The sequence below is a fragment of the Shewanella sp. OMA3-2 genome (assembly GCF_021513195.1).
Classification (GTDB): Bacteria; Pseudomonadota; Gammaproteobacteria; order Enterobacterales; family Shewanellaceae; genus Shewanella.
Genome location: NZ_CP090974.1, coordinates 1990142 through 2047812 on the forward strand (window position 1 = coordinate 1990142; position 57671 = coordinate 2047812).

Annotated in this window: 38 protein-coding genes and 3 pseudogenes (2 of these 41 running past the window's edge); 22 read left to right on the forward strand and 19 right to left on the reverse strand. The window is 40.7% G+C overall.

The window, feature by feature from the left end:
* Nucleotides 1–1278, reverse strand: partial view of an acetate--CoA ligase gene (gene acs / locus L0B17_RS08840; RefSeq protein WP_235089401.1) — the 5' portion only. 675 nt of this gene lie to the left of the window's left edge; the window shows 1278 of its 1953 coding nt (coding positions 1–1278); its start codon is at nucleotides 1276–1278; the stop codon falls past the left edge of the window.
* 278 nt (nucleotides 1279–1556) lie between these two features.
* On the opposite strand from acs, the gene L0B17_RS08845 reads away from it, so the two are divergent.
* The 3 genes from L0B17_RS08845 to L0B17_RS18165 all read left to right on the forward strand — a co-directional run bounded on the left by L0B17_RS08845 (nucleotide 1557) and on the right by L0B17_RS18165 (nucleotide 8454).
* A complete protein-coding gene (locus tag L0B17_RS08845; RefSeq protein WP_235089403.1) occupies nucleotides 1557–4988 on the forward strand; it encodes a hybrid sensor histidine kinase/response regulator in 3432 nt (1143 codons plus the stop codon).
* Between the two features lie 293 nt (nucleotides 4989–5281).
* Complete coding sequence (locus L0B17_RS08850; RefSeq protein WP_235089408.1) at nucleotides 5282–7360, forward strand: amidohydrolase family protein; 2079 nt, start codon at nucleotides 5282–5284, stop codon at nucleotides 7358–7360.
* 164 nt (nucleotides 7361–7524) lie between these two features.
* Nucleotides 7525–8454 (forward strand): 4'-phosphopantetheinyl transferase family protein, encoded by a 930-nt coding sequence (locus L0B17_RS18165; RefSeq protein WP_272491892.1) that lies wholly within the window; start codon nucleotides 7525–7527, stop codon nucleotides 8452–8454.
* A 72-nt stretch (nucleotides 8455–8526) separates the two neighbouring features.
* Here the strand turns inward: L0B17_RS18165 and L0B17_RS08860 are convergent, their stop codons facing one another.
* Complete coding sequence (locus tag L0B17_RS08860; RefSeq protein ID WP_235089410.1) at nucleotides 8527–10107, reverse strand: S10 family peptidase; 1581 nt, start codon at nucleotides 10105–10107, stop codon at nucleotides 8527–8529.
* A gap of 258 nt (nucleotides 10108–10365) precedes the next feature.
* Nucleotides 10366–11223: an NADPH-dependent 7-cyano-7-deazaguanine reductase QueF gene (gene queF, locus L0B17_RS08865; RefSeq protein WP_235089417.1), complete on the reverse strand. Its 858-nt coding sequence runs from the start codon at nucleotides 11221–11223 to the stop codon at nucleotides 10366–10368.
* 54 nt (nucleotides 11224–11277) lie between these two features.
* Here queF and syd point away from each other — a divergent pair, with 54 nt between their 5' ends.
* The gene (syd, locus tag L0B17_RS08870; protein WP_235089418.1) at nucleotides 11278–11928 is read left to right on the forward strand and encodes a SecY-interacting protein; all 651 of its coding nucleotides are present in this window, start codon (nucleotides 11278–11280) and stop codon (nucleotides 11926–11928) included.
* A gap of 6 nt (nucleotides 11929–11934) precedes the next feature.
* Here the strand turns inward: syd and L0B17_RS08875 are convergent, their stop codons facing one another.
* Both L0B17_RS08875 and L0B17_RS08880 read right to left on the reverse strand, forming a co-directional pair.
* A complete protein-coding gene (locus L0B17_RS08875) occupies nucleotides 11935–12708 on the reverse strand; it encodes a Zn-ribbon-containing protein (RefSeq protein ID WP_235089419.1) in 774 nt (257 codons plus the stop codon).
* The gene (locus L0B17_RS08880) at nucleotides 12708–13085 is read right to left on the reverse strand and encodes a hypothetical protein (protein WP_235089420.1); all 378 of its coding nucleotides are present in this window, start codon (nucleotides 13083–13085) and stop codon (nucleotides 12708–12710) included. The genes L0B17_RS08875 and L0B17_RS08880 overlap by 1 nt, the downstream gene beginning before the upstream one ends.
* A 179-nt stretch (nucleotides 13086–13264) precedes the next feature.
* On the opposite strand from L0B17_RS08880, the gene L0B17_RS08885 reads away from it, so the two are divergent.
* Nucleotides 13265–13639 carry a DUF3192 domain-containing protein gene (locus tag L0B17_RS08885; protein WP_235089421.1) on the forward strand — a complete coding sequence of 125 codons (375 nt, stop codon included), beginning with the start codon at nucleotides 13265–13267 and terminating at the stop codon, nucleotides 13637–13639.
* Nucleotides 13640–13665: 26 nt separating this feature from the next.
* Here L0B17_RS08885 and L0B17_RS08890 read toward each other — a convergent pair whose 3' ends face one another.
* Nucleotides 13666–13908 carry a DUF2789 domain-containing protein gene (locus L0B17_RS08890; protein WP_235089422.1) on the reverse strand — a complete coding sequence of 81 codons (243 nt, stop codon included), beginning with the start codon at nucleotides 13906–13908 and terminating at the stop codon, nucleotides 13666–13668.
* Between the two features lie 198 nt (nucleotides 13909–14106).
* Between L0B17_RS08890 and L0B17_RS08895 the strand changes: the two genes are divergently transcribed.
* A complete protein-coding gene (locus tag L0B17_RS08895) occupies nucleotides 14107–14754 on the forward strand; it encodes a GNAT family N-acetyltransferase (protein WP_235089423.1) in 648 nt (215 codons plus the stop codon).
* Nucleotides 14747–15067, forward strand: coding sequence for a DUF962 domain-containing protein (locus L0B17_RS08900; protein ID WP_235089424.1), 321 nt, complete (start codon nucleotides 14747–14749; stop codon nucleotides 15065–15067). The genes L0B17_RS08895 and L0B17_RS08900 overlap by 8 nt, the downstream gene beginning before the upstream one ends.
* Before the next feature lie 1517 nt (nucleotides 15068–16584).
* Here the strand turns inward: L0B17_RS08900 and L0B17_RS08905 are convergent.
* A complete protein-coding gene (locus L0B17_RS08905; protein WP_235089425.1) occupies nucleotides 16585–16860 on the reverse strand; it encodes an HU family DNA-binding protein in 276 nt (91 codons plus the stop codon).
* Nucleotides 16861–17236: 376 nt separating this feature from the next.
* On the opposite strand from L0B17_RS08905, the gene L0B17_RS08910 reads away from it, so the two are divergent.
* The 3 genes from L0B17_RS08910 to rplY all read left to right on the forward strand — a co-directional run bounded on the left by L0B17_RS08910 (nucleotide 17237) and on the right by rplY (nucleotide 20287).
* Nucleotides 17237–18979: a L,D-transpeptidase family protein gene (locus L0B17_RS08910; protein WP_235089426.1), complete on the forward strand. Its 1743-nt coding sequence runs from the start codon at nucleotides 17237–17239 to the stop codon at nucleotides 18977–18979.
* A 342-nt stretch (nucleotides 18980–19321) separates the two neighbouring features.
* Nucleotides 19322–19873 carry a DUF882 domain-containing protein gene (locus L0B17_RS08915; protein WP_235089429.1) on the forward strand — a complete coding sequence of 184 codons (552 nt, stop codon included), beginning with the start codon at nucleotides 19322–19324 and terminating at the stop codon, nucleotides 19871–19873.
* 129 nt (nucleotides 19874–20002) lie between these two features.
* Entirely contained in the window at nucleotides 20003–20287 is a 285-nt protein-coding gene (rplY, locus tag L0B17_RS08920; protein ID WP_235089434.1) for a 50S ribosomal protein L25, read from the forward strand.
* Between the two features lie 126 nt (nucleotides 20288–20413).
* Here the strand turns inward: rplY and tamB are convergent, their stop codons facing one another.
* On the reverse strand, nucleotides 20414–24379 hold the full coding sequence (gene tamB / locus L0B17_RS08925; protein ID WP_235089441.1) for an autotransporter assembly complex protein TamB: 3966 nt from the start codon (nucleotides 24377–24379) through the stop codon (nucleotides 20414–20416).
* Entirely contained in the window at nucleotides 24379–26154 is a 1776-nt protein-coding gene (locus tag L0B17_RS08930) for an autotransporter assembly complex protein TamA (RefSeq protein ID WP_235089443.1), read from the reverse strand. Before L0B17_RS08930 ends, tamB begins: the two co-directional genes overlap by 1 nt.
* Nucleotides 26155–26335: 181 nt before the next feature.
* Here L0B17_RS08930 and L0B17_RS08935 point away from each other — a divergent pair, with 181 nt between their 5' ends.
* The 3 genes and pseudogenes from L0B17_RS08935 to hrpA all read left to right on the forward strand — a co-directional run bounded on the left by L0B17_RS08935 (nucleotide 26336) and on the right by hrpA (nucleotide 32055).
* Nucleotides 26336–27388 carry an isoaspartyl peptidase/L-asparaginase family protein gene (locus L0B17_RS08935; RefSeq protein WP_443019929.1) on the forward strand — a complete coding sequence of 351 codons (1053 nt, stop codon included), beginning with the start codon at nucleotides 26336–26338 and terminating at the stop codon, nucleotides 27386–27388.
* A 233-nt stretch (nucleotides 27389–27621) separates the two neighbouring features.
* Nucleotides 27622–28038, forward strand: a complete 417-nt coding sequence (locus L0B17_RS08940; RefSeq protein WP_235089444.1) for a CBS domain-containing protein — start codon at nucleotides 27622–27624, stop codon at nucleotides 28036–28038.
* A gap of 107 nt (nucleotides 28039–28145) precedes the next feature.
* Nucleotides 28146–32055 (forward strand): annotated as a pseudogene (gene hrpA, locus L0B17_RS08945) (ATP-dependent RNA helicase HrpA).
* A gap of 103 nt (nucleotides 32056–32158) precedes the next feature.
* On the opposite strand, the gene L0B17_RS08950 reads toward hrpA, so the two are convergent.
* The 5 genes from L0B17_RS08950 to ackA form a co-directional block, all read right to left on the reverse strand.
* Nucleotides 32159–32383 (reverse strand): hypothetical protein, encoded by a 225-nt coding sequence (locus L0B17_RS08950; protein ID WP_235089446.1) that lies wholly within the window; start codon nucleotides 32381–32383, stop codon nucleotides 32159–32161.
* A 282-nt stretch (nucleotides 32384–32665) separates the two neighbouring features.
* A protein-coding gene (locus L0B17_RS08955; protein ID WP_188923338.1) for an IS3 family transposase occupies nucleotides 32666–33753 on the reverse strand; the annotation gives its coding sequence in 2 pieces (ribosomal slippage) (nucleotides 32666–33492 and nucleotides 33492–33753; 1089 coding nt in all).
* Between the two features lie 455 nt (nucleotides 33754–34208).
* A complete protein-coding gene (locus L0B17_RS08960; protein WP_235089448.1) occupies nucleotides 34209–34646 on the reverse strand; it encodes a DUF4878 domain-containing protein in 438 nt (145 codons plus the stop codon).
* 450 nt (nucleotides 34647–35096) lie between these two features.
* Nucleotides 35097–37253: a phosphate acetyltransferase gene (gene pta, locus L0B17_RS08965; RefSeq protein WP_235089450.1), complete on the reverse strand. Its 2157-nt coding sequence runs from the start codon at nucleotides 37251–37253 to the stop codon at nucleotides 35097–35099.
* A 92-nt stretch (nucleotides 37254–37345) separates the two neighbouring features.
* Nucleotides 37346–38548, reverse strand: coding sequence for an acetate kinase (ackA, locus tag L0B17_RS08970; RefSeq protein WP_235089701.1), 1203 nt, complete (start codon nucleotides 38546–38548; stop codon nucleotides 37346–37348).
* A gap of 198 nt (nucleotides 38549–38746) precedes the next feature.
* On the opposite strand from ackA, the gene yfbV reads away from it, so the two are divergent.
* Nucleotides 38747–39190 carry a terminus macrodomain insulation protein YfbV gene (gene yfbV, locus L0B17_RS08975; RefSeq protein WP_235089451.1) on the forward strand — a complete coding sequence of 148 codons (444 nt, stop codon included), beginning with the start codon at nucleotides 38747–38749 and terminating at the stop codon, nucleotides 39188–39190.
* A 41-nt stretch (nucleotides 39191–39231) separates the two neighbouring features.
* Here yfbV and pflA read toward each other — a convergent pair whose 3' ends face one another.
* Together pflA and pflB are read right to left on the reverse strand one after the other, a co-directional pair.
* Entirely contained in the window at nucleotides 39232–39969 is a 738-nt protein-coding gene (pflA, locus tag L0B17_RS08980; RefSeq protein ID WP_235089452.1) for a pyruvate formate lyase 1-activating protein, read from the reverse strand.
* A gap of 87 nt (nucleotides 39970–40056) precedes the next feature.
* Nucleotides 40057–42339, reverse strand: a complete 2283-nt coding sequence (gene pflB, locus L0B17_RS08985) for a formate C-acetyltransferase (protein WP_235089453.1) — start codon at nucleotides 42337–42339, stop codon at nucleotides 40057–40059.
* 601 nt (nucleotides 42340–42940) lie between these two features.
* Between pflB and focA the strand changes: the two genes are divergently transcribed.
* Nucleotides 42941–43867, forward strand: coding sequence for a formate transporter FocA (gene focA, locus L0B17_RS08990; protein WP_235089454.1), 927 nt, complete (start codon nucleotides 42941–42943; stop codon nucleotides 43865–43867).
* Between the two features lie 377 nt (nucleotides 43868–44244).
* Here focA and cysK read toward each other — a convergent pair whose 3' ends face one another.
* Nucleotides 44245–45210, reverse strand: a complete 966-nt coding sequence (cysK, locus tag L0B17_RS09000; RefSeq protein ID WP_235089456.1) for a cysteine synthase A — start codon at nucleotides 45208–45210, stop codon at nucleotides 44245–44247.
* Nucleotides 45211–45588: 378 nt separating this feature from the next.
* Here cysK and L0B17_RS09005 point away from each other — a divergent pair, with 378 nt between their 5' ends.
* Nucleotides 45589–46710 carry a beta-ketoacyl-ACP synthase III gene (locus L0B17_RS09005; protein ID WP_235089457.1) on the forward strand — a complete coding sequence of 374 codons (1122 nt, stop codon included), beginning with the start codon at nucleotides 45589–45591 and terminating at the stop codon, nucleotides 46708–46710.
* Between the two features lie 242 nt (nucleotides 46711–46952).
* On the opposite strand, the gene L0B17_RS09010 is transcribed toward L0B17_RS09005, so the two are convergent.
* Both L0B17_RS09010 and cysZ read right to left on the reverse strand, forming a co-directional pair.
* On the reverse strand, nucleotides 46953–49289 hold the full coding sequence (locus L0B17_RS09010; RefSeq protein ID WP_235089458.1) for a carbohydrate binding family 9 domain-containing protein: 2337 nt from the start codon (nucleotides 49287–49289) through the stop codon (nucleotides 46953–46955).
* 230 nt (nucleotides 49290–49519) lie between these two features.
* A complete protein-coding gene (gene cysZ / locus L0B17_RS09015) occupies nucleotides 49520–50293 on the reverse strand; it encodes a sulfate transporter CysZ (RefSeq protein WP_235089459.1) in 774 nt (257 codons plus the stop codon).
* 170 nt (nucleotides 50294–50463) lie between these two features.
* Between cysZ and L0B17_RS18200 the strand changes: the two are divergent.
* From L0B17_RS18200 to L0B17_RS09040, 6 genes and pseudogenes are all read left to right on the forward strand, one after another.
* Nucleotides 50464–51612, forward strand: a pseudogene (locus tag L0B17_RS18200) (chromosome segregation SMC family protein); the annotation flags it as partial.
* Nucleotides 51613–52336: 724 nt separating this feature from the next.
* A complete protein-coding gene (locus L0B17_RS18205) occupies nucleotides 52337–53896 on the forward strand; it encodes a chromosome segregation SMC family protein (RefSeq protein ID WP_443019946.1) in 1560 nt (519 codons plus the stop codon).
* Nucleotides 53897–53914: 18 nt separating this feature from the next.
* Nucleotides 53915–54898 carry a cell division protein ZipA gene (zipA, locus tag L0B17_RS09025; protein WP_235089463.1) on the forward strand — a complete coding sequence of 328 codons (984 nt, stop codon included), beginning with the start codon at nucleotides 53915–53917 and terminating at the stop codon, nucleotides 54896–54898.
* Between the two features lie 79 nt (nucleotides 54899–54977).
* A complete protein-coding gene (gene ligA / locus L0B17_RS09030) occupies nucleotides 54978–56984 on the forward strand; it encodes an NAD-dependent DNA ligase LigA (RefSeq protein ID WP_235089464.1) in 2007 nt (668 codons plus the stop codon).
* 60 nt (nucleotides 56985–57044) lie between these two features.
* Entirely contained in the window at nucleotides 57045–57548 is a 504-nt protein-coding gene (locus tag L0B17_RS09035; RefSeq protein WP_235084221.1) for a DUF2919 domain-containing protein, read from the forward strand.
* Between the two features lie 92 nt (nucleotides 57549–57640).
* Nucleotides 57641–57671, forward strand: a pseudogene (locus L0B17_RS09040) (HD-GYP domain-containing protein) (it continues 1168 nt past the right edge of the window).

Consider the following 57671-nt stretch of genomic DNA (forward strand, 5'->3'; position numbering starts at 1 on the left):
TAATGGGCTGATCAAAATGCCGCCAGTTTCGGTTTGCCACCAGGTGTCAACAATTGGGCACTGCTCATTACCAATCACTTCGTGGTACCAGCGCCATGCTTCAGGGTTTATCGGTTCGCCGACCGAGCCCATAATGCGCAGTGAATCACCTTTGTAGTTACTGAATTGTTCTTTACCTTCAGCCATTAATGCGCGGATTAATGTTGGCGCGGTATACAGAATATTGACTTTATGGCGGTCAATCATTTCACCTATACGTGAAGGTGTTGGCGCATTTGGCACCCCTTCATGAATTAACACTGTGGCGCCGTTGGCTAATGGGCCGTAAACCATGTAAGAGTGGCCAGTAATCCAACCTACGTCGGCGGTACACCAGTAAACTTCACCTGGTTTATAATCAAATACATATTCGTGGGTCATTGAGGCGTAAACCATGTAACCGCCCGTGGTGTGCAACACACCTTTAGGGTTACCGGTTGAACCTGAGGTATAAAGTAGGAATAGCGGGTCTTCTGCGCCCATTTCTTCATACGGGCAATGCTCAGATGCAACGTCCATTAATGAGTGCCACCAAATATCGCGGCCTTCTACCCAATCAATGTTGCCACCAGTGCGTTTGAGGACAATGACTTTTTCGACGCAATCCACATCTGGACTGGCTATTGCTTCATCAACACTGCGCTTGAGAGGGATTTTACGTCCACCGCGAACACCTTCGTCAGAGGTAATCACCACTTTAGATTTACCGTCAATCACCCGAGAGGCGATTGAGTCTGGTGAGAAACCGCCAAAAACCACAGAGTGAATTGCGCCAATGCGAGCACAGGCCAGCATAGCTACCGCAGCTTCAGGCACCATTGGCATGTAAATAGTGACCACATCACCTTTAACCACACCTTGACCTTTAAGGGCATTGGCAAATTTACAGACATCGGCATGCAGTTCTGCATAGGTGATTTTACGCTGTTCGTTCGCGTCATCGCCTTCCCAAATAATGGCCACAGTGTCGCCATTTTTTTCAAGGTGGCGATCTAAACAGTTGGCTGAGGCATTTAATGTGCCGTCATAAAACCAATTGATTGATAAGTTATGGTCATCAAACGAGGTTTGTTTTATCTTAGTGTAAGGCTTTATCCAGTCAATGCGTTTACCGTGTTCTCTCCAAAAACCTTCTGGATTAACAATAGATTCCTGGTACATTTTTTTATATTGATCGTTATTGACCAGTGCATTTTCAGCGATAGCGCTAGGCACTTTGTAGAGAGACTGCGAGCTCATAGGGGATTCCCTTTCTTTAAATTGCGTGATGAAAGTATCGTCTGCAACAGGCTTGTAACACTATTAGACCTTGGTCTAGTTTGAGAAAGTCCTTATTATTTAACCTGTTGCACGTGCTAAGCTGAGCTTCAATTATGTATTTATGTGGTGAGTTTAATGACACAGCATAATATTGATTGTTTAATCGACAAATGTTGAAGGCTTTGAAAAGATAACTAAAAAACAATAAGAATGATATCGCAAGACTCATTCAATCATTAAAGGTAATGAATCGCGTTATGAATTTAACCCTTTTTGTGGCAATTATTGCCCTGTGTTATGTGTCGCTTTTATTTATTTTGGCGTGGGGCGCAGAGCGTTGGTATGGCAAAATTAGCAAAAAAGTGCAGCTATGGATTTATGGCCTCAGTCTGGCGGTATATTGCTCATCGTGGAGTTTTTTAGGCACGGTAGGGCAGTCGGCAAATGACCTTTGGTCATTTTTACCCATATTTGTTGGCCCGATCATCATTTTTACCTTTGGCTTTGGTTTGCTGCGTAAAATGGTGGTGGTGTCTAAAGCACAAAATATCACCTCAGTGGCCGACTTTATAGCAGCCCGCTATGGTAAGTCGCAGTTATTAGCCGCGTTAGTCACACTGATTGCCTTGTTTGGTATCATGCCTTACATCGCGCTGCAACTTAAGGCTATGGTGTTTTCGCTTAACCTATTTCAACCGGTAGATTCGCCGCTTAATCCCCAGGGCGTACCGTTATTGATCACCTTTATTCTGGCGGTATTTGCCATTCTTTTTGGTACTCGAAAACTCGATGCCACTGAGCATAATCCTGGCATGATGGTGGCTATTGCGTTTGAGTCACTGGTAAAGTTGACCGCTTTTTTGCTGGTGGGCATAGTGATTAGCTTTGGCTATTTTGATGGTTTTGGCGATATTTGGCAGCAAGCTAGCGAACGTGATTTGATTGAGTTTGGGCAATTAAGGATAGAGTCATTATTGCCTGAATTAATTGTGGGTATGGCGGCTTTTTTATGTATGCCACGCCAATTTCACGTGATGGTGGTGGAGTGCGGTGGCGAGTCGGTGCTTAAAAAAGCCCGTTGGATTTTTCCGGTGTATTTAGCCTTGTTTGGCATTTTTGTTGCGCCGTTAGCGCTGGCTGGGAAGTTACTATTGGGTGACAGCGTTGCTGCTGATACCTATGTGATTAACCTGCCGTTAGCGTTAGAGCAGCCTATTATTGCTGTTATTGCATTATTAGGGACTTTATCGGCTGCCACTGGGATGGTGATTGTGGCGGTAGTGACCATCAGTGTGATGATCAGTAACGAATGGCTGGTGCCATTTATGTTACGCACAGGTCAGATAAGAAAAAAGAACTTTAGCCAATTTTCACAGTTATTATTGAATACCAGACGTTTGGCCATAGTGTTAATTCTAGGCTTTGGTTACCTCAGCTATTTAACCTTGGCTAATAGCGATTCGCTGTCACATTTAGGCATGTTGTCGTTTGGCGCCTTTGCCCAACTTGCTCCGGCATTAATTGGTGGACTGTATTGGAAATACGGTAATCGAAGTGGAGTGTTTTTGGGCCTAGGAGTGGGCTTTAGTTTATGGTGTTACGTGCTGTTTTTTAGCAGCAATGATGTTAGTGCGTTATCCCATTTTGGCGCCAATCAAGGGATTTTAGAGTCAATTAAACCCAATGTTAGCGATACTCTTATTGCACTTTTAGCCAATATTATTTGTTATGTATTGGGCTCGCTATGGTTTAGAACAGGAGTTGCTGAACGTATTCAAGCCAGCAATTTTGTTAAACCTTGGAATTTAAAACAAAATGATAATAAGCGCCAAAGCCCTATTGCCCAGCAGGATTTGTTAATTCTTGCTAGCCGCTTTGTTAGCCCCACGCGGGCATATGAAAGTTTTAGCCGATTCTCCCCTGATGCAGTTAAAAGTGATAGCTGGCATAAAGCAGCCCCTGACGAACTTATCGCCCATACCGAACATATGTTAGCGGGTATATTGGGAGCATCCAGTGCCAAGTTAGTGATGGATTCGGTCATGCAAGGGCGGGACTTAGCCTTAGATGAAGTATTCAGTTTAGTAGATGAAGCATCATCTAAAATTATGTTTAGTCAAGATATGCTGCGCGGCGCAATTGAGCATGCCTATGAGGGCATGAGCGTGGTGGATAAAGACCTTAATCTGATGGCGTGGAATTTTAAATATGCAGAGCTGTTCCAGTTTCCTGAAAACTTTTTAAAACAAGGTATGCCGATCAGTGAAGTGGTGCGCTTTAATGCCGCCAGAGGTTTTTGTGGCAAGGGCGATATAGAACAGCAAGTGAGTGTACGGGTGCAGCATATGCGTAATGGGACCCCGCATACGTCTGAGCGCGAAAGGCGGGACGGTAAAGTCATTAAGATTCAAGGTAACCCTATGCCAGATGGTGGGTTTGTGATGACGTTTACCGATATTACCCAATATCGTTTGCAGGAAAAAGCCTTAAAAGAAGCCAATGAAACCCTTGAGGAGCGAGTTAAATCCCGTACCTATGAGTTGGCCATGCTAAATAGTGAATTATTGGAGGCTAAAGCCCAGGAAGAGTTAGCTAATGCTTCTAAAACGCGATTTTTAGCCGCAGTAGGACATGATCTTATGCAGCCTTTGAATGCCGCTAGATTATTTACCGCGTCATTAGCGCAATACCCCAATTTAGATTTAGAGGCACAAACAACCTTAACCCACGTAAACAGCTCATTGAAAACCGCTGGTGAGTTGTTGACAGATTTGCTTGATATTTCCAAGCTTGATTCAGGCAATGTTGAGGTTAATCGTCGTGACTTTGCTATTGGAGAGTTGCTGAATGCTCTTGCGATTGAGTTTGATGCGATGGCGCAAGACAGCCAGATTAATTTTAATATGGTGCGCTCAACATTAACCGTTAACTCAGATCCGGCGCTATTAAGGCGTATTTTACAAAACTTTTTGACTAACGCTTATCGCTATGCCCGTGGAGGTAAAGTGTTAATGGGCTGCCGTCGACAAGGTCAATACATCGACATTCAGGTATTTGATACTGGCTGCGGCATTGCTAAAGACGATATACAAGAGATTTTTCGCGAATTTAAGCGGCTTAATCACCCAAGTAGTCGCAACGTAAGCGGTCTAGGCTTAGGGTTGGCGATTGCCGATAGGATAAGTAAAGTGCTGGGGCATGAAATTAATGTCACCTCAGAACTGGGTGAAGGCTCGATGTTTTCCATCAAAGTGCCACTAGGACAAACCGTGCACCAGGTTGAAACCAAGCCAGCCGCGAGTTTATTGCAGCCGCTTGCGGGGGTGAAAGTGTTGTGTATTGATAACGAAGAAGCCATTCTTGCAGGGCTAGAGTCATTGCTTACTCGCTGGCAGTGTGAAGTGGTGTGCGCTAAAAATTTAGCCGATGCACGAATTAAGTTAGGGCTGAAAGGCATAGCGCCTGATATTGTGTTAGCGGATTATCATCTTGATGATGATCAAAATGGGGTTGATGCGATGGACGGTATTCGGGCCCGATATGGTCAACACTTACCGGGTATTTTGATTACCGCCAACACCAATAAACAATTAGTCGAAGACGTGGAAAACCGTGGTTATCATTATATGGCTAAAATGATTAAACCAGCGGCATTAAGAGCGCTAATTTCAAGCCTAGTTAAGCAATGATTTAGTTAATGACTTAGTTAATGACTTAGTTAAGCAATGCTTTTTTAAGGAACACTATGTTAACTGTTTATGATGACATCACCATCTGGCAATGGTTACAAGGTTAAATTCGTGCTGGCAATGTTGAACAACAAACTGGGTTTGTGCGGATGATGGATTAATTTGAGGCTATTTAAGCTCAAGGCCTCATCGCTTGAATAGCATGGTGATAATTCCATACCAATACGTTGCATTAAGCATTGATGCTGTTTACTCTTCGTACTTTTAAAATAATAATAGAAAAAGGTATCTCTATGCAGATTAAAATACCGTCAAAAACCTTCCAATCAATGATGTATAGCCTGCTGCTAATGACGATGGCAGGCTGTTCTCAACCAGATGTTCCCGTCGAAAAAGTATCAGTTGTGCAGCCTGTGCAAGAAAAGTTTAACGTTATATTTGGTGGCACTGATGTGGGTGGCATGACTGTTGATCGCGATGGTCAAAACATCGATATTGATTTTTCATTCAGTAATAACGGTCGCGGTGCCAGTGCAAAAGAAGTGCTACAGCTGTCTGATAAAGGTTTCCCTATTAATTGGAAAATTAACGGTAAAACGGTTTTCGGTAATGAGGTGGATGAACAGTTTAGCGTAGAAGGTAGTAAGGTAAGCTGGCAGAGTTTATCTGAAAGTGGCAGTGCTGAGTTTAATCCTAATGCGTTATTCATTGCACAAAACGCCAGTCCTTACGCGCTGTATATCTACGCTAAAGCTTTGCTTGGGCAAGCGACCTTGTCATTACCTGCATTGCCTGCTGGCGAGTTGACAATTAGTCAGGTTAGCGACCTTGTGCTTACTGATGCGAATAACACTAAGGTTAATGCAACGATTTATGCCGTTAAAGGCATTGACCTTGACCCTAGTTATATTGCCCTTGATGACAACCAGTTAATGCTGGGATATTTATCGCCACGCGTGGTGATTATTCGTGAGGGATTAGAAGCACAAAGTAAGCTGTTAAGTGATCTAGCGGCTAATTTAAATGCCAGCCGATTCGAAAAAATTGCTCAAAAAGCGATTCATCAATATGACAAGCCGATACGGATTAACAACGTTAGAATTTTTGACCCTGTTAGTATGCAATTGACTGCGGCTAAATCTGTTTTGCTTGAAAACGATAAGATTAAGGCTGTTGAAGCCATAGTTGATTCGGCAAAAGAGGGCGAGGTGTTAATTGAGGGTAACGGTGGCACATTAATCCCTGGCTTGTATGAAATGCACGGCCACATGAGTGATAACGACGCCTTACTGAATGTATTGGCTGGCGTAACCTCTGTTAGAGATATGGGCAATGAAATTGACATTCTGGACTCATTAATCGACAAAATTGAAAGTAATCAAATTATTGGCCCACGCATTACCAAAAGTGGTTTTATTGAGGGTAAAAGCGAGTTTTCTGCGGCGACGGGAGAAATGGCATCAACAGAGCAAGAAGCGGTTGATCTTGTGAATATGTATGGCGAAAAAGGCGACTATTTTCAAATCAAAGTATACAGCTCGATTAATGGTGAGTGGGTGCCAGCTATGGCCAAAGCCGCCAAAAAGCATGGTATGCGTGTTACAGGACATGTTCCAGCGTTCTCAACCGCAGATGAAATGATTGCCGCAGGGTATGACGAAATTACCCATATAAACCAAGCAATGCTAAGTTGGGTGCTTGATAAAGATGAAGATACCCGTACGCTTTATCGTATTACTGGCATGAAGCGTTTTGTTGGTTTAGATCTTAATAGCGACAAAGTACAACATACCTTAAACACTATGGTTGAAAAAAATATTGCGGTTGATCCTACACTTGTTATTCATGAATTAGGCTTAACGGCTAGAAACGGTGAAACGCGGGTTGGTGTTAAAGACTATATTGACCATATGCCAGTTGGTGAGCAAAGAAGCGCGAAAGTCGCCTTGTTGAATGTGGCCGATGAACAAGAGGATAAGGAATACCGTTTAGCGTTTGATAAAATTATTGAAACACTGGCATTGATGCATAAAAAAGGTATTTTTATTGTTCCCGGTACCGATTTAGGTGGTGCTTTTGAACTGCATCGTGAGTTGGAGCTATTCAAAAAGATAGGTATGTCTAATGCCGAAGTATTACGTCGGGCTTCATACGATATGGCGAATTACTTAGGCTATGGCAAGCAGCTTGGCAGTATTGAAGTGGGTAAGTATGCTGACTTTTTCTTAGTGCCAGGCGATCCAATAGCTGATCTTCGTGCCATTAAAACTGTGGCTATGGTATCTAAAGGTGGGGTTATTTATTTCCCTAGTGAAGTTTACCCTGAGTTTGGCATTAAGCCTTTTACCGCAATACCTACAGTTGTTGAATAACTAGGCTAAATTAAGTGCTCGCTAGGCTGTGGCATTCTGAACTCAGGGTGTCACGGCTGAGTATTTTTAAATGTATTTGTGAATGCTAATGCGGATAACGTTATACGCTGTTAACTCAAACAATCTTTAACGACAAAAGCCTGTCGGCTCACATAGAGTTTTTGATGACTATTCAACCACACCTTTATTTCATTCCGTTAAATAATCAACTTAGTCGAGTTCAATTTGAACAGGGATTGGCTTTAGGCTGGTTAACAGAGGATGAGATAAACAAGGTACATCGCTATAAAGCCGAGCTGGCTCAACATAATGCATTACAGGTACGGCTAGCATTGCGGGCAGTGTTATCAAACCACAGTGATGTACTTCCTCAGCAATGGCTATTTGAATATGGTGATAAAGGTAAGCCGAGTTTATCTGCTGAGTTATTTGAGCGTAGCGGATTACATTTTAACTTAAGCCACAGTGGTGACTGGTTAATGATAGGGGTGTTACCGTGTGCTAATTTGAGTGCAAAATATGTCAACAATAAAGCGATATTATTTGGTCTTGATATTGAGCGCGTGCGAGCCAGTACTAATATTCAACCTATTTTGAATCATTACTTTACTGATGGTGAAGTGGCTGATTTAGTCGCCTTACCCTATGTGTTACAACGGCAACGTTTTTTTGATTTATGGACCTTAAAAGAGGCGTACATTAAAGCGACGGGTAAGGGGTTAGCACAATCCTTAAGCTCATTTTCGTTTGCATTTACTGATAACAATGTGTTTCAAGCAGACTGTTTTTCTGTTGCTAAAACAGCGTCTGTTGCTGCGTTTGAATCTGCTGTTGTCAACACTGCTGAGCGTGCACCATCGGCCATATTATGCCGCCATGATGATATTCACTTTACTGCACCTACTACCGATAACTCACAATGGACTTGCCGTTTTGGGCGCTTAACTGACACCTATCGATTCAGTTTTTGTATCGGCGTGAATACTGTATTGAATGAAGATAATGGCATTAAACGCGACAATGATAACTTAGCGGCTGGAGTGAATATTACTGAGCCAATAATGGTATTAACATCATTGGCTCAGCTATTGTAAATCGTTCGATTGAACAACGATTGTGATTAATGACTATCAGCAATCGTTATTTGTAGCTTAGTACTTAGCTGATTAGTACTTAGCTGCTTGATCCGGCTTAGGTAAACTAGAGAGAATAAAGTCGCGTAAGTCTTGATTAGATTGCTTTAAATCCTCATAACGTAAATACATCATATGCCCACTTCGATAGCCTTTAAACGACAATCTATTTTTCATTTGGCCGCTGCGGTCTAACTGCCACATGGTGTATTTGGCATCAAAATAGTTGGTGGCGCCATCATAATATCCTGATTGGATCATCACATTAAGATAGGGGTTTTGTGCCATGGCTAAACGCAAGTCTTCACCGGAATGGTCATTGCTTTTATCCCACGGATGAACCGGGCCAAACATATTGTATTTCATATCGGTTTTATAATTTAACTCAGTGCGAAGATAGTCATTAATCGCCGGAGTAAAGCTGTGCAACCATGATGTGAGCTCAGCGTTGTAATCTGGACGTGCGCCAACGGTTTTTTCATCAATGCCTAAGTAACGTGAGTCTAATCGTCCAACCGTTTGCTGACGATCACGCAGTAAGGTTTTCCAAAAGTAGTCGGTATCGATATCTAAATTACTTTGCAGCACTTCAGTCACACTTAGACCAGAATAATGGGCCACTTGCTTAGCAATACGCTGTTTTTCGGCATCATCAATAAAGCTGCCTTTGGCTAATGCGGGTAAATATTGATTAATGGTAAAGTTTTCTACCTCAGCTAATAGCGGGGTTAAATCCTGTTGCTGTAGATCGTCTGCGAGCACTTTATGGTACCAGGCGGTGGCGGCAAAATAGGGGAGACGATTGGCGGCTTTTACCGGACCATTACGCTCAATGCCAATATCAGTCGGCGATACAAGAATGACACCATTAGGATACATCCATTGGTTTTTTTGTAACTCCAGTGCTAAACCAGATACTCGTGTGGTGCCATAGCTTTCACCGATTAAATACTTTGGTGAGCGCCAGCGCTCGTTTCGTGACACAAAGGTGGTGATCCATTCGGCTAAATAACTGATATCAGCATTGACACCAAAAAACATTTTTTGCTGCTCATCTTTTGAAGGCATTTTACCTTCAGCATCGGGCAATACGCGTGAATAACCGGTATTCACCAGGTTAACAAATACAATGTCGGCCACATCTAAAATAGAGTAATCATTACTTTTTACCCCATATGGTTGCAGTGGATAACCTTCATTATCAACATTGAGCACCCGCGGCCCAGTATAGGCAACATGCATCCACACTGACGCAGAGCCTGGGCCACCGTTAAAAGAGATAACCAGAGGGCGACTGCTATTATCTTTAATATCAGTGCGCTGGTAGTAGGTATAAAATAAGGTGGCAGTAGGATTACCTTGTTCGTCCCACACTGGTTGTGTGCCGGTAGTGGCGCTATAAGCTATTTTTTTATCTAATATGGTGGTTTTATGCTGAGTGATAACGTTTTGATCGATTGGGATTTGACGTTTAACTCTGTCGGCGATGTTATTGCTGTTACCGGAATTGTTATTCGCGCCGCTATTGTTATCGGCAGCATAACTGGCTGAAGTCGATAAACTTAATTGCATACAAAATAGTACAGTGCAGGATGTGACCAAAAGTTTGCGCATGGAAACGTCTCATTTTTATTAGGATTTGGATGAAGATTAACATGTAACTTAACAAACTCAGTTCTGTCTGCATCAGCAATTTGTAACACTTTGTATAACAAAAAGCCGCCATCAAGATAAATTGATGGCGGCTGTTTATTCGCAGCAGTGCGTGTTAACTAAAGTGTTTACTAGCAAATCAGGCTATTCAGCTAAAGGCACTATTTCAAATTGCTGGTCAAATTGAGCTATTTTACCAAAGGCGTTTGCAGCGACTTTCTATTGCCTTGCTAAACGATTTGAGTCCGGAGGGTTTTCAAAATCGCTGCGATAAGGGTTAATATCTAGACCGCCTCTGCGAGTATAACGCCCATAAACCGTGAGTTTTGTGCAGTGGCAATAATGTTTCAAGTCAACAAAAATACGCTCTATACATTGCTCATGGAACTCATTATGTTGACGGAAAGATATCAGATAACGTAACAGCTTTTCACGGTCTATTTTCGGCCCTTGATAACGGATCATCACGCTACCCCAATCAGGCTGAGAGGTAATTAAGCAATTAGACTTCAGCAAGTTAGAGTTTAGGGTTTCAGCAACGTTTTTCTCTTCTGAACCACTGTCGAGCAAAAAGTCAGGATTAAAGTCATAATTGTCGACTTCAATGTCCTGATCATCAATACAGGTACCAGGCAGTTCTATAATACGTTCTAAGTTAAAGTGCTTAGGTTCAATCACTTTAACAACCACATCACCCTGGGCACAGTGTGCTAAGTCTTGTTGTAATATTTGCTCAACAGCGGTAACACTGTCGAATTTTGTTTGATTAAAGCTGTTTAAGTACAACTTAAATGACTTTGACTCGATTAAATTAACACTGTTTATATCAAGGCTCACTTCTGCGATGGCAACCATTGGTTTACCTTTACTGTTTAGCCAAGATAATTCATAAGCTGTCCAGATATCTGTGCCATGAAAGGGTAAATCATTGGTTAACTCAATAGCATCTCGGTTCAGTTTACGCGGGACCCCTTGCAGCAGTGATACATCATATTTATCTTGGTACTCAGTTGTTTGGCCTAATGTTAAGCCTTTGAGTGCTTCTGCATCACTATAAGGATCGTGATTGTGTGTCATCTAATCGGTTTCCATGTCAAAATATCGTTTTATTATAAACTACGAGAAGCGCTAGTGTCTTGTTCAACCGCACTTGAAAATTTTATACATAAGTATTTGCTCGCATATCAAGATGCACTGTCGGAATTACCACGATATTACCCTATGGGTGAAGATTCTGCTTGTATTCATGGTCAGTTTGAGCAAAACAGTAATCATACCGTGTATTTTAAACCTTTTAAACGTAAAACATCAGCAGATTTTAGTAATGTTGAGCATGCGTTAGGGTTATCGCTGCATATTGATATTAATCAATACTATGGTCAATTTTATAGCGCGCCGTTAATGTTTACCTCAACCTGGGGGGAAGGGGAGTTGTTGCAGGCATGGAATCAACAAGATTTTGAATATTTGCAGCAAAACATGATTGGCCACTTAATGATGAAGAAAAAACTTAAACAAGAACCGACTTGGTTTATTGGGGTGTTAGGCGATGGCGATCAAATGCTAACGGTTGATAATGAAACCGGTAGTGTTTGGATTGAAATACCAGGTGACAGACCTAAACAAAAGTTGACGGATTCATTGAGTGCTTTTATTGAGCAAATATCTCCCAGAATTACCCCGCCAATTAAACCCGATACCACGGAAGATACCGAGTGGCAGCATCCGGGTATTTGGCAACGTCTTAAATTGATGTGGCAATACCTGTTACGGAAGAAGTAAACCGTTTTATTGATGATCCCATGACAGGTTTGAGATGATACGACAGGTTTCACAGCGGAAGTGAAACATATCTAATAGTGGTTCATCTAGCTTCCACTTTGCGCTGTTGCACTTGGGGCAAGTTCGGCTTTGCTCTGCGATTAAACTTTCTCCTCCGACTCGATACAAATAGTAATAAGTTGGAATTTCAGTCAGATACTCTATTCTGGCGCATAGATCACTACCTCGCCTGAACATGTCGCTGCTTACTGTGCTTATTTCTTCAAGTGCAGCAAATTCTGCTTTGGTTGCGGCTGCCATTTGTAATTCATCACATGCTTGCCATTCGCTTTGCCATTTTATGATGCGCTTATGATCGCCATTGAAGGTCGCGGGGATCTGATAAAGCGGGATTGGCAGTAAATTATCACCGCTTCTTAATGGTGAACACATATGCACATAACTAGTGTACAGCAGCTGCCAGCTTGCGGGGTCAGTGTTACTGACTTCTGAATTAATGTCCTGGCCAATAAACTTCTCCCTTGGGGCAAGTAGCTTAGCGTCAGTTAAGCCATTTATTGCAGATTTGACCCAGGGACTATTATGACGTTTTGCTAAGCTGGTTTTTTCTGGCAGCATCAAACGTACTTTAAAATCACCATCATTAAACGCGACTGCAAATTCTCTGCCCAATATTTGGCCATTGGCACGCAGTGCTTCTAAGTAGTGATTAATCGCTTTTTCGGCACTAGAGATCGTGGTATCAGCAAAAGGTTCAAAGCGTAATTCAATCACAAACATTATGGTGCCTTTTGTGCTGGATGTTGTTCAGCTTGTTGTGCCAATTGTTGATTAAGCTGCTGTTTATTAAGTGCTTGCTCAAGTTGCGTAATACGCGACATTAATTGATCAAGTTGTTGCTGCATTTTGTTCTGTTGTTCAGCCATTTCGGTCAAGCTGAGGCTATTTTGTGACTCATTTTCTGATACTTCATTTGGCACAAATTCCGCAATAGCTTGCCATTCAGATTTAGGTATTGCTTTAAATTGTTGAAGCCCTTGAATAATTAATGGCATCGGCACTTTACCCACACGGCCTTTAATTAAGGCAACATTGGGTGTATGTCCATTGATGGCGATGGCTTTAGCAGCCGCGATAACATGTTCAATTGGACTCATAAGTGGTGAAAACCCCTAATTTTTAATAGTGAGAAATACTATTTCAGTGTCGATTTTTCATTAATTTTAATTAAATCAATGTTATATGTGTTGGCATAAAAATAGCATTAAGAAATGTTAATTGAACTGTAAGGGTTAACTTACTCAATAGCCATTTATTCTAACAAAAAGGAAATAACATGAAATCAAAATTAATGGGCGCAGCAATCATTACCGCAATATCTTTAGGCTTAAGTGGCTGTGTATTCAACGTGGGTGATCATGAATCTGGAAAAAGCCACGATTACTGGGAAGTGCAGCAAGAAAAAAACCGCGATAGCTTAACAAAGCTGTCGTTAGGAATGACCTTAGATCAAGTGCAAGTGATTATGGGCACCTCAGACTTTAGTGAGGCATTTGTGAACCAGGCAGATAAAGAGCAGGTTAAAGTATTATTTTATCGTACCCAGTGGGCGAAAGGTGATGGTAAAACAACCAAGGACGAATGCACACCCATTGTATTTAAAAATAGTGAGTTAGTAGGCTGGGGCGATACAGCCTACAAACAAATTTAATCGTTATTCAGTCTAGTCGCTCATGGCTAACTAGCATTGGTCGATCTTAGCATAACGTCCAATTGGTCTATCACTTCTGACCATTGGGCGTCTTCATTTAATGCTTCTTGCAAAAATGTTTTTTGAGCAGTCGTCCAAAATGGCGCGTCAACCAATAGCGTGTGTTTGTCTATTTGATGACTAGCAATAAATGCAGTCACTTCATGTTCTTCATAAGCTAAACCTAGTTGCATAAATAAATGGTTCAAATCTGTTGTGGTGGTATCCATTTGGGCCCCTTTGCTGTTATTCACTTTAGCTTTTTTGATTGCAATCAGTATTGCTGTTGTTGCTGTTAAATGCAAACCGAGGTGTGCAACCTACTCACTGTTATCAATAGATGTTAATTGATATTGATAGGTGATTGTTTCGGTCCTATTAACTTGCTAAGTTAATGTTGAGCATAAAATGATCAAGGAACAATAATAATGGATAACCAAACCTTGGAACAATGTAAAGCTGTGTATTTAACCGCTGAAGATTTACGTATAGCCGCCTCTATTATTTATAACGCTTATCACGATGACCCATTTTTTTTAGAGGTATTTGGCAATCAAGATCGCAGTATGTATGAACAAAAGTTACGTGCAGCCATTCGTGAAGAGTTAAGTGAGCTTTGGCAGCAAGAGCAGCCTTTAATTGGCTGGTTTGATGGTGAGCGATTAATTGGGGTAGCTTGTGTAGTTACCCAACAAATTCCAATAGGTCAATCACGTTATTGGCATTGGCGTTTAAAAATGGTGTTAGGCACCGGTTGGAAGTCTACCCAGGGGTTAATGGAAAAAGAAACCTGCTTATTAACACACTTACCCTCGGATAAATGCGGCATATTGCAGTTTATAGCGTTAACGCCGAATGAACAGCGCAAAGGTAATGGCAGTAAGTTAATTCAAGCAGTGTTGAGTTGGTGTGATGAACAACCTCAGTTAGATGGTATTGGCGTATTTGTTAATAACCCAGTTCATAATAAGGTGCTTAGTCTTCAAGGTTTTAAAAGTATAGCCAGTGTTAAGATTGGCCTAGTTGAAGGCGAAATTTTATTTTATGAAAAATGCATGGTAAGCGATGATGAGTAAACAATATAAAACATTTAAAGAGTTTTACCCATTTTATCTCACTCAGCATCAAGACTTAGTATGCAGGCGACTACATTATCTTGGCAGTACCATTATTGTCGTTTTGCTAATCAATACTTTTATTAATCAACAGTGGTGGCAGTTAGTTTGGTTGCCGGTGATTGGATATGGTTTTGCTTGGCTGGGACACTTTTTATTTGAGCAGAATCGTCCCGCAACTTTTACTTACCCTTTATATAGCTTACTTGGAGATTGGGTAATGTACGGACAAATGTTAAAAAGAGTGTTATCAAAATTAATCGCTAAGTTTTAATTGCTCGATGTCTTGTAAGCCTTATCCTACAGTTATGTAGGTATTATTGGGTTTTACTGTAGTACAAAATCAATTATTAATTTTAATTTATTTATATATCATGTTCTTATTGTTTTTATTTGTTTTTTGTTGAGGATGTTTTTTTATTTGTATCAGTGTCGTGTGTTTAAATGCAGGCGGTTAGAGATACAATAGTGACATCAAGTGAATGAGGTCAGTAGGTTTGCTCAGGACGAGTAATAATATTATCTCACTGCTTTGAATATCAGGGATGAAACAAGGACACGCTCAAGGATTATGGGCATGAGCTCGGTAAATGGATAACCGAAACAAGGATGAGTGGAAGCGTAAGCTAACACAAGGAATCAAGGATAGGACTGCAGGATGCACAGGGACGATTCAACGGATTTGAATTTTCAGCCATGGATGACTGAACAAGGGATTGAACTCAACTTACATGAGTAAAGGAATGTTGAGATAAAAAGGAATAGGGAACCGCTAGGATAGCGAATCGCATGGATGGAGCAGGGAGCACAAATTTAGCAGGATGGCTAACAACAGTGTTAAATGGGCACAACCTATTAGGTTGTGCCTTTTTATTTACTTAGAATAAGTTAATAAAGCATTACCGATCGCTTAACTCTACAAACCTTGTGAGAGATATCTCACAAAGCGTGTAAGCCTAATAGGTTTTAATGGTAATGGACTACTTACATGTTTGAGCTTTATACATGATATTAAAAGGTTTTATTTTTTATTGGCTTTTTTGATGCTGTTTGCTTTTTGTTACGGATATGTTTGAGCCTATTTCGATTCAATCATTTCCACTATTATTACTGCAGCTAAGGAAAGCATGACATTGGAATGTGATTAAGCAGGATGCTTGTACAATGGATGTGTTGTTATGGAAGACAACGAAGCTGTAATAAAGGATATAAACTCGTTTTATGGATAAGGCGAGATAAGTGTCTAGGATTGACACTTAGCATAGTAAAAACCATCAGGATGATGCGGCTAAATAAAATGGATTTCAAGGACGATTCAAGGACACGCTTAGGATGGAGCAGGCTCGGTCAAAGGATAATCGAGTAAGAGGGACAGTACGCAAGTACAAGGATTTTCAAGGATAGAACAGGGATAGGTGCAGGAGCAACATATACGCATGGATGGTGCAGGGAGCAACCAAAATAGCGGGAAAGCTTAACAAGAGATCAGAAGGCCGCGACTTTATGTCGCGGCCTTTCTTTTTGTGCTGCTGTAAATAACCTCAGCCAGGATAATCCATGCTTACCAAACAGCCCTTTGACTTGCTAACTGTGTTATTTTTTACACAAGAGTACGTGCAATAGGCCAGCTATTGACGTGTTAATGTGTCTTGTTTTCAAAACAAACGACCAGTTTACGACAAAATAAGCTAAATCTGTTGAATTCAGCTTATTGAGCCCATCTCTTAACCCGAATTGAGGTTAAATAACATTAGGGTCTGTATGCAAATAATATGGCCTAAGCATAGGTGCCTAAGCGTTGACCAGAGCTTTTAAGTGATTTGATACTTTAAAACTCGGTTGGTTAAACCCGTCAATTTCCATTATTTCACCAGTCTGCGGATTGCGACCATTTTTAGGTAGATGAAACCGTAATTCGAAGGTACCAAACTGTGGGATATAAACCTTTTCTCCTTCACATAATGCTTGCTGAATTGTCGCCAGAATCTGTTCTAGCTGAGGCTTGCATTGGGTTTGTGGAAGGTCTAATTGCTGCGACATTTTACAAATTAACTGTTTTTTATTCATAGAAAAGAGTGCTTAGCTGAGTAAGTGGCATTGTTAGGACTTTATAGCAATTATGTTGTCTGAGTCCCAATTAAGTCTTGTTTATTTTTTCTAATCGTCTGTTTTTAAGGCTTTTGTTAACACGTTGCAGCATGGATGTTGTTTTTACATGTCAGTCTAAAGTTGGGCTTTTACTTATGTTGAAAAACGGTCATACAAATGTGATGAGACTTTGCCATACTTAATATAGTCGGTTGCGCTAGTTTGATGGATCATTGTTATAGAACATAGGTTACTTCAACAAGTAAGCTGAGATTATTAAGGTGATAATTTGCTGAGAGGGCACTGTAGGAGTGGGTTACAATTTTACGTTAGTCATTACTTAATGGCTATATTGATGCTTGCCTATCTAATACCAGTACATGCTTTGGACGATACGATTGAAAATTCGATATTGTCATCCTCTCAATTACCCATTCAACTTGCCGCTCAATCTTCAGCATTCACTAAATTAAATAATAAACAAGCGGCTTTAAATATTGACGAATTACCCAGTCCACTAAGTTCAAACACATCGACATCTGCAAATATAAACCATGATAGTCAATCTGGCGGGGGTGAAGAGGCCGATGAGTCGCTTAGCTCATTTAGCTTAAATGTCGATGTACCATCTACAGGTGTTACTTATACCGGTGCTACTTATTCTAGTGAGATGCATTCCCAGGTAAATATTACTCACTCACTAGGTGAGGCTCTCAGTCAATTTTATCCTGTTCAAGGCTACCTAGGTCAAAACCCGCCAGTGTCGAAAGCTAATGAGCGTGCGAATGAGCAAGCTTTAATCGAACATTTACAGTTATTGGCGTTAGCAACAGATAATAGCCAATTTAGCGCTTATATGCAGTTGATGAAACATGCTAGTGAAGCTAAAAAAATGGAGTTTATTGATAGTTATGCCCAAGCCATTATTGATTTTTGGTTAGCTCATAAGGTGTCATTACCTCATTACTCATCGTTTAAAAGTACAGGAAAAAATAACTATTCAGCACTTAACCCCGCGGCAGATGATTATGCATCGGTTATTAGCCATATACAGCGTTTAACTTGGTTAGCGGACCACACTTCGTGGCAGCAGATTAAACTTAACGGGCTGTTACGCCCCTGGGATGGGCACGCTGCTATAAAGATGATTGGTGAGCGACTGTGGTTGCTAGGAGATTTGATGCATTATGATGCTGAGCAATATACTTATCAAGGAGATTTAGTTGAGGCTGTAATGCGATTTCAACTGCGTCATGGTTTAAATAATGATGCAGTGATTGGCCCTAAAACCTTATTTTGGCTTAATCAAACTCCGACAGATAAAGCGACAATATTAGCCAGCAACTTTGTTGATAAAACCCTTTATTTAGCATCTCTTCCATCCCGATATCTATTGGTTAACATTCCATCTTTTGAATTGTTTTTGATTGATCAAGGCCAACCTGTGCTGCATTCTCGAGTTATTGTAGGTAAGCCTTACCGGCAGACGCCGTTAGTAGTCGGTCGTATTTCCAATGTTGTGATCAATCCGACCTGGACGGTCCCTAGAAATTTATTGAGGGCAGACATATTGCCTCAAATACAAAATGACGGAAATTATATTAACCAAAGAGAATTTGATGCATTTGATTATCAAGGACAAGTGGTGTCAAAAACCGCTGACCAGTGGCAGTCTATTGCTGGTGGGTATTTCCCATACCGATTAGTCCAAAAGCCTGGTGCAATTAATGCCCTTGGGCGCTACAAGTTTCATTTCAATAATGATGATAATATTTATTTACACGACACACCTAATAAAGAGCTATTTGCTCAAGCAGATCGAGCGTTATCATCTGGATGTATTCGTATTGAAAAGGTACAACAACTTGCTCAGTGGTTTGCCGATAACTTGGTCATTGATCAGCGTACATGGCGACTGTTGCAATCTAATTATGATCGTACTCAATGGTTTGCACTAAAAGACACCTTACCGGTTCATTTTGTGTACTGGACTGCTTGGGTAGATAGTCATAATCAAGCACAATTCAGAGGTGATATTTATGGTAAATACCCTAAGAGTAATGCTGACTTAGCCAGTATGAAGCTAAAACATCTCTAATCTTACATACTCGGCTGATTTAACCTTAAGCCGCCATTGCCACTGTGTTAATTGTTACTGTGTTCATTGCCACTGTGTTATCTGTCGAGTTTACTCTAATGTTGTGCCTTTGTTACTGATCCGGCATTAATAGGTATTTCGATTACATTTACAGATAACTTCAAAATTAATTTTTTAACGCTAACCCATTGAGCTGAATAATAGACTGGTTTTTTCGAGTCTATATTTCTTATTTGGCGCTTGCATTTACACGCACTTCAGTTTATTTTTCTTACCAGTTGAGTAAAAAAGCAACAAAATATATTGCAATTAATAAAGAGAAATAATGTAAATGGTGCGCAGATGTCTTTAGCTTGTCCTGCCCGTAGGCAGATTTTATTAGGTCTTGGTGGTACTGCCTTGGCTACTATGTTACCTAAAACCGCTCATGCTAGCCGTTCAACAAAAGGAATTAAAGATCTCAGTTTTTATAATCGCCACACAGGTGAGCGAGGCGAAGGGCATTTTTGGGTTGATGGAAAGTATCAGTCAGATACATTAGAGGTTTTTAGTCAAGTATTACGCGATCATAGACAAAATGTTGCTGCGCCAATGGATAAACGTTTATTTGAGTATTTGTATCAATTACAAGACGTGTTAGATAATAAAGACGAAATTCATGTTATTTCTGGTTATCGATCGCCGAAAACCAATGAAATGCTAGCGGCAAAAAGTAATGGTGTTGCTAAAAAAAGTTTTCATATGAAAGGCATGGCAATGGATATTGCTATTCCAGGGGTTAATTTAAAAAACCTACGCGATGCAGCCATTTCGTTAAAATTAGGCGGCGTTGGCTATTATCCATCTTCAGGGTTCATCCATGTAGATTGTGGACCGGTAAGGCGTTGGGGCTAACAAGATTTTAAATTTAATTATCCTTGTTGGTTTGTTACTGTGTGTGTTAACATTCGCGCGCTTTATTTTGAGTCGTCGTTGGTCGAGAACGATGACGTCCTTTATCTTAATTATTAAGTGAGTATTAACATGTCTTACACTATTAACGCCGAAATCCGCACTGAAGTCGGGAAAGGTTCGAGCCGCCGCCTACGTCATGCGAATATGGTACCTGCTGTAATTTATGGTCCTGGTAAAGAGCCTATTTCAATCAAGTTCTTACACAAAGACATCATTAACATTCAAGAAAACCAAGATTTCTATGATGGTTTAACTATCGCCGTTGACGGTAAAGAAATCAAAGTTGTTCCAAAAGCAATGCAACGTCATGCTTTTAAACACCTTATTGAACATGTTGACTTCATATTTGCTTAATCGCATCTGTGTGAAAAAAGCGCCTTAAGGCGCTTTTTTTGTGCCTGTAATTTACTTTTTATCCAACAAGGCAAACTATTCTTATACCAATATCACTCCAAGGGGTATTGATGTAGAAATATTTTACTAATCAAAATCATAGTTATAATAAATATCTAATGATTGGCTAATCGTCCCAGAAACGGTTTCAAGATAAAGCTGTGATAATAGGTAATATCTGACTGTCATTTCATAGCCTGGGTTAAAGACGCCAATACCATATTTAATCATTAAATCTTCGCCGATAAATCCACTGATGGCCATTCTGCCATCATCATTTGTATCTAACTGTACGTTAGAGAAACCAAACTTTTCGATTACGCCTCTGGCAGTTGAACCAATGTTATTGATCGCGCCACCATCCACTTGTGAGCCTAGGCTTAATGCTGCGCCCATCATTAATGAGTTACTTTGCTGATCGTTAGTACTGCTAAATCCTTTACCCGTTAAGATGTAAGAAAGCACTTCAGCCTGTTCTTTTGCTGGGTTAGAGAATACTGTAACCGATGGACGCATCGGGGTGCCTGTTACTCTTACTCCTGCGGTTATGTCTTCTTCTTTGATTTCTTTAATTGCTTCAATATTTAAGTTGGGGACTTCAATGGGGCCAACAAACTGCACTTCACCAGCATTAATTTTAAGAGTTTGGCCCATAAACTTGTAGTTACCATTGGTGACTTTAATATCGCCAAATAATAATGGGGGTTTAAATGCTTGTTGCTGAAGTCTGAGACTACCGGCTAATTTTCCTGTTAATCCCATACCATCGATGGATAATTCATTACCAACCTTGATATTGATGTCGGCTAAAATGGCATAGGGGCTAGTTTTCACTGCTAGCTCTGATATTGAGTCATTAAATATCACATCATTTGATACGGCGACTCCGCCTTCAGAAAGCTGCATGATTTTAATTTGGCCAGAAGGAATATCTAATGAGCCTTTAACTGCAACTTGTTGCATATCAAACTGAATATTAAGATTTGGCGACACATTTAAAATAGCGATAGGGGGTTGAATAACCGCAAGATTGTCACCTTTAAAACTCATGTCACCGGAAAATTGGCCATTAGGCCAATAAAGCGAGCCATTAACCAATGCTTGTCCATCACCAATATGAAGTTGACCATCTAATGTTGCCTGTTGACCATGAAGTTGCAGGCCAAGGTATATTTTTTCAAGCAAAGTGGGGTTAGATGAAAGCGCAAATGCACCTTCTGCTAGTTTAATGTTGCCTGTTAATTCTGGTGTTTCCAAACTGCCTGCTAATGTAATGCGGCTAGATAAGTCACCTTGTAGGGTTTGAATTCTAGGAAAAAACTCACCAAAAGGCTCAAGGTTGAGCGAGTTAATGTGAATAAATCCATCTAGGCTTTTATCTGGGGTCACATTAATATTTATTTCAGTTTGTAAGCTGGCGATGCCTTCTGAGTCAGCAGTAATTGTGGTGCGCAATTGTTTCTCATCTAAATTAGCTGTGAGTAATAGCTGTTGATAATCAATGCTGACGACGTTGTTAATATTACGAATTAACTTAATATTACCCGGTAAAAGGGTGAAGTTGACCGATGCGGTTGGTTTACGTTTAGGCTGCCAATTAATTTGACTGGTTAATGCCGCATTACCATCCCAATCAATATTTTTTGACATTATTGGCGCAAAAAGTTGTCCTGGGTTACCACTGAAATTGATATCAGCCTGGCCTTTAGGCCCGAGTGTGACATTGTTAGTAAGACAAAACTTATTATGGGGATGACTGATACAAAACGCATCTATACTGCCTTTATTTTTTAGTTGATCCCATGTTATTGAAAGTGGTGCATCCAATTGCCAGCTGCCCAGTATATTGTCAATATTCATCTGGTTAAGTTGGGCGCTAATTGTTTGCTTGTTAAGGTTAGTTTGACTGACTAGTTCGCTTTTTATGCTAGTATCGCCGCTGGTGTTGATTGAGCTTGTTTGGTGACTTTCATCGCCTTGACTGTCGAGTTGTAAGCTACTGAGTTTATAGCCTTTATAGTAAACATTCTGATTGCTTAGTGATAACGAATACTGATGTTTGTCAAATGGCAGATAATGCGCTTTTAAGGTGAGATTATCTAATTTTGCACCCATATAGCTTGTGTTTTGCATCTCGGCGCTGAGATCGACTACAGGGTTACCACTTTCACCAGTAACATCTACTTTGGCATGTAAGTTACCTCTAGCACCCGCTAGCCATTGGCTTAAATCTGGGACATTGAGCTCAAGGTTGATATCCCACATCTCATCAGCTCGACCATTAACGAATAAGTCAGCGCCTAAAGCTGTAGCATGTAGATTGTTAGCATTAACTGCAAAGTCTTGATTAACGATAACTTGCCCTTCGAGTGTTAAAGGGTAGCCATTCATGCGTCCTTGTAAGTTAGCGTCATCAATACCTATGTTCCATATTTTATTAGCAATTTTTCCATGGGTAGTAAACTTACCGCTAATTTTACTGCGCATTGGAAAATTGTTATTTAACCATTGAATATGCTGTAGTCGAAGATCTTGCATGTTGACATCTACTTGCCACGAGACGTTATCTGCTAAGTTTATATCACCAATAATATTAAAGTTACCGGCCTCGGACGCAATATCAAGGTTATTGAATGTGAGAGTTTGTTGCTGATAAGCGAATGTAGAATCTAAGCTGAGCTCTGGTTGATAAGGACTATTGAAGCGACCAGACAGCTGACCTTTGATCGTTTCGATTGACCCTTTAGCATTAAGGTTTTTGATATCAGCTGTGTATAACTCATCTTCTAACGGCCAGATAAGTTTACTGTCGGTTAATTTTACATCAAAAGGTACAGTTGGGCGTGTTAAATCAATCACACCCAACAAATTTACACGGGTATTGCCAGCGACTTCTAGTTTAATGTCTAAATTACTGAGGTCATCAGCCATTTCAAGGTTTAGCGTTTGGTTTTGTAAATGTGGTATTTCAGTAATATGATCAATTTGTGCTTTGACTTTGATAGCCATAGGATAATGGTCAACTAAATCAATGCCACCAATTAAATCAATATTGCCATAGGTGTGATTAACAAGCAGCTGGCTGATACTGACGTTGTAGCCAATATAGTTACCAGACAGGTTAATGTGCTCGAATAAGTCTTTTCTATCACCAAGTTGTAGCATGCTATCAACTGAGGTTAATTGTTTTACAAATAATCGAAACGGAAGATAAACCGCTGGTAATTGGGCTAGCGGCCATTGTTTGTCAACATCGGTTTCTGCTAGATCATCACTGACATCGCCGTTGAGTGGAATAATCACTTCTAGTCCGACGCTGCTTATTTGCTCGACTTTTAAGCCTGTTTCATTCCAAATTGCCTGTGCTTTGAGTTGCGCGGCATTATATTGCATGTCGTTGACTGTGATATTCACATTGGTTAATCCAGCGTGATTGAGACTGATATCAAATGGCAACTGTAATAACGCATGTTCATTTAATGTAGCGTCATCAGTACTATCAGCAATGGCGTTTTTATTTACGGTAGCGGTATTGCTAAACTGGTCAGTTTGAATATTAACCTTAACAGAAGTTGCTTCGAGGTTATTTACACAAAGCTGCTGGTTAATAAAACAACGTGGTAACCAATCGAAGGCCAGATCTTCAATTTCAACACTCATTCCGTCCATTGACCAAGATGCATAATCTAACTTGAGCTGGCTATTAATGGTGCCAGATTGATAATCTAAGGTTAAATTAGGCACTAATTGGCTGGCGACAATAATGCCAATTTTACTGCCAAAAGAGGTGCCAAGCACTAAGGCAATAACAACAAGTAAAATAAGCGGAATATAAATTAATAAACGGGTATAAAACTTAAACGTACGCCATAGCTGTTTAAGTAAACCTACAGCTACAGAGTCTTTGGGTTTTAGGTGTTCAGCTTTATTGGGTTCAGCACCATTTTGAGCGGTCGCATTGTCTAAAACACGACTATCACTTTGTTGTTCACCCGTTAGTGGGTTGGTCGTGCCATTATCAGCGGTTGATTTGTTGTTATCAGGCGTGTTCATTATAACTCGGTCCCCATGGTTAAATGGAAACGGAATGAGCGATCAACGGTTTCAGTTTCTTTTAAACCAAAACCAAGATCGAACTTAATTGGACCGATAGGAGAGATCCAATGAACACCACCACCGACAGATACCACAGATTCAAATTGGTTAGTGTCAAATGCATTACCGCCATCAATAAAGGTGGCTAGACGCCATGTTGGAGTTAAGTAGTACTGATATTCTAGACTGCCTACAAGTAAGTAACGCCCGCCGACAACTTGTCGTGAGGTACCACCTTCGGTATTAGTATAATCAATATATGGGCCTAACTCTTGATATCGATAACCACGTATCGATTGATCACCACCGGCAAAATACCTCAATGAAGGTGCGATGTAGGGAATATCTTCTTTATCCGCGATATTGGCCCCCATGTCTAGTCGGGCAACAAAGCGATGTTTGTCAAAAAAAGTATCTATCCATTTCAGTTTTGCCTGTAAGCGAGCTAACTGAATGGCCGAGCCTAAATTAGGATCGGCATATTCAATACTGTAGGTTTGACGAAAACCAGATTTAGGATCAAGGGTGTTATCGCCACGGACAGTATTTGACATAGTCAAACCGAACAAATAAAAGTTTGGCATGTAGTCAGTGTCTAACTGATTGTAAAATTCTTTAATGGCTTCAAAAGAGTAACCAAATAGCCAATTGTTTTCGGTGCGCCGCTGTCTAATTAAGCCCACTTGATATTTTTCAGATTCTAATTGGCCAGTATTAACAAACTGCCTATCATCTGGGATGTATTCTTGGGTAACACCGTATTTGTCTCGCAATAGTCCAACCCGTATTTTGAGTTGGTCATCTAACGGATGAGTAAGCGGAATGGTGTAGGTTGTTAGCAGTTTAGGCCTGTCAGGTGACCATTCTGCAGTGGTTTCTTGCTTATGGCCGAAACGGTTAACTTGTGGTGTACGCCAAGTAAGTCGAATACGAGGCTCAACTCCGTTATCACTACTGCTGCCAATATCTACACCGGCACCTATTTCTAGCGAATGACTTGCACGCGGGGTCAGTTCAACAAGAACGGGGACATTACCGTCTTTCATTTCGTCAATTTGTGGTAATACTTTAATATTGCTGAAGTAACCCGTGTCGATGAGATTTCGGTTTAAGGCGCCTAAATCTGATGTAGCGTAAGGAGTATCCCGTTTAAAGGGCACCAATTCTTGTACTATGTTGTCGTTAAGAGTATGACCTTCAAACGTTACATCACCTAAATGATAACGTTGCCCAGATTGGAAATGAAGATTGATTTGGGCGGTATTTTTATCCCGATTGATGACAATTTCAGCACGGGTAATTTTACCGTCGAAGTAGCCACGGGCTAACGCTAAGGTGACAAGTTGGGATTTTATGTCTTCGTACACACCGTGATGTAATGTATCACCAGGTTTAATGGTTAGCCCATCAAGCCAGCGCATAAAAGTACGGTCTTCTAACATTTCATCATCAAAGCTAATATCAATCCATTGAAGGGTGACAGGCTCTCCTGGTTCAACCTTCACTTTAAGTTGCCAAGGGCCGGTTTCCGTTTCAAGCACGTTGACTTCAATTTGAGCACGATAATAACCCATCGACTCTAGGGCGTCGGTGGTATTGTCTTCTACACCGAATAAATATGCCCGACGTTGTATTTCGTTTTGAGGAGCAGGCCCTAAATGCGAGATAATATTTTTCTTAAGTGATCTTTTTGCGCCCGAAATCGATACTGTTAACCAATCATCAGCCGCCATGATGCTGTTGCTGCAAAATACAGCAAAGGTCATGATGAGAAAAAGACTAGATTTTAGACATTTAATTAACAATATTAAGGTACTTACCGATTTAAGCGCATATTGTGTATATTGTCGCTAGAAAGCGTTAAAGTCGCAAGGCAAACTATGGGTAGAATTAATCCTAAAGGAACGAAATATAATGAAAAATAAACTTTTTAACCGTTTAAGTGTAGGAATGAGCTTAATGCCATTATTAATTGGCTTAAGTTTTAATCTACAGGCCGATGACAATAAACCATTTGCGATAGCGATTCATGGTGGTGCGGGAACCATTAATGAGGCGGATTTAAGTGAAGTTCAACAACAAGCTTATCGAGATAAATTACAACAGGCTATAGAGGCTGGCCATAAAATATTGGCTCAAGGTGGCGACAGTCTTGATGCTGTTCAAGCTGCCATTAACGTATTAGAAGATAGTCCGCTATTCAATGCCGGTGTTGGCGCGGTATATACCTTTGATGGCAAACACGAGTTAGATGCATCTGTAATGGATGGTCGGAATATGGCGGCAGGGGCAGTTGCTGGAGTGAGTCACATTAAAAACCCAATTAACTTAGCGCGTGCAGTGATGGAAAAATCTCCCCATGTGATGTTATATGGTCAAGGTGCAGAAGAGTTTGCTATTTCACAGGGAATGGAGTTTGTGCCAAATCAACATTTTGATACTACCCATAGATACAATCAACTTATTGATGCAAAAAAGAAAATCATCAAATCAGAATTACAAGACAATGATTATCAAGCGTCAGTGAACAAACTAGATGACAACTACAAGTTTGGTACCGTCGGTGCCGTTGCCTTAGATAAGCAAGGTAATTTAGCCGCAGGAACCTCAACGGGTGGTATGACGGCAAAAAGATTTGGTCGTATTGGTGATGCGCCAGTTATTGGTGCGGGTAATTATGCTGAAAATGGTACTTGTGCTATTTCTGCGACCGGCCATGGTGAGTTTTTTATTCGTTATAATGTGGCTGCCGATATTTGTGCTCGGGTTAAATACCAGCAAAAATCAATCATCCAAGCTGCGGATGAAGTGATTAACCAAAGGCTAGTTGAAGCTGGCGGGACTGGTGGGGTGATTGCCATTGATGCTAAAGGTAATATTGCCACTCCATTTAATACCTCGGGTATGTATCGTGCCACTAAAGTGGGTGATGAGCCTGCTAATATTATGATTTGGAGAGATAAATAAGCATAGGCCCTGAGTGGTTTTATCTGTGAATGAGTTTTTTACTTTTAAAACCAATCAATCGATTATGTCGATTAAAACAATTAGATTTATTTTAATGCTGTTTAATGCTGTTTAATGATTTTTGACTAAACTTAAGTATCAAGCTGAGCCTTAACTGAGTAAAAGTTAAGTGATACTTATTGGTAAAGCTTATGTCATCGTTTGATAGTCAAACATCACTATGGGGATATTAAATGGATTCAATTAAAATTATCGATTATATGGACAAGCGTCCAGTGTTGCTTAAAGCAAACATGTCAATTGCGGTAGCGGTTGAAAAGTTAATTACCAGTAATAAACCTGGCGCGCCAGTAGTCGGTGAATCAGGTGAGTTAGTGGGCTTTTTATCTCAACAAGACTGCCTTGCCGTAATGTTAAAAAGCAGTTACCACTGTGACTTAACCAGCCAAGTGACAGATTGTATGAAAACCGAGGTATTGAGTGTCGGTCCACAGGACAGCATGTTGCATTTAGCTGAACAAATGACGGGCGCAAAGCCTAAAATTTATCCTGTGGTAGAACATGGCAAAGTGATCGGTGCAATTACTCGGCAAGATGTATTAAAAGCAATGAATATCTACATGCAACAATGTTATTTAACGCCAGCCTAGTGCTAAATTAGCTTTAAAGTCATAGATGCTTAAAAAGCCACCAAACTAACGCGCTAAAACATACCAATGTGTCAGCTTCCTTGCTAGGATCGATATTTTCGATTTCGATGCTAGCTAAGGAAACAAATTTGAACGCGGATCTTAAGCCACTCTCCAAAGCATTTTTACAGCGTTGTGTGCAAACTGACGCGGCCTACATTCGTCGTCGTTTGTTTCGGCTCAATAAACAAACATCGTTAGATCCTAAAAGTGTTGCTGCCAGAGAAAAAGCGCTTGCAGAATTAGAAGCAAGAGCAATTGCGTCGGTTGAGAAAGTACAACTGCGTCTGCAAAATCGGCCTAAAATAAATTATCCTGACGAATTACCCATTTCGCAAAAACGGGACGAAATTGCCACAGCAATAGCCACCAATCAAGTGGTGATAGTTGCCGGTGAAACCGGCTCGGGTAAAACCACCCAGTTACCTAAAATTTGTCTTGATCTTGGGTTAGGCTGCCGTGGCATTATTGGCCACACTCAACCACGCCGTTTAGCTGCCCGCAGTGTTGCCAGTCGTATTGCTGATGAATTGAATAGTCCATTAGGTGATGTGGTTGGTTTTAAGGTGCGTTTTGCTGATGCTATCAGTGAAAATAGCTATGTAAAGTTAATGACCGACGGTATTTTATTAGCTGAACTCACGTCAGATAAATACCTAAATCAATATGATGCGATTATTATTGATGAAGCGCATGAGCGCAGTTTGAATATCGATTTTATTTTAGGTTATTTGAAACAAGTTCTTAAAAAACGCCCCGAACTAAAAGTCATTATTACCTCCGCCACCATTGATGTAGAGCGCTTTTCGCAACATTTTGATAATGCGCCAGTTATTCAAGTGTCAGGCCGTACTTATCCTGTTGACACCCGTTACCGGCCTTTGGTGCAAGATGATGACGCAGACCGTGATGTCACCGATGGTATTTTTGCCGCCGTAGATGAACTGATTGCCGAAGGTCCTGGTGACATTCTAATATTTATGAATGGCGAGCGGGAAATTCGTGACACCACAGACATGCTACGTAAACAGAATTATCGCGATACTGAAATTTTGCCTTTATATGCCCGTCTTTCCTATGGTGAACAATCTAAAATATTTAAAAGCCATATAGGTCGCCGTATTGTATTAGCCACTAACGTGGCTGAAACCTCATTAACTGTGCCTGGTATTCGTTATGTGATTGACCCTGGTACGGCGCGAATGAGTCGTTATAGTTATCGTACCAAAGTGCAGCGCTTACCGATTGAGCCAATTTCTCAAGCCAGTGCCAATCAACGTCAGGGGCGTTGTGGCCGTGTTGGGCCAGGCATTTGTATTCGTCTATATGATGAAACTGATTTTATTCAACGTCCTGAATTTACCGACCCTGAAATTCTGCGCACCAATTTAGCCTCGGTTATTTTGCAAATGCTGGCAATCGGTTTAGGTGATATTGCTGGTTTTCCGTTTATTCAGCCACCAGAGCAAAAGCATATTCGCGATGGTTTTTTATTACTAGAAGAGTTACAAGCGGTTAAAAAGCAAAAAGGCGATTTAGTGTTAACCCCGCTTGGGCGAAACTTAGCTAAAATCCCGCTTGATCCGCGATTAGCCCGCATGGTGTATGAAGCTAATCAACAGGGCTGTTTACATGAAACATTAGTGATCACTGCCAGGTTATCGATTCAAGATCCCCGTGAGCGTCCTATTGATAAAAAACAAGCCGCTAATGAATGTCATAATCGTTTTGCCGATAAAGATTCAGACTTTAGTAGCTGGGTTAAATTATGGGATCATATTAAGGATCAGAAACGCGAATTATCTGCTAGCCAATTTAGAAAACAGTGCCGTGACGAATACTTAGCATATCTGCGGGTGCGTGAATGGCAGGATTTGTACACGCAACTTAAACAAGCGGTACATGAATTAAAGTGGCGCTTAAATGACACTCCAGCGAGCTATGATAATTTGCATAAAGCTTTGCTGGCTGGGCTGTTAAGTCATATTGGTTTTAAAGATGTTAATAATGAATATCTAGGTGCCCGCAACCGTAAGTTTTTTGTGTTTCCGGTCTCCTTTGGCTAAAAAAGGCCCTAAGTGGATTATGGCGGCCGAGTTAACGGAAACATCACGTTTGTTTGCCCGTTGCTGCGCCAAAATACAACCAGAATGGTTAGAGCCACTTGCGGCTCACTTGATTAAAATCAACCATGTTGAGCCACATTTTGAGGCTAAAGCTGGCAGTGTTGTCGCATTAGAGAATCAGGTGCTTTATGGTTTAACCATAGTCAATCGACGTCGGGTGCAGTATGGCCCGATAGATGCAATCGAAGCCCGTGAGATATTTATTCGCAGCGCGCTAGCAGAAGGGCAGTTGCAAACCAAAGAAGCCTTCTTTATTAACAACCAAAAGCTGCTAGAGGATATCGAAAGCCTAGAACATAAATCTCGGCGCCAGGATATTTTGGTCGATGAAGATGTGCTGGTGGATTTTTATGAGCCACGCATTCCTGAAGGCATTTATAATGCGCCGCTATTTTTTAAGTGGTGGAAACAAGCACGCATTGAACAGCCACAATTATTAGACTTTAACGCTGATTTATTAATGCAGCGCAGCGTTGAGCATATTTCGGCGTTAGACTTTCCTGAGGTTTGGCATAAAGGTAATTTAGCCCTTAAAGTCAGTTATCATTTTGAACCCGCTAATGCCGATGATGGCGTATCAGTTCATATACCTGTGGCGTTATTGAATCAAATAGATGAGCAAGATTTTGATTGGTTAGTGGCAGGGCTTCGTGAAGAGAAAGTCATTGGCTTAATTAGGTCTCTGCCTAAAACATTACGTCGCAATTTTGTGCCTGCACCTGATTATGCCAGAGCGTGCGTGCAAGCCATGAAGCCCTTTGAAATGCCTTTAATTGACAGTTTATGTAAGCAATTACTGCGCATGAGCGGTACCCGCATTACGGCAGATGATTTTGATTTTAGCCAATTAACAGGGCACTTATTAATTAACTTCAAAATTGAAGATGACAAAGGTGAGTTAATTGCCCAAGGCCGACAAATCGAGCCGTTAAAAGAGCAATTACAGGGCGTGGTATCCAAAGCTATTCGCCAGGTGGCTGATAAGGGTATTGAACAAGACAGTTTAACGAGCTGGTCGTTTGGCAATTTGCCGGAGCAATATCAGCAGCGTAAAGGCAACTATGAAGTTAAAGCATATCCAGCGTTAATTGATAATAAAACTGACGTGTCTATTAAGCTTTTTGATGATGAATTAGAAGCTGCCAAGCAGCATAGACTAGGCATTAGACGGTTATTGTTGATCAATATTCCTTCACCGGTGAAGCATTTACAAAAATCCTTGCCTAATAAAGCTAAGCTAGCCATGTACTTTAATCCATTTGGCCAAGTGCAATTATTGATAGATGATATTATTCAGGCATCAGTGCAACAATTGTTGGATGAAAAAAATCTAGATGTGCGAAATGAGCAGCAATTTGAGCAAGCTAAAGACTGGGTCAGGCAAGAATTAAACAGCACGGCTGAAAAGATTGCCTTAAAAGTGGAAAAAGTACTGACAATTTACCAGCAAATTAAAAAGCGTTTAAAAGGTAAAATCAGTTTAGATATTGCCTTTGCGATGAGCGATATTCAAACCCAGTTAGATAAATTGGTGTACCGAGGATTTGTGCAAGAATGTGGTTGGGATAAGCTGACGGATGTGGCACGTTATTTATCCGCTATTGAAACTCGATTAGATAAGTTACCCGTTGACCCGAGTAGAGACCGCATACACATGCACAGTATCAGTAAAGTTGAGGGACTACTGGCAGCGCAATTAGCTAAAGTGCCGCGACTGCAAGCGGTACCTGAGGCATTACATGAAGCGCGCTGGATGATTGAAGAGTATCGGGTGTCGTGTTTTGCCCAAGTACTTGGCACAGCGTATCCAATTTCTGAAAAACGTATTGTAAATCATATCAGCCAAGTGTAAGTCAGTGTTAACTCGATAGGCTCTACACAGTAAAAGCCTCAATTTATTGTATAAATTGAGGCTTTTTTATGGTGATAACCATAAGCGGAATGGGAGCTAATATTTACCGCAGTAAACGTTCTGACATCAAGCTTTGGCCATGATGTTCAATTAGCTCACCAACAGAATGTTGATCTAGTTGGCACAGGATTGAAATTTCATTAATCAGCCGATCTTGTACATCAACAGGAATATGCATATGTTCCATAAACATATGCATACCCAGTTCATCCCTTTGACCAAAAAGTGCCATTAATTGGTTTGCTTCATACTCAACAAGTGCATTCATGTTTATTGCCTACAAACAGGTTGGGGTTAACTAAAATATAGTTTAAACAACGCGGTTTGATATAATCATTAGTTGTAACGTTTAGGCGACTACATATTTTTTGGATATAAAAAATGATTGAGTAAGTGAAAGTGTTTCATTATTTTGGTTAATTTATCGATTGTATTGCAATTAAAACATTCTATTCTGAAAGTTTTTGGTAAGTCTGGCTGTTTTAGGCTAGTAATCATTAGCCCTGGGTTGGTAATCTCCCCATTTTTAACTGAGATCAAAAGTAGATATTTAGGCCACTAGTGCCAGTTTTTGCTTTGGTGGGACACCACCAATTGCTGTATTGGGTCTTTCATTGTTATAAAACCATAGCCATTGTGTCGCATGTTCCTGTACCTCGGCAATACTATTCCAAAGATATTGGCTCAGCCATTCGTATCGCACAGTCCGATTATAGCGTTCTACATAAGCATTCTGCTGTGGATTGCCAGGCTGAATAAATTTCAGTTCTACATCGTGTTTTTCAGCCCATGCAGCCAGCACCGCACTGATGTACTCTGGACCGTTATCACTGCGTATTTGTTTCGGTTTTCCACGCCATTCGATGATTTGCTCCAAGGTTCTGACCACACGCTCTGCTGGTAAGGAGAAGTCGACCTCTATCGCCAAGCCTTCACGGTTGTAATCATCAATCACGTTCAATAACCTAATGCTGCGACCATCTTCAAGTTGGTCATGCATAAAGTCCATAGACCAACATTCATTGATTGCCTCAGGCACCGCCAATGCGTCCGGTTTATCACGCTTCAAGCGTTTCTTCGGCTTAATCCGTAGGTTTAGCTCCAATTCACGGTAAATTCTATACACTCGCTTATGGTTCCATCGGTAGCGTTTCACGTTACGTAAAAAGTAATAACACAGCCCAAATCCCCAACTTCTATGGGTCGATGTTAGTCGCTGTAACCAATCAGCAATCACAGCGTTTTCACCGCTGAGTTTTGCCTGATAGCGATAACAGCTCTCACTGAGTCCAAACAAGGCACAGGCAAATGCGATTGGAATGGCTTTATCATGCACCGCCTTTTGCGCCAGCTCCCGCCGCCGCGACGGCTTTACCACTTTTTTTCGATGGCCTCTTTGAGTATTTCGGCTTTTAGACGCTCTTCGGCATACATTTTTTTGAGTCGTGAATTTTCAGCCTCTAACTCTTTCAATCGCGCCATCATAGAGGCGTCCATGCCGCCAAATTTGGCCCGCCACTTGTAGAAGGTAGCCGAGCTCATGCCGTGCTCACGGCACAGCCCCGGAACTGGGGTGCCAGCTTCGGCTTGCTTGAGGATAGCCAAGATTTGGCTGTCGCTAAATTTTGATGTTTTCATGCAGAATCTCCCTGCGTATATAGTACGAGAAAATTCTACTTTTGAAATCAGCTTTTTTTAGGGGGGATTACCGGTTGATATACTTGTTAACAAGAAGAACGTGATTGGTACTCTTCTCTGTTAATAGGTAAATGTTACTGACAACATAGTCAAAAAAATAAACATGCCTAGACCCTAAACGACCTAAAAATGATTGGAGTTATTATGGAAGTTCATGAATACGAAAACGCTTACTATCAAGTAAAAGACGACGTGTTAGAGTCTCTACCTTCTGAAGAAGAGTAGGCCTTGAACGAGGAATAATGGCCTGTATATTTAGGCTTACGCTCCAAGCGACAATGCAAAACACATTAAAATAGCAGCCTAGGCTGCTATTTTTTATTTTTGAATAGAGCGTGAATGATTGATAAATCTGAGATTAAAGATATTTCCAGTCAAAGTAATAAAACAGCCCTTTAGCCGCTAATACGACCTTTTTCAGGAATCACTTCTACAATAATCCATTTGTTGCCTTCCTTTTTCAGGCGTAATGTTCTGTCATCTACCCAAGGTCTTCCACCTTTAAGCCCTTCCATTTTTACAATAATGGTCACTTCGTCGGTAAACTTACGGAAAAAATCGATATCTATTTCATCAATGCTCATATTCACTTTGGTCATTGATAACCCCAGGACATGGCGTTGAACTGACGATGCGATATGATAATGTTGTAACACTTCACGTAACTCTGGGGTTACGTAAGGTAATGCTTTGCTGACATCTCTGTCGTTGTAAATAGCTTCAAAAAAATTTAAGGTGACGCTTTCTGGTGTTTGTGGGGCTTCACCTTTTTCAATGATTTTTTCACAACCCAATAAGGCTATGAAACTAAAAATAAATACAAATCTGAACATAACAATATGCTGTTCCTATAAAGATACTCAACAATGGATGAGAGGTTAGAGTATTAAAATGCCACTAAGACCTGCAATTTGTGCAAAACCTAGCCAAATGAATGAGTAATAGTATCTATAATTAAATTATCACTGGCAAGGTAAGTCTATAAATTGCTATGGTGAATCAAGGTAAACAATATATTCATTTTAAATCGCAGTATTTATGACAGCGAGTAGCTTTCTACATCTTCAAGGTTATCCACAGAATCTGTGGACAAGTATGTGTATGGATTAATGGTGGCTGATTAAGCTATTGTTTTTTATATTTTATATTACGTGGTTAAAAAGTACCTTTTACCTATTATTGATAGATATTATAAAGCACTGCTTACTAGCAGTGCTTTTTTGTTAGCTTAAATTATAGTTTTAAAACTAAAACTAAAACTAAAACTAAAACTTGGCTGTTGGCTAAGATTTGGCTTTAGCTTCATTTTGTGATGCTTGAATAGCCGTCAATGCGATAGTGTAAACAATATCATCGACTAACGCGCCGCGAGACAAGTCATTTACCGGTTTACGCATGCCTTGCAACATTGGGCCAATGCTCACCAAATCTGCACTACGCTGAACTGCTTTGTAGGTTGTATTACCTGTATTTAAGTCAGGGAAAATAAATACTGTGGCCTTACCTGCGACTGGACTATTAGGAGCTTTAGACATAGCAACATTAGGCATAACCGCAGCATCATATTGTAATGGACCGTCAATAATGAGATCAGGACGTTTTTCTTTGGCAATGCGAGTCGCTTCACGTACTTTATCTACATCAGAGCCCGTGCCAGAAGTCCCTGTTGAATAACTTATCATAGCAACACGTGGCTCAATCCCAAATGCTGCAGCTGATTCAGCAGACTGAATTGCAATGTCTGCTAATTGCTCTGGGTTGGGATCAGGGTTAATTGCACAGTCACCATACACAAGCACTTGATCTGGCATCAACATAAAAAAGATAGAAGATACTAAGCTTGAACCTGGCGCGGTTTTAATTAATTGTAATGGCGGACGGATAGTATTGGCTGTGGTGTTTATTGCTCCAGATACAATACCGTCTACTTCATTTTCAGCCAACATCATAGTACCGAGTACCATGTTATCTTCTAGTTGTTCTCTGGCTACGACTTCGGTTAAGCCTTTATGACGACGAATGTTAAGCATAGGTTCGACATATTTTTCACGGGCGATTTCAGGGTCAATAATTTCAACCCCTTCACCCAAAACCACATCTTGTAGTGACGCAATACGTAAAATTTCTTCTCTATTACCCAATAGAACACAGCGGGCAATACCGCGCTCGGCACAAATTGACGCAGCCTTAATGGTGCGAGGCTCTTCGCCTTCAGGCAGAACAATTTTTTTACGGGCAGCACGTGCGAGTTCTGTTAGTTTGTAACGGAAGGCTGGCGGTGATAAGCGATGTTCGCGAGTTGAATCTTGGGTGACACTTTCAATCCAGCTTTGGTCAATATGGCTGGCGACATATTCTTGTACTTTTTCAACTCGAACCGCATCATCGACAGGGACTTCATGATCAAAGCGTTGAATATTGAGCGAGGTTTGCCAGGTGTTACTGTCAATTAAAAATACCGGTAAACCTGTTTCGAAAGCTTGTTCGCACAATTTCATAATTTCAGGTTCAGGCTCATAACCACCGGTCAACAGTAACGCACCAATTTTAACGCCATTCATTGCCGCTAAACAGGCTGAGACGATAACATCGGATCGATCACCTGAAGTGACTAACAGTGAGTTAGTTTTAATATGGGTCACCATATTAGGAATTGAACGGGCACAAAAGGTAACACGGCGCATACGTCTAATATGCATTTCACCCGCATTGATAATTTTGGCATTTAAATGCTGTGCTAAATCTGATGCGCGAGGCGAAATTAAATCTAAATTAAATGGCACGCTACCCAAAATGCGTAATGGGCTTTTTCCTGGTAACTGGAACATACCCGCGGTATCACCGACTTTAACGTTGTTATGATCAAACACTTCTGACAAGTCTGGACGCGCACGCCCTTCATCATCGGTAGGAGCGCCAATTTTATTAATTATAGAGCCGATTACACGCTTATTTTTAGCGCCGCCCCATGAGTTATAGGAAATTTCTAAGCGGTTCATTAAGCCATTTGGGGTGTCATTACCTGGTGTTGCAATGAAAATAACATCTGCATCAAGTGCTTTGGCTATTTCATAGTTAATATCATCGGCAAATGGATGGCTGCGGGTAGGCACTAAACCTTCTACTACAATAATTTCAGTATTGGTAGCACATTCTGAGGCCCGCGCAATAATTTGTTCCATTAATACATCGATTTGCTCAGAGCGAATTAACGCTTCAGCGTGCTCCATACCAAATGGCTCTAACGGGTTAACGGTGGGCGAGTTGCTTAAAATCGTGGTCGAGCGTTCAGGACCTTTATCGCCAGAGCGTATCTGGGCAATGGGTTTAAAAAACTGTACTTTTACACCTTTACGTTCAAGTGCGCGCACCATACCTAAACTAAGTGATGTTAAGCCTACACCGATACCAATCGGAACAAGCATAATATTTCGAGACATATAAACCTCAATAATTTTTAATGAATAAAGTTAAATTTTAAAGCCGAGCTTGCTTAGTTTTTTTATGTTAGCTGAGCTGGTATTAACCGAGTCTACTTAGCTGATATTAACTTCACCGCATCTTCAGCAATAACCCACTCTTCATTAGTTGGGATAACCATAGCCACAGGGCTGTTTTCAGCGGTAATAATTCCGTCGTGGCCGAAACGCGCTGCTTTGTTTTTAGTATTATCGACTTTGAAGTTAAAAATAGCTAATAAATCCAACACCTTGGCGCGAATTAGGTCTGAATTTTCACCAATGCCCCCAGTGAAAATTATTGCATCTAAACGGCCTAATGGCACGGTATATGAGGCAATATACTTGGCTAAACGGTAGCAGAAAATCTCTAATGCCAATGTCGCGCCTTTGTGACCATCTTGATAGCCTTCTTCAATGCCACGACAATCGTTAGTCAGTTCAGAAATACCCAGTAGTCCACTTTGTTTATTTAATAGGTTATTGACTTCGGTGAGTGTGTATCCGAGTTGATTGACTAAATGAAAGATAATAGACGGATCCATATCACCACAACGCGTACCCATCACTAAACCTTCAAGTGGGGTGAGTCCCATTGAGGTATCGACACTTTTGCCGCCCTTAATAGCAGTAACCGATGCGCCATTACCTAAATGGGCAACAATAACATTGGTGTCGCTAATGTCTTTATTCAATACTTTTGCCGCTGCACGGCTGACATAGAAATGACTTGTACCGTGCATGCCATAACGGCGAATACTATGCTCACGATATAATTTATATGGCAGGGCATAAATATAGGCTTTTTCAGGCATTGACTGATGAAATGCTGTATCAAACACCGCCACTTGAGGCAATGTCGGAAATGAAGCTATCGCCGCTCGAATACCAATTAAATGGGCTGGATTATGAAGCGGGGCAAGTGATGCGCAATCTTCAATACCTTGGATGACATCGGGAGTAATAATCACTGAGCGGGTGAACTTTTCGCCACCATGGACAATGCGGTGACCAATCGCTTTAATTTGCGCAGCTAGCGCTGGCTGATCTGCAAGTATGATTCTTACAATATACTCAACGGCTTCTCTATGAGCTGTGAAAGCACCTAACTTGGCTTCATGTTTACCACCGTTGGCTTGCCATTTTATACGGGAATTATCAAGGCCAAAGCATTCAGCTAAACCTGAAATATGCTCTTCACCTGATTGAGCGCCAATAATGGCGAACTTTAACGAAGAACTGCCGCAGTTTAAAACTAATACTAAATTATCTGACACTAAATTATCTGACACTAAATTATCTGACATAATTAGACCTTGTAAATTTAAAAATAAATCGCTTTAAAGTACCGCACACATTTAAGCCATGCAGTGCTTATAATTTGTTTTAGCCAGTATTTTAGGCTGTTAATTTTGGGACATTCAGACTCAATATGCTATTGTTTAGTTATGTTCCATGATGTTAGGTAATTCTCTTTGGTACTGAATGTTGTCACGTTAATTCGCGACGGTAAAAAATACATGTCTACTTGGCCTATGGTGCGCCAATTGGGCTTTTATTTTCCTGAATATCGTATAGTTAAAGCGACCCAAATTGCTTTTTGGGCAATGCCTGTTATTGCCTTATTTTCTGCTTTTAGCCAAATTTATGTTCTAGGTTGGGAGCATTTGCCCCAAACTTTGGCGATGACCTTGTTTATTATCAGCTTACCTATTCAAGGCTTGCTCTGGCTTGGTTGGCGAGCACGTCATCCACTCCCCTTAAGTTTGTTTGATTGGAGCCATCAGCTCAGTCAAAGACTCAATCAAATGGGCGTAAATTGCCAGCCTTTAGGCGCTAAAGCATGTTACTTAGATTTTGCTAATTTACTTAATATTGCCTTTAACCGACTCGATAAACATTACTGGGAAGAACTATAAGCCATATTGGCATAAGATTATGTAACCATCTTAAACATGAGTTAAAAAATCGCTTCAATACCACGGTCGGTGAAAACTCGTTTAATGGATAACATGGTTTGCTCACTAGGTGGTGATAAATTGGCAAGAGATGATACTTCTCCATAGGCTTGCCATTTATGTTCACCTAGTTGGTGAAATGGCAATAACTCTACCTTTTCTACATTGCTCATAGGCTTGATAAACTCAGCCAGCTTAATAGCCGATTCAATATCATCCGTAAAACCATTGACTACCACATAACGTATCCAGGTTTTTTGCCCTCGTGTTGCCAGGTACTGAGCAAATTGCAATGTGCGTTGATTACTGACCTTGGTCAGTAAAATGTGAGTCGGGTCGTCCATATGCTTAATATCAAGCAACACTAAATCAGTGTTATCGAGTAATTCATTGATTACAGGGTCGTACTTTCTGACAAAACCATTAGTATCAAGACAAGTATGAATGTCTTTGTCCTTACAGGCTTTGAATAGCTCGGCAACAAATGCAGCCTGTAATATTGCTTCACCGCCGCTAGCTGTCACGCCACCACCACTGGCTTCTAAAAAGGGGCGGTAAGTAATAATTTGCGACATTAGCTCATTTACAGTAACGTCTTTACCAGCCTCTAAGTCCCAAGTATCACGGTTATGGCAATATTGGCAGCGCATTAAGCAGCCTTGCATAAAAGCAATATAGCGAATACCGGGACCGTCAACAGTGCCAAAGGATTCGATGGAGTGAATGCGTCCTGTTGCCATTTGATACTCTTTATCAATGATAGTAATGAACTAATATTCAATAAAAAAGCTGTATCGAATATTCGACACAGCCAATTTTAGCAGAGTTTATAAACCTTTAGTGAAGGTTCTGGTGATCACGTCTTGTTGCTGCTCAGTGGTCAGTGCGTTAAAACGAACTGCGTAACCAGATACTCGAATGGTGAGCTGTGGATACTTGTCTGGATTAATAATCGCATCTTCAAGCATTTCACGATTCATCACATTGACGTTCAAGTGTTGCCCCCCTTGTTGATGGTCGTTGTGCATGAAGTAGCCATCCATCAATGCCGCTAAGTTGTTACGACGAGCAGCATCTTCTTTACCGAGTGCATTTGGCACAATAGAGAAGGTATAGGAAATACCGTCTTGAGCATGCTCAAATGGCAGTTTACCTACGGAGGTTAATGACGCAATCGCGCCATTTTCATCACGGCCATGCATAGGGTTTGCACCTGGAGCAAAAGGCGCACCAGAGCGGCGACCGTCAGGGGTGTTACCGGTTTTCTTACCATAAACCACGTTAGAAGTGATGGTTAAGATTGACTGTGTTGGAATTGCGTTACGATACATCTTTTTATCGCGAATTTTCGCCATAAAACGCTCGACTAAGTCACAGGCAATATCATCAACGCGTGCATCATTATTACCAAATTTTGGATAATCACCTTCGATATTAAAATCAATGGCAATACCATTTTCATCACGAACCGGTTTTACTTTGGCAAATTTAATTGCTGATAGTGAATCCGCTGCAATCGATAAACCGGCAATGCCGCATGCCATGGTACGACGTACATCACGGTCGTGTAATGCCATCAACGATGCTTCGTATGAGTACTTGTCGTGCATAAAGTGAATGCTATTAAGTGCAGTGACATATTGGGTGGCTAACCAATCCATTTGCTTGTCTAAGCGACTCATCACATCATCAAAATCAAGCACTGCATCTGTAATCGCTGCGGTTTTTGGGGCAATTTGTTTCTTCAGTTTTTCATCAACGCCACCATTGATAGCGTAAAGCATGGTTTTGGCTAGATTTGCCCGTGCACCGAAAAACTGCATGTGTTTGCCGACAATCATAGGGCTAACGCAACAGGCAATTGCATAGTCGTCAGATTGGAAATCTGGACGCATTAGGTCATCATTCTCATACTGAATTGAGCTAGTATCGATAGTGACTTTGGCACAATAGCGTTTAAAGCCTTGTGGTAACTTAGTTGACCACAATACCGTGATATTGGGTTCAGGGCTTGGGCCCATGTTGTATAAGGTGTGTAAGAAGCGGAAACTTGATTTAGTCACCAAGGTACGACCGTCTACACCCATACCGGCGATAGATTCTGTTGCCCAAATAGGGTCGCCAGAGAATAACTCATCGTATTCAGGTGTACGTAGGAAGCGAACCATACGGAGTTTCATGACAAAATGGTCAACCATTTCCTGAGCTTGTTGTTCAGTAATGATGCCGTTTTTAATATCTCGTTCAATAAAGATGTCTAAAAATGATGAGGTACGGCCTAAAGACATGGCCGCGCCATTTTGACTTTTAACTGCGGCTAAATAACCAAAGTAAGTCCATTGAATCGCTTCTTTGGCTGAAGTAGCCGGTACTGAAATGTCACAACCGTACTTAGCAGCCATTACTTTCATTTGAGTCAGGGCGCGATATTGCTCAGAAATTTCTTCACGAAGTTGGATCACATTGTTTAAGTCTTCACCCGCTTCCATTTGAGCTTGTAAAGAAGTGAACTGAGCAAGTTTGTCGTGCATTAAATAGTCGATACCGTATAAGGCAATACGACGATAATCACCAATAATACGGCCACGACCATAAGCATCAGGTAAGCCTGTTAATATCCCCGATTTACGACACGCCATAATTTCAGGAGTGTAAACATCAAATACACCTTGGTTATGGGTTTTACGTAGCTCAGAATAAATGTAGTTCACATCACTGTCTAATTCACGGTTGTAAGCTTTACACGAGCCTTCAACCATGCGAATGCCACCATTAGGTAACATGGCACGTTTTAGTGGTGCATCTGTCTGTAAACCAACAATGGTTTCAAGTTCTTGATCAATATAACCCGCATCGTGGGATGTGATAGTTGACACCATTTTTGTGTCAAAATCGATTGGCGCGTGAGTAGTGTTTTCTTGTTTGATGCCTTCCATCACTTTATCCCACAAAGATAAAGTCGCATCTGTGGCATCGGCTAGAAAGGATTCGTCACCTTCATAAGGTGTGTAGTTATGTTGAATAAAATCTCGAACGTTGACTTGTGTTTTCCAGTCACCTGCGACAAAGTTATTCCAAGCATTTGCAAAAACCGTTGTTTTATCAGTCATGTCATGTCTACCTTTAAACTAATGAATCGATATACTGTTATGCAATTTTGCGGCTTTACATCAGTCATATTACCTTTGCTAACAGGTGATGAAATTCTTTTCAGGCTACTGTTTTTTATAAGGCGACCTGAATAATCTTGCCTTTTTATCACATCAACTCTACAGGACGAGTCTCTCTAGATGATTGATTACTGACTACTGACTTTATCAATACCATTGATGTGTTATTTATCTGAATAATTGGTAAGACCAATTTACCTTTGAATGGTATCACAGCATTTTAGTAATGCTATCTATTGGCTATGAATTTATGAAACCTTTAGTTGAAACTGTTAGCTAGCTAACAGTTTCAACATTGTGGTTGGCGACTTTATTGGGTTTTTATTAGTATTCTGTTTGTTGCGAGCACAACAGCTTTGGTTGAAAAGCGTATTTAAGCCATTTTTTAGCTTAATATTGATTATCGAAAAGGTAGGTTGTATTTGGTCTTACCATGTGGATTTTGCTTGTGTGAATATCATAGGCAATAGCGCAAAGAACTATAAGTCATTACTTAAGGGATAACTTATGGCTTACATAATACTGTTGTTGAGAGTCATAAATGAAACCTGAAACTACTTCAAGCACTTTGATGGCCAATCAAGATAGCGTGATTAACGCCGAAACATCCTTGTCTATTGCTGACAGCTATGGCATGCAAAAAGTCCAAAAGTCATCCTGGCAATCGTTCATTCTGGCGATATTTTCAGGAATGTTTATTGCAATCGCTTTCGTGTTTTATATTTCGGTTACCACAGGAAGTGAACTTGGTTGGGGGATGACACGCTTTATGGGCGGTATCGCGTTTAGTTTAGGCTTAATGTTAGTTATTGCCGCAGGGGGAGAGTTATTTACCAGCACTGTATTAACTAGCGTTGCTTGGGTAAATAAACAGATCACCATGAAGCAACAGTTACAATGCTGGGCACGAGTATATTTAGGCAACATGCTTGGCGCATTGTTGATGGTGCTGTTAATTATGTTAGGGCGCTTATTTGAGCTTGCTGATAATCAATGGGGCTTATCGGCACTGAACATTGCCCAGCACAAATTGCATCACACTTGGTTGCAAGCATTTGTATTAGGCATTTTATGTAATGTCCTGGTGTGTTTAGGTATTTGGATGACGTTTGCCACCAAAGACTTATTAACTAAATGTTTGTTAGTGATATTGCCTGTTGCCATGTTTGTTGCCGCAGGTTTTGAACACTGTATTGCTAACTTATTTATGCTGCCTTTTGGTATTGCAGTACAAAACTTTGCCCCAGATAGCTTTTTTATGGGATTAGAAATTAGCAGAGATCAATTTAGCGACATTAACTTAACCAATGCTATTTTTAATAATTTAATACCGGTGACGTTAGGTAATATTGTTGGCGGGGCGGTCGCAATTGGTTTAGGTTACTGGTTGGTTGAAAACGGCAGTTTTTCAGCAATGACCTCAACTGACAGCCTAAGTAAACCTGCGATAGAAACAGAAGTGGATTAGTGGCTAGCTTACAATGCTGGGTACTAAACTCTTAAAAAGTGTATTCCTCGCTGATTAGAAGCTTTATGACATGTGTTATTGGATTTTCTATGGGCATTGTTCGGAAAACAAAAAGCCTAGCATAAGCTAGGGTCTGTTGATCTTTGCTGGTTGAATTTTGTTCGAGTTAACAACGTTTTTAGCCGAACCCTTCGGGCAGCGTTTGTTGGTCATGTTTACTGCGTTATCGACTTTTTATGTAGAATAACGACATCACAAAGCCTCTGCCTTGTACAAATGATCAACAAATCGCTGCCAAAACAACCTTGAAAGATCAACAGACCCTAGGCTTTCAGTTAACTATCAAATCATTATTAGAACTGTCTGATGATAATCAATTACTGTACGTTTTCGCTTTCGCCAAATTCACCAGCAAATAACACAGATGATAAGTAACGCTCTGCCGCTGACGGTAAAATCACCACTATGGTTTTACCAGCAAACTCAGGTAATGCAGCAATACGATTAGCCGCTACAACAGCTGCGCCAGAAGAAATACCGACTAGAATACCTTCTTCTTTCATCAAGCGTAGTGACATTTCGATAGCATCATCATTACTCACCGCTTCAACACGGTCAACAACTGATAAATCTAAGTTATCTGGAATGAAACCAGCACCGATACCTTGAATTTTATGTGGACCAGGCTGAATTGGTTGGCCTGCTTTTGCTTGAGCAATAACAGGTGAGTCTACCGGCTCAACCGCAACAGAAATCACTTCTTTGCCCTGCGCTTTTAAGAAACGGCTAGTCCCTGTGATTGTACCGCCAGTACCCACACCAGCAACAAATACATCTACTTGGCCATCAGTATCATTCCAAATTTCTGGACCGGTAGTTTTCTCATGAATTTCAGGGTTAGCAGGGTTGCTAAATTGACCTAAAACCAAATATTTAGACGGGTCTGATAAACGAATTTCTTCTGCTTTATCAATAGCGCCTTTCATGCCTTTAGCACCTTCTGTTAAGACCACTTTAGCACCAAGTGCTTTTAACAATTTACGGCGCTCAAGACTCATGGTATTGGGCATAGTCAGGGTTAACTTATAACCACGAGCTGCAGCAACATAAGCAAGTGCGATACCTGTGTTACCTGAAGTAGGTTCGACTAATTCGATATCTTTAGTTAAGGTGCCTTTCTTTTCAGCATCCCATATCATATTCGCACCGATACGACATTTAACACTAAAGCTTGGGTTACGGGCTTCGATTTTAGCTAATACGTTACCGTTGCTGACGCGGTTTAAGCGAACGAGTGGAGTATTACCTAAAGTATATGAATTATCTTCGAAAATTTTGCTCATGAATGTGTACTCCTTTTTTGGCATTATCTAATCATAAACTGCAATAGATAATTTAGAAGTGAATATTTGTTATTCTTTATTCCTTTTGGTTATAAAAGACATTGCTGTTATGCTAATTATGCAGATTTGGTGGTCAATTTCCATACAGAGGATATGTGCTAACCCCTATATGGTCTGACCATCCAGCTATTTGGGACATATTAGTGAGACTATTTTTCTAGTTAGGACTAAAATGGCGTTAAGCGGCTAAATGTATGAATTCTTTTTCACAGATACATTTTTTGTGGTGACTGTATAAGCTCATTTGGGATGTTAATGGTTTTTGCTGTTCCAAATAGTAAGCGTTTAGCTCAATTAAATTAATAATGGTAAAGCATCATGATAAAAGTAGTTATTTCAGGTAGTGGTCTTTTTGTTCCTCCTTTTTCAGTTTCTAATGATGAGTTAGTTGCAAGCTATAACAGCTATGTGGATTTACATAATCAACAAAATTCACAGCAAATAGAAGAAAATGAACTTCAACCCTTGGCTTATTCATCAAGTGAATTCATCGAAAAAGCCTCGGGCATAAAAAATCGATACGTTATGGTAAAAGAGGGGATTTTAAACCCACAAATAATGATGCCATTGATTGCCGACCAAGCGTCTGATGAGTTGTCATTACAAGCCAGTATGGGTATTGAAGCTGCCAAGCAAGCGTTAGCTCAAGCAAAAGTGAATGCTGAAGATATCGATTTAGTGATTGTGGCCTGTGCTTATACTCAGCGGGCATATCCTGCTATTGCGATTGAAATCCAGCAACAGCTTGGTACTAAAGGTTTTGCCTATGACATGCTAGTGGCTTGCTCGTCAGCCACCTTTGCAATTGTGAGTGCAGTTAATGCGATTAAAGGGGGCACTGCAAAGCGCGTATTAGTGATTAACCCTGAACTGACCTCACCACAAAGTAATTTCAGAGATCGAGATAGTCATTTTATTTTTGGTGATGTGGCAACAGCGGTTGTGGTTGAAAGGCAAGACTTAGCACAAACAGAACATGCCTTTAATATTTTATCGACAAGCTGTATGACTGACTTTTCTAATAACATTCGCAGTAATTTTGGTTTTGTGAATCGTTGTGATCCTGATAATGCGAGTACTGCTGATAAGTTATTTCATCAGCAAGGGCGTAAAGTGTTTAAAGAGCTTTTGCCAATGATTTATCAGCATTTAGATAAACAATTCTCTGATGAGCAAATCAAACCTGAAGAATTTAAACGTTTGTGGTTACATCAAGCGAATATCAATATGAATATGTTTGTGGTTAAGAAATTATTGGGCGATGACGTAGACGAAACCACCGCACCGATAGTGCTTGATGAATTTGCTAATACCGCTTCGGCGGGTTCTGTTATTGCTTTTAACAAATTTAATAGCGATTTTAAAACCGGTGATCTTGGCCTACTTTGTTCATTTGGTGCCGGGTACTCTATTGGCAGTATCGTACTCGAAAAGTGTTAATTTTATAGGCGATAACATTGCAAATATTGTTTACCATGTCTAAGTAAGTAGACACATTAATAACAAGGCCGTAAGTGAAAACTTACGGCCTTTTTTATGTAGAATAACTACATCACAAAGTCTCTGCCTTGTACAAATGACCAACAAATCGCTGTAAAAACAACCTTGAAAGATCAACAGCCCCTAATATTTTAAGAATTTTTTTACTCAGTTCAATAGAGGTTTAGATGTTCTTTACAGGTTTATAGTAACCATGCATAGCTGACTTTCATAAAGTAGGTTCTGTCATTTTGAGTTAATGAATCAATCTCGTCGTCAGCTTTAAATGCATCTGAATAACCGATATAAAACACACTTTGTGGATTGAGCTTGTAGCCATACAGTAACTCATTACCTAAGTCTTGATATTTGGCATTGGGTTGTTGATAAATGTACAGGTTTGGATCTCTTTCTATGTCGGTATACACGCTGGTAAGGCGGATAAAGCTATTGAGGGTTATTTGCCAGTTGACCCGAATATCGGTTAGATTTGCGGTAAACAGTTTGCCGTTATCAACATCAAGCGTTTGATATCTATGGGATAAGTTCAGCACAATTGAATCGGTTACTTTCCATTCGACTTCTGGGTTGAACATAGTTAATGTGCCTAGGCGATCGTTGGCAAAATCGATGTTATCACCATAGTTTACATCTAATTCCAGCTTGATTGATTGCAGCGGCACAAAGTTGGTGTAAAACCAGCCAATAGTTTCATCAAACATTTGGGTGTTGTTGTTAATGTCGATGTTGGATGGGTTGTGACGTCTGCCAACGCGTTCACGCTGGGTTATACCTGACGCAATATAGCTTTGATATCCGCCTTCAAATTCAATAAACATTTCAGTTTCTTGCTCTAGCTTTTCACCTTTTTGGGTGTGAGTAATATCCCAGTCGCCACCCAACTGAATTTTACTAAAAAAGCTATTTGATGGATACCAGCGATAACCGCCACCGGCAACAAACTTGGCCGCATCAACCTTTTCAATAAAGCCTAAATCGGCTCTAAAATCATCACCAACAGATTCGTACTGTGTTGAGGCATACCATTCGCGACGATTATGCTGATAGGTTAGCTTGAACATATTGTCGCTAAATTGGCCTAGTTTATTGGTTCGCAGCACTCGTTCGTTATAGTCACAATTACTTAAATCACATTCTATGGGAGGAATTGTGCAATCATCCCCTTTACAGAATTGATTAAAGAACTTTTCAGGATATTCTGTTTGTGAAAATGCATATTGGGCAGTAAAGGTGTCTTGCTCTGTCGGCTGATATTTCATATCTGTGCTATAAACATAGTTATGATAATCATCAGATTGCTTGAGTGTCATGACCCCGCCAATAGATAATTGTTTACTAGCATCGTAACGATATCGTGTTGCTACGTTATAGCTTTCTTGATTAAGGGTAGCAATATCTGAGCTTAAATTACCAGGGACTAAAAACTGAGTTTGGATATCATTTGCCGCTAATACCCCTATAGTATGATCATCGGTTTTGCTGGTGAGTTTTACCCCGTAGTCAGGAGAGCTAATATTGCGGGTATGCAATAATTCCAGTTGGCTGTCAAAGTAGTCTTTGTTATCTAAAAAGAATGCGCGTTTTTCTGGATAAAACAGTGCAAAAGTATTGTTAACATCTAATTGGCCCGCATCTGATTCTACCTGGGAAAAATCTGGGTTAATCGTTGCATTTAATAATGTGGTTGGTGTTATGCCCCAACGTAAGTCGAGTCCTGCTTCAACGTCTGACTCAGCTTCCCAGGGGCCAGTAGGATTTAAGGGCCTTTGGTTGTTTTGGTTAGCGACAAGGGAGGGCGTAATTTGAATATCTTTGCCCTGTTTAGCGCCTTCTAACCCTTGTAAAATACCCAGCTGGCATAATTTACACGACACATTACGATCTATTTTATGGGTTGAAAAACGTTGATTCTCATGTCTAGGGTAAAAGCGGATAAACTCAACGCCCCATTTTTGAACGGCATTTGAATCATCAAAATTGAATAATCTAAGCGGCAGCTGTACTTCCACTTGATAGCCATTGTCGGTGATTTTACCTTTGCTGTACCAAATCCCATCCCAAGCATCACTTTCGTGGCCTGTCAGTTCGTTCTCAATGGAGTCACTTTGAACACCATAAGCGTTGATAAAAAATTGATAAGCTAATCGTGCATTATTGAATGTATCCAATTTGATGCCGACCATGTCATCACCCCAAGACTTGTCTCTGTCACGCAAATTGGCGCGAATAGCTTGTGGATTAGGATCATGGGCGGTAAAGGCAACATATAAACTGGTTTGCGAAGCAAATATTCTTGCGGTAGTCACCACTGGCGCAGCAACGTTTTCTGCTGGAGAGGTTTCAAATTTCAATTCAACTTCTTCAGCTAACAGCCATTGAGCTTCATCGAAGTCACCATCAATAATAATGCCATCGCTGAGCGTTGGTAGTGTGGCATGAAATTGATCACTACTGCCAGCAAAGGCGCTAAAGCTAATAAGTCCACTGAGTATTAATAGAGTTTTTGAGTAGTTGTTCACTGTTTATCTTGAATATTGTTATTTGTTTGCTGCATTGTCGCAAACAAACGCAATAATTCCGACCTTTAATGCTACAAAAAGACTGTCAAAATGTTACAAAACTTGTGTTGGGGAAGTAGTACGTTGTGAATATGAATTTTATGGAAAAAGCGCCAAGAATAGATCTTAGCGCTTATTTAAGGGCAGGTAGCCTGCTACTGTGTTAAGTCGACAATTGCTTGTAAGCGAGATTAATCAGCAGCAACCGATGGATTTTTATAGGCGTCACGGTAGCGATCAACCCACATTGACGTTGCCCCGCAAATGGCCACAGGCATAACAATAAAATTCACTATCGGGATCATCGAAAATAATGTTACTGAAGCTCCAAAGCTGAAGCTGGTTCCCTTAGTATTGCGCAAAGCAAACTTCATATCATCAAATGGCACTTTATGGTTATCAAACGGGTAATCACAATATTGTATTGCCATCATCCATGCGGTAAACAAAAACCATAAAATAGGCGCGGCGGTTTGACCAATAACAGGTACCCAGAATAAGATTAAAAAAATCAGTGCGCGGGGTAAATAGTATTTCAACTTAAGCCATTCACGGCCCATTATGCGCGGTAAGTCTTTAATTAAATCTACCGCACCACCTGTATTGAGGTTTTTGCCTGTTAAATGCTGTTCAACTTTTTCAGCTAATAAGCCGTTAAAAGGTGCTGCTAGCCAGTTCATCACTGAGCTGAAGATAAACGACATCACCACAAGCATAGTTAATACCGCTAACGGCCACAAAAAGAAATTTAACCAAGAAAGATAGTCGGGGACTTCACCATTCAACCAGGTAAATAAGTCGCCTAACTTGCCCACTGCAAAATACATTACCGCAGCAAACAGCAACAAATTTATCATTAACGGGATAAACACGAATGTACGTAGTCCGGGTTGCTTAATAAGCGCAAAGCCTTCCAAAAAATAATTAACGCCACTTTTACGGTTAGAAGGGGATGTTACTGCCATTGATGACTCCTTGACGGTCTTATAAGTGTTTCTTAAGGCGAGTGTGACAATCGATGTGACATAAAACAAGCGATAAACGGCATCTGAAAGCAAAAAATCGTTACAAAATGCGCCTCAATTGCTACAGTGAGCGGCCTAGAAGCAACGTTAACCAAACCATACCGGCATAAATGCGATTAAAACAAATAAAACTTGCTGGATTTAAGTCGTTTGTAGACCCAACAAAAATCCCTTTTGATCATCCCTTGACCGCCATTATAGGTCCAAACGGCTGCGGAAAATCTAACGTAATTGACGCCGTACGTTGGGTATTGGGTGAAAGTAGCGCTAAAAACCTGCGCGGCGACTCAATGACAGACGTCATTTTTAATGGTTCCACCTCCAGAAAGCCTATTTCAGTTGCGGGTGTCGAGTTGATATTTGAAAATATTCAAGGTCGACTCGCTGGTCAATATGCTAGTTATCAAGAAATTTCTGTTAAGCGACAGGTTAACCGCGACAGTGAGTCATTCTACTTTCTTAATGGACAAAAGTGTCGCCGTAAAGATATTACCGATTTATTTATGGGCACAGGTCTTGGGCCGCGCAGTTATGCCATTATTGAACAAGGCACTATTTCACGCTTAATTGAATCTAAGCCGCAAGAGTTACGGGTGTTTATTGAAGAGGCCGCGGGAATTTCTCGTTATAAAGAACGTCGCCGTGAAACCGAGAATCGTATTCGCCATACCCGTGAAAATCTCGAGCGGTTAAACGATATTCGTCAAGAATTGGGTAATCAAATTGACCGTTTAGCCCAACAAGCGCAAGAAGCAAAACAGTATCGAGCGTTAAAGTCACAAGAACGTGAGTTACACACTAATTTATTAGCTGGGCGCTACCAAGATTTATCGATGCAGTCGGCAGAAATGCACAGCCAGTTAAATGAGCTTGAACGCCAACAAAGTGAATTTGCCGCGAGTCAGCAATCATCTGAAAATTTAGTGCTGCAATTACAACAACAAATTAATGACCTAACAGATACCGAACAAAAGCTGGTTGAACAATATTATCAAGCTGGAAATGAAGTCGCCAAGTTTGAGCAGCAATTAAAACATCAGCAGCTACAAGATTCGCAGCGCGAACAAGAGTTGTTACTTATTCAGCAGCGCCTTGATGACGCGATACTTAAGCAACAACAATATGAGCTAGAGTTAGCGGCAGGATTAAAGCAACAGTCAGCGTTAATGCCAACACTTGATGAAGCGAAAATTCAATTTGAGGTGTTAGATGAGCAAGTTCATCAGGTTGATGAAACTAGCGATGCACTAAGACGCCAGTTTAATGATGCCGCCAATGCGTTAAATCAAGTTAAAACAGAGCTTGCTGTTTATCAATCGCGTTATGATCATCAGCAACAATTGCTAAGTAAGCATGAGCAAACGATTCCTGTATTGCAGCAAAAACTGCAACAGTTAGCTAATGCCGATATTGCACAAGAGATTCTAGAACAGCAAACTAAATTAAGCCGTTTAAATAAGCAAACACTTGCTGAACAATCAGTTAAGCAGCAGCTTGATCTGCATTTAGTTGACGCTGAAAAAAATCTATTACAGGCACAAAATGGCTATCATCATATAAAAGATGCGCTTGCTAGTGCCAAGGCGCGACTGCAATTAATTAATGAGTGGTTAGATAACCAAGTTGGCGATGCCGACAGTCAGCAGTTATGGCAAGTGATTAAAGTTACCCCCTGGTTATGAAAAAGCCGTTGATGTATTGCTACAATCTGTGAGCAAGGCTACAGTGCTGACAGCAGAAAATATGGCTGCCGATACAAATAATATCAATGGATTTATGCTATTAGGTGATACTTTTTCACATATGGCATTAACCAGCCCAGTGAATCTTGCACCTTGGTTAGAGCAGGTTATTTTTGTTGACACGCTGGTCGAGGCCAAAGCGAGAATAGCCAGTTTATCAGCCTCATCGGTTATCGTATCAAAAGAAGGTTATTTAGTCGGTCACGGCTTTGTATTAGCGCAGTCTAGTCATCAGTCTGTTATGAGTTTAGTTGCCGAGCAACAAAGCTTAATTGAAAGTGTGGCAGCGCTTGAGGTACAAAGTACCGCCGCATTGCAGCAGCAAACCGCTCAAGTGACTCAATTGGCAGAGGTGAATGTTCAATTGGGACAGCACCAGCAAACCTTGCAACAACTGTTGGTAGCACAAACTCAAGCGCAGTCTAGGTATGAGGGATTAGTTGAACAGCAACATAATCGTCAAATTACCCTGCAGCAATTAGAGCAAGAATTACACTTGGCCAAGGATCATCAACAGCAACAATTGGTTGAGGCAGAAGCATTATCAATTAACGTTGAATCTTTAGAGGCACAAACTCATCAATGTCAGTTGCAGCTGGATAGCGCGCAACAAGCATTTGAGCAAGCCAGTGTGCAGTTACGCGACTTGAAAACTCAGCGTGCGGAGCTGGAAAGAAACAAGGCTAATACCAACCAAACCTTGCAGAAAATTAACACTCAAGTGGCAGTTAGTCGTCAGCAATTAACCCAGCAGGGTGAAAAAATAGATGAGTTATCAGAACGTTATGAGGTTATTGAACAGCATAGTCAGGTAAAGCAAACGTCACTAGAACAGGTAGCGCGGGATACTATTAAGTTACAGCTAGAGCAGCAGCTTGATATTCAGCAGCACAATCAGATTAAGCTTAATGATAACCGTCAACAGCAAGCTGATTTGCAACAAAGCTTAGATGCATCACTAATGATGCAAAAACAACAGCTTGTCACACTACAAAGCTTGACTCAAAAAATAAGCGCGTTAAAGTTACGTCGTGAGGGCATAAAAGGTCAAGCGGATGTGCAATTGCAGGTTTTGCAGGAAGAGCATATCAACCTACAAAGTGCGCTAGCCAATATTACTGATGATTTTGATATAAAAGCCTGTTCAAAAGCATTAGAAACAGTCCGTGACCAGATTAATGGATTAGGGGCGATCAATCTGGCGGCAATTGAAGAATATGATACCCAAAGTGAACGCAAACAATATTTAGACAGTCAAGATAGTGATTTAAATCAAGGTTTAATGACACTGGAAGATGCTATTCGTAAAATTGATAAAGAAACTCGAACACGATTTAAAGCGACTTTTGACTCGGTAAACAATGGCTTAATGCAATTGTTCCCTAAGGTTTTTGGGGGTGGTAAAGCATACCTGGCACTGACCGATGATGACTTACTCGAAACTGGCGTTACCATCATGGCGCAGCCTCCGGGCAAAAAGAATAGTACCATTCACTTACTTAGTGGTGGAGAAAAAGCGTTAACCGCTTTATCATTAGTATTTGCCATATTTAGATTGAATCCAGCACCATTTTGTATGCTGGATGAAGTAGATGCACCTTTGGACGACGCTAACGTAGAACGATTTTGTCGTTTACTGCAAGAGATGTCGCAAAGTGTGCAATTTGTATATATCAGCCACAATAAAATAACCATGGAAATGGCTGACCAACTCATTGGTGTCACTATGCATGAACCGGGTGTTTCACGTATAGTCGCGGTAGATATAGAAGCCGCAGTAGCGCTTGCTGACGCAATATAAATAGGAATCAAGTATACAATGGAAGATTTACAGCTAGTGTTGTTAGTTTTAGGTGCAATTGCAATTATTGCAGTTCTTGTGCACGGTTTTTGGTCGATTAGAAAACAGCAACCCAAGTCGATGAAAGAAAGCCCTATGGCAAACTTTTATAAAGAACAAGCTGATCGACGCGATTTAACGGGTTTTGATAATGACGGTATTGGCAGTGTTCGGGTGCGAAAATCAACAGAGGTTGACCCACCAGTGCTTAAATCTGCTTTTAATAAAACCAGTTCGGTATTTAAAGCCGCGCAGGACAAAGTAATTAAACCTGTTGAGATGGGCTTGTATAAAGCGGCTGAAAAAGCTCAACAACAAATATCAACGAGTCAGCAATCATCAATAGATAAAAAACAACAGCCATTAAATACGGCTAATAAAGATGTCGACAACAGAGAGCGTAACACTAAAGATCTCGAAGAAATAAAGCTGCCTACTTATGCCGAATCTAAAGAACAGTTGTTACAAAACAAACCCGATAAACAACCGGTGCAGCCAGCAGTTGCAGAAGCGGCTGTCGATGTTGTTGACACAAAACCTGAACAACCACTCGCAGATCCAACCGATGTATTAGTATTGCATCTTGTAGCTAAACCCGGTGAGCTATTACAAGGTGCTGAATTATTACCCGCGCTATTGTCATTGAATTTCAAATTTGGTGATATGGAAATATTCCACCGTCACATTGATAATGCCGGAACAGGTAAGGTACTGTTCTCGTTAGCTAACATGGTAAAACCTGGGGTGTTTGATCCTGATAATATGGAGCAATTTGTGACCGAAGGTGTGGTGCTGTTTATGACCTTACCTTGTTATGGTGACCCTAAAATGAACTTTACCATTATGCTTAATTCCGCCATGCAATTGGCCGAAGACTTAGACGCCGAATTGTTAGATGGTAAGCGTCAACCTTGGAATGACGCTGCTAAAGAAGATTATAAGCGCCGCATCGCAATCGCTTAATATCGAATTATTATTTGTTGTTTATTAGTATTATAAGGCCGCGAATGCGGCCTTATTTATTGTATTACGGATTAATATCATGCAAGAAATTCAAACTGAAATCGCCCAGTTATCTCAAGCCTTAAACCAACACAATATCCATTACTATGTTGATGATGCTCCAACCATACCTGATGCAGAATACGACCGTTTAATGCAGCGTTTGATTCAACTTGAGCGAGAATACCCACAGTTTAAATCTGCCGAATCTCCCAGCCAGCGAGTGGGTGGTTTAGCGTTAGCGAAGTTTGAACAAATTACTCATTTAAAACCAATGCTAAGTTTGGATAATGCCTTTGAACAATCAGATTTTGAAGCCTTTAACAAACGTATTACCGACAAGGTTGGGCGCCTAGAATACGTCTGTGAACCTAAGCTAGATGGTTTAGCTGTGTCTATTACCTATCGTCATGGGGTACTTGAACGCGCCGCAACTCGCGGTGATGGCTCAGTAGGCGAGGATATTACTGAAAATGTGCGCACCATAAAATCCATTCCATTAAAACTGCGCGGTGAAGGTTACCCTGAATTAGTTGAAGTACGCGGTGAAGTGTTTATGCCCAAAGCCGCCTTTGATGCGTTAAATCAACGTCAAATGGCGAAAGATGAAAAAGCCTTTGTAAACCCACGTAATGCCGCCGCGGGCAGTTTGCGCCAGCTTGACAGTAAAATAACAGCGTCCAGAGCGCTGGGGTTTTATGCTTACGCATTAGGTGTCGTGGAAGGCGAGTCACAACCCATGGCACAAAGCCATCATGGTCAGTTAATGCAACTTAAAATTTGGGGTTTGCCGGTTAGCGCTGAAGTTAAAGTGTGTGATGATTTAGCTAAAGTGTATGCCTATTACCAGGATATTTTGACCCGTAGAAGTGCGCTAGCGTATGAAATCGATGGCGTGGTCATTAAAGTTAATGCAATCCAACAACAACTTAATTTAGGATTTGTGGCTAAAGCACCACGTTGGGCCATAGCCTATAAATTCCCCGCTCAGGAAGAAATGACAGTACTTGAGGCGGTCGATTTTCAAGTGGGCCGTACAGGGGCAATTACTCCGGTTGCTCGCTTGCAACCTGTTTTTGTTGGTGGTGTTACCGTGTCTAATGCCACATTACACAATGCTGATGAAATAGCGCGCCTAGGGGTGAAAATTGGCGATACGGTTATTATTCGACGCGCAGGAGACGTGATCCCTAAAGTGGTCGCAGTGGTATTGGAACTGCGTCCTGACAGCGCCACAGACATTGTTTTCCCGTTATGCTGCCCAATATGTCAAAGCGATGTTGAACGTATTGAGGGTGAGGCTGTTACTCGTTGTACCGGAGGATTATTTTGTGAAGCACAACGCAAAGAAGCGATTAAGCATTTTGCCTCCCGTAAAGCATTAAATATTGATGGTATGGGTGATAAAGTTGTCGAGCAGCTGATTGATAAAGAACTGGTAAAAAGCCCAGCTGATCTATTTGGTTTATCGGCGTCAGCGATAACTATGCTTGACCGCATGGCAATGAAATCTGCCACTAAATTAGTCGCCGCCATTAAAGATGCTAAAACAACTACCTTAGCGCGTTTTTTATATAGCTTAGGTATTCGAGAAGTCGGTGAGGCAACCGCAGCAAACTTAGCGGCTCATTTTAAAACACTTGAGGCGATCCGTATGGCTTCAATTGAACAGCTTTTAGAGGTGGATGATGTTGGTCAAATTGTTGCCCAACATATTAGCCATTTCTTTGCCCAAGAGCATAATTTAGCAGTGGTCAGTAAACTGCTTGAAAGCGGGATTAACTGGCCGTCCATTGAGCAAACAGATGAAAGTGATTTAAGTTTAAAAGGTCAAACCTGGGTGTTAACTGGTACGTTAACCCAATTGAATCGCAACGATGCTAAAGCACAGTTACAGGCGTTGGGTGCCAAAGTTGCCGGTAGTGTGTCAAAAAATACTGATTGTTTAGTTGCTGGAGAAGCTGCGGGTTCTAAACTCGCTAAAGCACAAGAGTTAGGGATAAAAGTAATTGATGAAAATAGTTTAATTGCTATTTTACAGGCTTAATATGAATTATATAGCGGATTACTTTACTGATTTTTTTGGTAAAAAAGGTCATTTTGTAGTATGAACTTTAGCAACATTACCTGGCTAGATGATAAAGGCCATATAAAGCCCCCTTACTTTTTGTATATTATTTTGGTGTTTTTAGCCCGTGGTTGGTGCGTTTTTATTGCTTCTTTAACGCAGTTTAATGATCAGTCAGGCCTAGTAAGATTATTCTACCCACATAAACAAGATTTCATTTTGGCATTATGTGCAGGGTTAGGCGCGGTATTTTTGTATGGACTGATTATTGCTGAGCGAAAACGGCAATGGCAGAGGTTTATCCCTTGGTTTAAGCGTGGCAAAGCTATATTGTGGCTGTTAGTGATGCTTGATGCTGGCATGTTGATGCAACGATTATTACATGCTGATTTTCTATTTAGTTTGACCTATGCGCTTGATGCTTTATTTTTATTTTGGACCAGTATCTACCTGTTAAAATCGAAACGCTTACATCATTATTTTAACGACTGGCATATCATTGATGATCAAGAGGATGAACAAGATGGTAAAAAAGCAACTTAAACTCAATATTCATTCTATAGTGTAAGTATTCGAACTGTATTTTGCTCGATGGCTTTGACCATAATAATAATTCAGTATGGAAGGCACATTCATTGGCTAAACAAGAACCTATCCAAATACCCT

Coding starts and splice junctions, on each gene's coding strand:
- L0B17_RS08885 (WP_235089421.1), top strand. CDS start 13,265: ATGAAATCAAAATTAATGGGCGCAGCAATCATTACCGCAATATCTTTA.
- L0B17_RS08850 (WP_235089408.1), top strand. CDS start 5,282: ATGCAGATTAAAATACCGTCAAAAACCTTCCAATCAATGATGTATAGC.
- cysK (WP_235089456.1), bottom strand. CDS start 45,210: ATGAGCAAAATTTTCGAAGATAATTCATATACTTTAGGTAATACTCCA.
- L0B17_RS08940 (WP_235089444.1), top strand. CDS start 27,622: ATGGATTCAATTAAAATTATCGATTATATGGACAAGCGTCCAGTGTTG.
- cysZ (WP_235089459.1), bottom strand. CDS start 50,293: ATGGCAGTAACATCCCCTTCTAACCGTAAAAGTGGCGTTAATTATTTT.
- L0B17_RS08895 (WP_235089423.1), top strand. CDS start 14,107: ATGGATAACCAAACCTTGGAACAATGTAAAGCTGTGTATTTAACCGCT.
- L0B17_RS08935 (WP_443019929.1), top strand. CDS start 26,336: ATGAAAAATAAACTTTTTAACCGTTTAAGTGTAGGAATGAGCTTAATG.
- L0B17_RS08900 (WP_235089424.1), top strand. CDS start 14,747: ATGAGTAAACAATATAAAACATTTAAAGAGTTTTACCCATTTTATCTC.
- queF (WP_235089417.1), bottom strand. CDS start 11,223: ATGACACACAATCACGATCCTTATAGTGATGCAGAAGCACTCAAAGGC.
- L0B17_RS08890 (WP_235089422.1), bottom strand. CDS start 13,908: ATGGATACCACCACAACAGATTTGAACCATTTATTTATGCAACTAGGT.
- L0B17_RS08875 (WP_235089419.1), bottom strand. CDS start 12,708: ATGTTTGTGATTGAATTACGCTTTGAACCTTTTGCTGATACCACGATC.
- focA (WP_235089454.1), top strand. CDS start 42,941: ATGAAACCTGAAACTACTTCAAGCACTTTGATGGCCAATCAAGATAGC.
- L0B17_RS08915 (WP_235089429.1), top strand. CDS start 19,322: ATGTCTTTAGCTTGTCCTGCCCGTAGGCAGATTTTATTAGGTCTTGGT.
- L0B17_RS08905 (WP_235089425.1), bottom strand. CDS start 16,860: ATGAATAAAAAACAGTTAATTTGTAAAATGTCGCAGCAATTAGACCTT.
- L0B17_RS08880 (WP_235089420.1), bottom strand. CDS start 13,085: ATGAGTCCAATTGAACATGTTATCGCGGCTGCTAAAGCCATCGCCATC.
- L0B17_RS08960 (WP_235089448.1), bottom strand. CDS start 34,646: ATGTTCAGATTTGTATTTATTTTTAGTTTCATAGCCTTATTGGGTTGT.
- tamB (WP_235089441.1), bottom strand. CDS start 24,379: ATGAACACGCCTGATAACAACAAATCAACCGCTGATAATGGCACGACC.
- L0B17_RS18165 (WP_272491892.1), top strand. CDS start 7,525: ATGACTATTCAACCACACCTTTATTTCATTCCGTTAAATAATCAACTT.
- pflB (WP_235089453.1), bottom strand. CDS start 42,339: ATGACTGATAAAACAACGGTTTTTGCAAATGCTTGGAATAACTTTGTC.
- L0B17_RS08860 (WP_235089410.1), bottom strand. CDS start 10,107: ATGCGCAAACTTTTGGTCACATCCTGCACTGTACTATTTTGTATGCAA.
- L0B17_RS09005 (WP_235089457.1), top strand. CDS start 45,589: ATGATAAAAGTAGTTATTTCAGGTAGTGGTCTTTTTGTTCCTCCTTTT.
- rplY (WP_235089434.1), top strand. CDS start 20,003: ATGTCTTACACTATTAACGCCGAAATCCGCACTGAAGTCGGGAAAGGT.
- L0B17_RS18205 (WP_443019946.1), top strand. CDS start 52,337: ATGAGTTTAGTTGCCGAGCAACAAAGCTTAATTGAAAGTGTGGCAGCG.
- L0B17_RS08950 (WP_235089446.1), bottom strand. CDS start 32,383: ATGAATGCACTTGTTGAGTATGAAGCAAACCAATTAATGGCACTTTTT.
- zipA (WP_235089463.1), top strand. CDS start 53,915: ATGGAAGATTTACAGCTAGTGTTGTTAGTTTTAGGTGCAATTGCAATT.
- L0B17_RS08930 (WP_235089443.1), bottom strand. CDS start 26,154: ATGGCGGCTGATGATTGGTTAACAGTATCGATTTCGGGCGCAAAAAGA.
- L0B17_RS09035 (WP_235084221.1), top strand. CDS start 57,045: ATGAACTTTAGCAACATTACCTGGCTAGATGATAAAGGCCATATAAAG.
- pta (WP_235089450.1), bottom strand. CDS start 37,253: ATGTCTCGAAATATTATGCTTGTTCCGATTGGTATCGGTGTAGGCTTA.
- pflA (WP_235089452.1), bottom strand. CDS start 39,969: ATGGCAACAGGACGCATTCACTCCATCGAATCCTTTGGCACTGTTGAC.
- L0B17_RS08845 (WP_235089403.1), top strand. CDS start 1,557: ATGAATTTAACCCTTTTTGTGGCAATTATTGCCCTGTGTTATGTGTCG.
- L0B17_RS08910 (WP_235089426.1), top strand. CDS start 17,237: ATGCTTGCCTATCTAATACCAGTACATGCTTTGGACGATACGATTGAA.
- ligA (WP_235089464.1), top strand. CDS start 54,978: ATGCAAGAAATTCAAACTGAAATCGCCCAGTTATCTCAAGCCTTAAAC.